This is a genomic window from Leptospira sarikeiensis (assembly GCF_004769615.1).
Classification (GTDB): Bacteria; Spirochaetota; Leptospiria; order Leptospirales; family Leptospiraceae; genus Leptospira_B; species Leptospira_B sarikeiensis.
In genome coordinates, this window is sequence record NZ_RQGF01000009.1 from 57672 (window position 1) to 115342 (window position 57671).

General features: G+C 41.3%; 55 protein-coding genes (2 of these 55 cut by a window edge). 29 read left to right on the forward strand and 26 right to left on the reverse strand.

The genetic code is table 11. The annotated features are described in order from the left end of the window. The 3 genes in view from EHQ64_RS20515 to EHQ64_RS03370 are tightly spaced (at most 18 nt apart) and all read left to right on the forward strand, a layout consistent with a single transcriptional unit that may run on beyond the window. Positions 1-29, forward strand: partial view of a THUMP domain-containing class I SAM-dependent RNA methyltransferase gene (locus EHQ64_RS20515; RefSeq protein ID WP_135648235.1) — the end only. It extends 1138 nt beyond the left edge of the window; only the last 29 of its 1167 coding nucleotides appear in the window; its start codon lies beyond the left edge, outside the window; its stop codon occupies positions 27-29. 18 nt (positions 30-47) lie between these two features. Further along, complete coding sequence (locus tag EHQ64_RS03365) at positions 48-1220, forward strand: acetylglutamate kinase (RefSeq protein ID WP_135648095.1); 1173 nt, start codon at positions 48-50, stop codon at positions 1218-1220. Between the two features lie 6 nt (positions 1221-1226). Beyond that, entirely contained in the window at positions 1227-1577 is a 351-nt protein-coding gene (locus tag EHQ64_RS03370) for a DCC1-like thiol-disulfide oxidoreductase family protein (RefSeq protein ID WP_135648096.1), read from the forward strand. Here the strand turns inward: EHQ64_RS03370 and EHQ64_RS03375 are convergent. The 3 genes from EHQ64_RS03375 to EHQ64_RS03385 are packed head-to-tail and all read right to left on the reverse strand — an operon-like array spanning position 1571 to position 4634. Further along, positions 1571-2248, reverse strand: coding sequence for an iron-containing redox enzyme family protein (locus EHQ64_RS03375; RefSeq protein WP_135648097.1), 678 nt, complete (start codon positions 2246-2248; stop codon positions 1571-1573). The genes EHQ64_RS03370 and EHQ64_RS03375 overlap by 7 nt on opposite strands. After that, complete coding sequence (locus EHQ64_RS03380; RefSeq protein WP_135648098.1) at positions 2245-3360, reverse strand: D-alanine--D-alanine ligase family protein; 1116 nt, start codon at positions 3358-3360, stop codon at positions 2245-2247. Before EHQ64_RS03380 ends, EHQ64_RS03375 begins: the two co-directional genes overlap by 4 nt. After that, positions 3357-4634 (reverse strand): KamA family radical SAM protein, encoded by a 1278-nt coding sequence (locus tag EHQ64_RS03385; protein ID WP_135648099.1) that lies wholly within the window; start codon positions 4632-4634, stop codon positions 3357-3359. The genes EHQ64_RS03380 and EHQ64_RS03385 overlap by 4 nt, the downstream gene beginning before the upstream one ends. 98 nt (positions 4635-4732) lie before the next feature. On the opposite strand from EHQ64_RS03385, the gene EHQ64_RS03390 reads away from it, so the two are divergent. From EHQ64_RS03390 to EHQ64_RS03410, 5 genes are all read left to right on the forward strand, one after another. Continuing rightward, positions 4733-5404 carry an HAD family hydrolase gene (locus EHQ64_RS03390; protein WP_135648236.1) on the forward strand — a complete coding sequence of 224 codons (672 nt, stop codon included), beginning with the start codon at positions 4733-4735 and terminating at the stop codon, positions 5402-5404. Between the two features lie 57 nt (positions 5405-5461). Then, positions 5462-6292 carry a GerMN domain-containing protein gene (locus tag EHQ64_RS03395; protein ID WP_135648100.1) on the forward strand — a complete coding sequence of 277 codons (831 nt, stop codon included), beginning with the start codon at positions 5462-5464 and terminating at the stop codon, positions 6290-6292. A gap of 55 nt (positions 6293-6347) precedes the next feature. Then, positions 6348-6812 carry a hypothetical protein gene (locus EHQ64_RS03400; RefSeq protein WP_135648101.1) on the forward strand — a complete coding sequence of 155 codons (465 nt, stop codon included), beginning with the start codon at positions 6348-6350 and terminating at the stop codon, positions 6810-6812. A gap of 3 nt (positions 6813-6815) precedes the next feature. After that, a complete protein-coding gene (locus tag EHQ64_RS03405) occupies positions 6816-7127 on the forward strand; it encodes a DUF3817 domain-containing protein (RefSeq protein WP_135648102.1) in 312 nt (103 codons plus the stop codon). A 212-nt stretch (positions 7128-7339) separates the two neighbouring features. After that, positions 7340-8590, forward strand: a complete 1251-nt coding sequence (locus EHQ64_RS03410; RefSeq protein ID WP_135648103.1) for a GGDEF domain-containing protein — start codon at positions 7340-7342, stop codon at positions 8588-8590. Here EHQ64_RS03410 and EHQ64_RS03415 read toward each other — a convergent pair. Beyond that, positions 8538-8936, reverse strand: a complete 399-nt coding sequence (locus EHQ64_RS03415; RefSeq protein ID WP_135648104.1) for an LIC11299 family lipoprotein — start codon at positions 8934-8936, stop codon at positions 8538-8540. The two genes, EHQ64_RS03410 and EHQ64_RS03415, sit on opposite strands and share 53 nt — an antisense overlap. A 96-nt stretch (positions 8937-9032) precedes the next feature. Then, positions 9033-10133, reverse strand: a complete 1101-nt coding sequence (gene mqnC / locus EHQ64_RS03420; RefSeq protein ID WP_135648105.1) for a cyclic dehypoxanthinyl futalosine synthase — start codon at positions 10131-10133, stop codon at positions 9033-9035. 264 nt (positions 10134-10397) lie between these two features. On the opposite strand from mqnC, the gene EHQ64_RS03425 reads away from it, so the two are divergent. Further along, the gene (locus EHQ64_RS03425) at positions 10398-12479 is read left to right on the forward strand and encodes a heterodisulfide reductase-related iron-sulfur binding cluster (RefSeq protein WP_135648106.1); all 2082 of its coding nucleotides are present in this window, start codon (positions 10398-10400) and stop codon (positions 12477-12479) included. A 1112-nt stretch (positions 12480-13591) separates the two neighbouring features. Here EHQ64_RS03425 and EHQ64_RS03430 read toward each other — a convergent pair. The 3 genes from EHQ64_RS03430 to EHQ64_RS03440 all read right to left on the reverse strand — a co-directional run bounded on the left by EHQ64_RS03430 (position 13592) and on the right by EHQ64_RS03440 (position 16622). Then, positions 13592-13936, reverse strand: a complete 345-nt coding sequence (locus EHQ64_RS03430; RefSeq protein ID WP_135648107.1) for a DUF4180 domain-containing protein — start codon at positions 13934-13936, stop codon at positions 13592-13594. Positions 13937-13974: 38 nt separating this feature from the next. Next, positions 13975-14577: a CsgG/HfaB family protein gene (locus EHQ64_RS03435; protein ID WP_135648108.1), complete on the reverse strand. Its 603-nt coding sequence runs from the start codon at positions 14575-14577 to the stop codon at positions 13975-13977. A 419-nt stretch (positions 14578-14996) separates the two neighbouring features. Continuing rightward, positions 14997-16622 carry a peptide chain release factor 3 gene (locus EHQ64_RS03440; RefSeq protein ID WP_135648109.1) on the reverse strand — a complete coding sequence of 542 codons (1626 nt, stop codon included), beginning with the start codon at positions 16620-16622 and terminating at the stop codon, positions 14997-14999. A 295-nt stretch (positions 16623-16917) separates the two neighbouring features. Between EHQ64_RS03440 and EHQ64_RS03445 the strand changes: the two genes are divergently transcribed. Further along, positions 16918-17850, forward strand: a complete 933-nt coding sequence (locus EHQ64_RS03445; RefSeq protein WP_135648110.1) for an ornithine carbamoyltransferase — start codon at positions 16918-16920, stop codon at positions 17848-17850. A 102-nt stretch (positions 17851-17952) separates the two neighbouring features. Next, the gene (locus EHQ64_RS03450; protein ID WP_135648111.1) at positions 17953-18942 is read left to right on the forward strand and encodes an HpcH/HpaI aldolase/citrate lyase family protein; all 990 of its coding nucleotides are present in this window, start codon (positions 17953-17955) and stop codon (positions 18940-18942) included. 147 nt (positions 18943-19089) lie between these two features. Here EHQ64_RS03450 and EHQ64_RS03455 read toward each other — a convergent pair whose 3' ends face one another. Together EHQ64_RS03455 and EHQ64_RS03460 are read right to left on the reverse strand one after the other, a co-directional pair. Next, positions 19090-19533, reverse strand: a complete 444-nt coding sequence (locus tag EHQ64_RS03455) for an LIC11177 family protein (protein ID WP_135648237.1) — start codon at positions 19531-19533, stop codon at positions 19090-19092. 137 nt (positions 19534-19670) lie between these two features. Further along, positions 19671-20696, reverse strand: a complete 1026-nt coding sequence (locus EHQ64_RS03460) for a rhomboid family intramembrane serine protease (RefSeq protein WP_135648112.1) — start codon at positions 20694-20696, stop codon at positions 19671-19673. Positions 20697-20858: 162 nt separating this feature from the next. On the opposite strand from EHQ64_RS03460, the gene mtnA reads away from it, so the two are divergent. After that, a complete protein-coding gene (gene mtnA / locus EHQ64_RS03465; protein ID WP_135648113.1) occupies positions 20859-21938 on the forward strand; it encodes an S-methyl-5-thioribose-1-phosphate isomerase in 1080 nt (359 codons plus the stop codon). On the opposite strand, the gene EHQ64_RS03470 is transcribed toward mtnA, so the two are convergent. From EHQ64_RS03470 to EHQ64_RS03485, 4 genes are all read right to left on the reverse strand, one after another. Continuing rightward, entirely contained in the window at positions 21939-23429 is a 1491-nt protein-coding gene (locus tag EHQ64_RS03470) for a DUF342 domain-containing protein (RefSeq protein WP_135648114.1), read from the reverse strand. A gap of 254 nt (positions 23430-23683) precedes the next feature. Then, a complete protein-coding gene (locus EHQ64_RS03475) occupies positions 23684-24709 on the reverse strand; it encodes an alpha/beta hydrolase family protein (RefSeq protein WP_135648115.1) in 1026 nt (341 codons plus the stop codon). Positions 24710-24761: 52 nt separating this feature from the next. Next, positions 24762-25274: a chemotaxis protein CheX gene (locus EHQ64_RS03480; protein WP_135648116.1), complete on the reverse strand. Its 513-nt coding sequence runs from the start codon at positions 25272-25274 to the stop codon at positions 24762-24764. Continuing rightward, positions 25265-26338 carry a hypothetical protein gene (locus EHQ64_RS03485; protein WP_135648117.1) on the reverse strand — a complete coding sequence of 358 codons (1074 nt, stop codon included), beginning with the start codon at positions 26336-26338 and terminating at the stop codon, positions 25265-25267. Before EHQ64_RS03485 ends, EHQ64_RS03480 begins: the two co-directional genes overlap by 10 nt. 67 nt (positions 26339-26405) lie before the next feature. Between EHQ64_RS03485 and EHQ64_RS03490 the strand changes: the two genes are divergently transcribed. Together EHQ64_RS03490 and lpdA are read left to right on the forward strand one after the other, a co-directional pair. Then, entirely contained in the window at positions 26406-27149 is a 744-nt protein-coding gene (locus EHQ64_RS03490) for a class I SAM-dependent DNA methyltransferase (RefSeq protein ID WP_135648118.1), read from the forward strand. Between the two features lie 195 nt (positions 27150-27344). Then, positions 27345-28763 (forward strand): dihydrolipoyl dehydrogenase, encoded by a 1419-nt coding sequence (gene lpdA / locus EHQ64_RS03495; RefSeq protein ID WP_135648119.1) that lies wholly within the window; start codon positions 27345-27347, stop codon positions 28761-28763. A 6-nt stretch (positions 28764-28769) separates the two neighbouring features. Here lpdA and perRB read toward each other — a convergent pair whose 3' ends face one another. After that, positions 28770-29222 (reverse strand): peroxide-responsive transcriptional repressor PerRB, encoded by a 453-nt coding sequence (perRB, locus tag EHQ64_RS03500; RefSeq protein WP_135648120.1) that lies wholly within the window; start codon positions 29220-29222, stop codon positions 28770-28772. Positions 29223-29448: 226 nt separating this feature from the next. On the opposite strand from perRB, the gene EHQ64_RS03505 reads away from it, so the two are divergent. Next, entirely contained in the window at positions 29449-30930 is a 1482-nt protein-coding gene (locus EHQ64_RS03505; protein WP_135648238.1) for a sodium:proton antiporter, read from the forward strand. A 44-nt stretch (positions 30931-30974) separates the two neighbouring features. Here EHQ64_RS03505 and EHQ64_RS03510 read toward each other — a convergent pair whose 3' ends face one another. Together EHQ64_RS03510 and EHQ64_RS03515 are read right to left on the reverse strand one after the other, a co-directional pair. After that, positions 30975-31973, reverse strand: coding sequence for a hypothetical protein (locus tag EHQ64_RS03510; protein ID WP_167882348.1), 999 nt, complete (start codon positions 31971-31973; stop codon positions 30975-30977). Then, positions 31954-32568 carry a helix-turn-helix domain-containing protein gene (locus tag EHQ64_RS03515; protein WP_135648121.1) on the reverse strand — a complete coding sequence of 205 codons (615 nt, stop codon included), beginning with the start codon at positions 32566-32568 and terminating at the stop codon, positions 31954-31956. Before EHQ64_RS03515 ends, EHQ64_RS03510 begins: the two co-directional genes overlap by 20 nt. A gap of 77 nt (positions 32569-32645) precedes the next feature. On the opposite strand from EHQ64_RS03515, the gene EHQ64_RS03520 reads away from it, so the two are divergent. Continuing rightward, on the forward strand, positions 32646-33374 hold the full coding sequence (locus EHQ64_RS03520; RefSeq protein WP_246048575.1) for a pseudouridine synthase family protein: 729 nt from the start codon (positions 32646-32648) through the stop codon (positions 33372-33374). 29 nt (positions 33375-33403) lie between these two features. After that, positions 33404-34249 (forward strand): SDR family NAD(P)-dependent oxidoreductase, encoded by an 846-nt coding sequence (locus tag EHQ64_RS03525; RefSeq protein WP_135648122.1) that lies wholly within the window; start codon positions 33404-33406, stop codon positions 34247-34249. Positions 34250-34465: 216 nt separating this feature from the next. Here the strand turns inward: EHQ64_RS03525 and EHQ64_RS03530 are convergent, their stop codons facing one another. The 5 genes from EHQ64_RS03530 to EHQ64_RS03550 form a co-directional block, all read right to left on the reverse strand. Continuing rightward, positions 34466-35281 carry an HAD family hydrolase gene (locus EHQ64_RS03530; protein WP_135648123.1) on the reverse strand — a complete coding sequence of 272 codons (816 nt, stop codon included), beginning with the start codon at positions 35279-35281 and terminating at the stop codon, positions 34466-34468. Between the two features lie 4 nt (positions 35282-35285). After that, the gene (locus EHQ64_RS03535) at positions 35286-36098 is read right to left on the reverse strand and encodes a M23 family metallopeptidase (RefSeq protein WP_210410810.1); all 813 of its coding nucleotides are present in this window, start codon (positions 36096-36098) and stop codon (positions 35286-35288) included. A gap of 654 nt (positions 36099-36752) precedes the next feature. Beyond that, on the reverse strand, positions 36753-37166 hold the full coding sequence (locus tag EHQ64_RS03540; protein ID WP_135648125.1) for a thiol-disulfide oxidoreductase DCC family protein: 414 nt from the start codon (positions 37164-37166) through the stop codon (positions 36753-36755). Between the two features lie 45 nt (positions 37167-37211). Next, positions 37212-39371: an alpha-glucosidase gene (locus tag EHQ64_RS03545; protein WP_135648126.1), complete on the reverse strand. Its 2160-nt coding sequence runs from the start codon at positions 39369-39371 to the stop codon at positions 37212-37214. 62 nt (positions 39372-39433) lie between these two features. Then, a complete protein-coding gene (locus EHQ64_RS03550; RefSeq protein ID WP_135648127.1) occupies positions 39434-40285 on the reverse strand; it encodes a sulfurtransferase in 852 nt (283 codons plus the stop codon). A 194-nt stretch (positions 40286-40479) separates the two neighbouring features. On the opposite strand from EHQ64_RS03550, the gene EHQ64_RS03555 reads away from it, so the two are divergent. From EHQ64_RS03555 to EHQ64_RS03570, 4 genes are all read left to right on the forward strand, one after another. Then, the gene (locus EHQ64_RS03555) at positions 40480-41364 is read left to right on the forward strand and encodes an LIC11113 family protein (RefSeq protein ID WP_135648128.1); all 885 of its coding nucleotides are present in this window, start codon (positions 40480-40482) and stop codon (positions 41362-41364) included. Beyond that, a complete protein-coding gene (locus EHQ64_RS03560) occupies positions 41357-42835 on the forward strand; it encodes a S1C family serine protease (RefSeq protein WP_135648129.1) in 1479 nt (492 codons plus the stop codon). Before EHQ64_RS03555 ends, EHQ64_RS03560 begins: the two co-directional genes overlap by 8 nt. Further along, positions 42832-44205 (forward strand): PDZ domain-containing protein, encoded by a 1374-nt coding sequence (locus EHQ64_RS03565; protein WP_135648130.1) that lies wholly within the window; start codon positions 42832-42834, stop codon positions 44203-44205. The genes EHQ64_RS03560 and EHQ64_RS03565 overlap by 4 nt, the downstream gene beginning before the upstream one ends. A 101-nt stretch (positions 44206-44306) precedes the next feature. Next, complete coding sequence (locus EHQ64_RS03570; protein WP_135648131.1) at positions 44307-45203, forward strand: ATP-binding response regulator; 897 nt, start codon at positions 44307-44309, stop codon at positions 45201-45203. A gap of 28 nt (positions 45204-45231) precedes the next feature. Here the strand turns inward: EHQ64_RS03570 and EHQ64_RS03575 are convergent, their stop codons facing one another. Both EHQ64_RS03575 and EHQ64_RS03580 read right to left on the reverse strand, forming a co-directional pair. Next, a complete protein-coding gene (locus EHQ64_RS03575; protein ID WP_135648132.1) occupies positions 45232-46527 on the reverse strand; it encodes an oligosaccharide flippase family protein in 1296 nt (431 codons plus the stop codon). 4 nt (positions 46528-46531) lie between these two features. Continuing rightward, positions 46532-47539: a phosphatase PAP2 family protein gene (locus EHQ64_RS03580; protein ID WP_135648133.1), complete on the reverse strand. Its 1008-nt coding sequence runs from the start codon at positions 47537-47539 to the stop codon at positions 46532-46534. Positions 47540-47813: 274 nt separating this feature from the next. Here EHQ64_RS03580 and EHQ64_RS03585 point away from each other — a divergent pair, with 274 nt between their 5' ends. Then, positions 47814-51182, forward strand: a complete 3369-nt coding sequence (locus EHQ64_RS03585; protein WP_135648134.1) for a methylmalonyl-CoA mutase family protein — start codon at positions 47814-47816, stop codon at positions 51180-51182. On the opposite strand, the gene EHQ64_RS03590 is transcribed toward EHQ64_RS03585, so the two are convergent. Further along, positions 51183-51731, reverse strand: a complete 549-nt coding sequence (locus EHQ64_RS03590; protein WP_135648135.1) for a nucleoside 2-deoxyribosyltransferase — start codon at positions 51729-51731, stop codon at positions 51183-51185. 128 nt (positions 51732-51859) lie between these two features. Here EHQ64_RS03590 and EHQ64_RS03595 point away from each other — a divergent pair, with 128 nt between their 5' ends. The 7 genes from EHQ64_RS03595 (at position 51860) to EHQ64_RS03625 (ending at position 57513) form a co-directional block, all read left to right on the forward strand. Then, a complete protein-coding gene (locus tag EHQ64_RS03595; RefSeq protein WP_135648241.1) occupies positions 51860-52171 on the forward strand; it encodes a hypothetical protein in 312 nt (103 codons plus the stop codon). Beyond that, a complete protein-coding gene (locus EHQ64_RS03600) occupies positions 52168-52611 on the forward strand; it encodes an LIC_11090 family protein (RefSeq protein ID WP_135648136.1) in 444 nt (147 codons plus the stop codon). Before EHQ64_RS03595 ends, EHQ64_RS03600 begins: the two co-directional genes overlap by 4 nt. A 147-nt stretch (positions 52612-52758) precedes the next feature. Beyond that, positions 52759-53688 (forward strand): MbnP family copper-binding protein, encoded by a 930-nt coding sequence (locus EHQ64_RS03605; protein ID WP_135648137.1) that lies wholly within the window; start codon positions 52759-52761, stop codon positions 53686-53688. 45 nt (positions 53689-53733) lie between these two features. After that, on the forward strand, positions 53734-54882 hold the full coding sequence (locus EHQ64_RS03610; RefSeq protein WP_135648138.1) for a methanobactin export MATE transporter MbnM: 1149 nt from the start codon (positions 53734-53736) through the stop codon (positions 54880-54882). Between the two features lie 50 nt (positions 54883-54932). After that, a complete protein-coding gene (locus EHQ64_RS03615; protein WP_246048579.1) occupies positions 54933-55760 on the forward strand; it encodes a hypothetical protein in 828 nt (275 codons plus the stop codon). After that, positions 55751-56767 (forward strand): LIC11086 family outer membrane transporter, encoded by a 1017-nt coding sequence (locus EHQ64_RS03620; protein WP_135648140.1) that lies wholly within the window; start codon positions 55751-55753, stop codon positions 56765-56767. The genes EHQ64_RS03615 and EHQ64_RS03620 overlap by 10 nt, the downstream gene beginning before the upstream one ends. Before the next feature lie 158 nt (positions 56768-56925). Further along, the gene (locus EHQ64_RS03625; RefSeq protein ID WP_135648141.1) at positions 56926-57513 is read left to right on the forward strand and encodes a class I SAM-dependent DNA methyltransferase; all 588 of its coding nucleotides are present in this window, start codon (positions 56926-56928) and stop codon (positions 57511-57513) included. Between the two features lie 88 nt (positions 57514-57601). Here the strand turns inward: EHQ64_RS03625 and EHQ64_RS03630 are convergent, their stop codons facing one another. Next, on the reverse strand, positions 57602-57671 hold the 3' portion of the coding sequence (locus tag EHQ64_RS03630) for an LIC_11321 family protein (RefSeq protein ID WP_135648142.1). 212 nt of this gene lie beyond the right edge of the window; 70 of the gene's 282 nt are visible here — the last part of the coding sequence; its start codon lies off the right edge, out of view — the gene reads right to left on this strand; it ends in the stop codon at positions 57602-57604.

Genomic DNA, 57671 nt, shown 5'->3' on the forward strand with positions numbered 1-57671 from the left:
GAAAATTAGTTGCCTACCAAATCGACTAAAACAGACTCCCGGGAGAGATGAATCCCCAGGAGATACTCCTTAAACTTCTAGAGGTCACCGAAAACTCCAAGGACAGTTTTCAATTTTTAAAATTATTCCGTTCCTTGGAGCCGGAGAAATTTGCAGTTATTCATGCAAGCTCCGAAACTCTTACTGAGTCTGCAGAAGCTTTCCTATACAATTTAAAACTATTACAAAAATTACAACTGTTCCCGGTCGTAGTTTTAGAGAAGGATGGGGTTTCTTACGCAAATCTTTTCTATCGTTCTCCTTCTTCCAAGATCAGTTTAGAGTCCATCAAGGATCAATTAGAAGAAGGCCAAGAATTACCAGGCTCCAGAAATCTTCCCGCTAAATGGTTCCGGAATCCGAGCAATGCATTGGATTCAGTCAATTCTTCCTTAAAGGAAAAGAAAATCCCTGTTTTTGTGACGGACCAGGGGGGGGCTGAGATTTATCCTTACTTATCCAATCTTTGTAAGGAATTGAAGACTAAAAAACTGATCCTACTCACTGCAAGAAGCGGTTTATATAGCCCGGAAGATAAAAAAATCTCCATTATAGACTTCGAATCCAAGGACTCTCTCCAAAAAGAGGATGAGATTCTTTTTGGGGAATGCAAAAGGATTTTCGAATATACGAATGATCCGAATTTGCAGATAGCGATCACATCTGCCCCAGGACTTCTAAAAGAATTATTCACGATCAAAGGAAGCGGGACTCTTCTTCGTAAAAAGAACAAAATAGAATTCCATCATGATCTCAAAAAGATCGATCCTAAACGACTAAACGAATTGATTGAAGATTCTTTTGGAAGAGGATTAAAACCGGGCTTTTGGGAAAAAGAATTTTCAGGGATCGTTTTAGAATCCGAATACAAGGGTTGTGCACTTATACAAAATACTCCTTGGGGAACTTTTCTTTCCAAGTTTGCAGTCAATGAGATCGCAAGGGGTGAAGGTGTAGGAAGAGACATCTGGGATGAGATGTTAAAAAAGACCCCTACACTTTTCTGGAGGGCGAGAGCTGAAAATACGATCTCTAAATGGTATGCGAAAGAATGTAGCGGCCTTCAAAAAGAAGGGATTTGGATCTATTTCTGGATCGGAGTCCAAGATAAAGAAATTCCTTCTATTTGTGATTTTTTGAGAAACCTTCCGGAAGATTTGGAATCTAAACATCAGAATTAATTCCGTATGGGTAAAAATATTTTTTTATACGATGGGGACTGCGGCTTTTGTTCAGGCCTCGCGACAAAACTTTCCGGATTATCTTTAGATCCGAATATTGAATTCAAAAGTTTTAGGACATTATCTTCCAGGGAACTGCAGGAACTACATCCTAGTTTGAATGAAAAACTCGCGGCAGGAAATGTGCAGTATATTTACGGAAACATGAGATATCCCGGTTTTTTTGCGGTAAGAAGACTTTCTCATTCCTTAAAAGGTTGGAGATGGGCGTCTCCGATCTTATATCTTCCATTAGTTCCGATCTTAGGAATGTTCGTGATGAGTATTTTGAAATCGATCCGATCTAAAGTTCAGTAAGATACTTTAGAATTCACCTTCTTCAAACCCTCGTAAAATACTAAACGAGCATCTAAAGCGAGTTTTGATCCTTCTCTTACTTTTTGTTTCTTTTCCGGATCCGTTGCCACTGATTCGATCAGCTTAAATAATTTTTCGGAATGAGATTCGTCCGCTTCCAAATTTACTTGGAAAAATTTTCCTTCCGGAAGTGAGATCCTGGATTTTAAATCCGAGTAAGACTTATACATTCTGGAATATTCTAATTTCAGAAGATACTCATTAGCAGGCCCAAGAGCTCCTAATGCGGAATAAAAATCAGTCGTAGTGATCTTTTTCATAAGTTTGAGATAAGAATCCGTTTCCGGTAACAAATCTTCCTCGCGAACTGTTTCGCCCATTTCAGATAAAAATTTTCTTAGGATAGATACATGGGCGTCTTCTTCCCTTCCCTCTCCTAGTTCTTCCCAAATATTTTCCACAAGAATGATCTTGGAAGGAACAAAATTAGTAAGTGCTGCAGTATTCAAAAACCAGTTTACGAATTCGACTGAAACGAAGTATTCCTGCTTCAGCCAGAGAAGAAGATCAGATTTCTCCATTCTTTCTTCTTTTTCTTCCAACCATAGATTCGAAGTCAGAACAGGATGATATTTTACCTGGTCGATTAATTCTTCTCTAAATCCTTTCATCCCCGGGTCCCGCTCGTTTCTTTTTCTTTTTTCAATTTAGAATAAGAAAATCTTTCACTCTTAAATTCTTCTCTTGCGATTCGGATTAGCTCTTTCATCAGATCCGAATAAGTCCCGAAACTTTCCTGGTAACAAATAGGAAAACTACTATAATAAGAAGAAAGCCCGGGAGTAAAGTTCCATTCCATAAACTGTGGATTTCCATCCGAGTCAGACTTCCAATCCAGGCGAACCGCACCGGAAGTTTTCAATAATTTACATAATTCTAATGAATCATTTCTGATTTTTTCAGAAAGATCTCGAGCAACATCGAAATATAACTTTTCAGGCATACTTAATTTCGTTTTCGTGATCTCTCCGTATACTTCTTCCGGAGAATTTTCTAATCCGATCCTTGCGACCTTACTCGCCTTATATCCGATGGAAGGAGAACCGATCACTGCCAAAGTCCATTCTTCTCCAGGCAAATAGGTTTCCCAGATCCAAGAAGAATAAGAATCGAATTTTGATTTTAAAAACTTTTGGAGAGAAGAAGGATCCGAGATCAGATTTTCCTCTCCTACGCCAAGGCTTGAACCTTCGAATCTTGGTTTGAAGAAGATCGGGAATTCAGATTCCATAGGAAGCCTGGCCCCTCGGAATAGAGAATCCGAATTCCGCGCCTTGGCTGAATCCAAATTTGTAGTTCGTTCCCCTGAATTCTTTTCTAAAATTCCCCAGGTCGCGGTAGGAACTCCGGCAGAAACTGCGAATAGTTTAGAAAGGTGTTTGTCCAAACTCAAATTCTGTGCGTATGCATCGGATCCTGTGTGAGGAAATCCGGAATATTCTGCGATTGCAGGAAGTAATGCTTCTCTATTTCTAGAACGAAATCCTTCTACCAAATGAAATAGAACGGGGCGTTCCTCCGGGATTAGGCTCGAATACTGGATGAGTTTTTGTAGTAGCTTCGACGGAGATTCTATAATTTCCGCAATCTCTCCGGACGTTTCCAAAACATGTTTGATCTCTAAAACGGAAGATTGATCTTCCCATTCCTGGATATCCTTTGGATCCAAATCCGGATCTTGGATATCTGCGACGATTAGAACGGTTGGAAGAGCAGAATTCATTTTCCAGATTCTCCAGGAAGTGGGCCGAGACCCTTAAATGCGGAATAGGAATTTTGTAGTATCTTCGACCAAATCTCTTCGGTTAAGACTGGATAAAATTCTTCGTATTCGCTGTCCACTGGCTCCGGGCTCAAATGATAGGTTCCCCTAACTGCAGATCTAAAAACATGATTGCGAGAAGGTTTATGAAATCCTAAATACCAATTCGGTCCGAGACTCACTTTTCCCCCGCCCCCAGGAAGATCGTTCACAAACTGAGGGATCCCCATCCCCGCGACTTTTCCCCGCATATATTCAATAATTTGAATGCCTTTTGCAAGTGGAGTTCTAAAACCTCTGGAACCCGGGATCAATTCAGGATCATACATATAATAAGCACGAATTCGGAGTTCTAAAAGTTTTCTATGAAGACGAAGCATTGTTTCTCCGTCGTCATTGATCCCTTTTAGGATCACGCATTGATTTCCAACGCTAACACCAGCTTTTAGAAGTTTTAAAATCGCCTCCTTCGCTTCGCCAGTGCATTCTTTTTCATGATTGAATTGAGTATTACAAAAAATAGATAAACGATCCGTATTATGGGATTCTATGATCCTACATAGATCATTTGTGATCCTCATCGGAAGTGTGACCGGGTTTCGTGTTCCCAACCTGCAAATTTTCACATGAGGGATCTTTTCCAAACTTTCTAATATCCAATCGATCTTGGAGTCGGAAAGATTTAAAGGATCTCCTCCGGAAATGACTACATCCGAAATTTCGGAATGATTTCGAATGTATTCGAAACATCTTTCCAGATCAGCGGTGTCCATTCTCTCCGTAGAGTCAGATACCTTTCTTCCTCTCATACAATGTCTGCAATAAACGGAACATTCATGATTCGAAAAAAGTAATACTCTATCCGGATACATATGAGTGAGACCTTTCACAGGAGAAAGTTCCTCTTCATGCAAAGGATCCAAGGTTTCTTCAGGAGAAAAGAAAGCCTCTTCCTTTCTTGGAATGATCATTTTACGGATGGGACAATTCGGATCTTGTGGATCAGATAAGGAAAGATAGTAGGGAGTAGTTCCTACATTCAATCGAATGGTCTCTTCTATCCCGATCTTTTCGGACTCGGTTAAATGGAAATACTTGGAAAGATCTTCCGCCTTTACTCTTCTCTGGAGTTGGCTTTTGTAATCTTCCCATTGAAAAGAAGAATATAAGGATTTTCTGGAATCTTCGGGAGATTCCAACCCTAAAGGACCTATACTTTTCTCCAATCTTTCCATTTGGAACTCTTTTCCCATCCTTATGCCCAGGCGAGGAAAATCAAGCGAAGCAAAAAAGGAATGCTGCGAATTCCCTAGGCGAAATTATGACATTGCTCATGGATTGGAATCCCAAACGGATCCGCGCGCTTGCCTTCGACGTGGACGGAACCCTATTTTCTTCCGAAGGAATCATTTTAGAAACCTATGCGGAAGCGATCCGCAGATTTTCCGTGAATTCAGGGATCCCTTTAGAAGTCCCGGACAGAGAAAGAATTATGCTCGAGATCGGAAAACCGGTCAAAACCATCTTCTTAAACCTGGTTCCAGAGCTCCAAGAATCTCAAAGGGACCAGATCTCCGACTCCGTGTTGGAACTTTTAGTATCGAAGATACGACAGGGTGAAGGTGAGTTTTATCCAAAGGTAAAAGAGACAGTAACCTCTCTCAAAAATAAAGGATATCTGATCTTAGCCGCTTCCAACGGAAGAATGCCTTATGTGAAAACCATTTTAGAAGTTTCCGGAATTCTCTCCTTATTCGAGCCGATCCTAGTCCTGGACAATGATCAGATCCGAACCAAACCGGATATAGTCGCAAAGTACATCCGAGACTTCTCCTTTTCCCCGGACGAGATCCTGATGATCGGGGACAGAAGTTCGGACCATGAAGCGGCCCGAAAAAACGGCAGTCCGTTCGCATTCTGTGCCTATGGCCACGCACCCGAGGGAGAAATCCCGGATTGGGAAGTGAGCCTGGCCCAATTGGAAGACTTAGACCAAATATTCTGATCCATTTTCCTAGGAAAAAGTGAGAAGGGCATTTTCGGATCAGCCGAAAATTGTATTGTGCCCGAATCGGATAAACTCAAATCCCTACTCTATATCCTGACCGGGACCCTATTTGTTTTAGTATTACTGGATAAGTCCTTGGGGAATAAAGTTGGAACTCCTACAGGACAAGAATCCCCTTCTTTCTTTTCTAGATTCAACACAATCGGAAAAAATAGCCCACTCGCTCCGAACTCGGAGAATAAGGGAAAACAAACTCATGAGCAGATCATGGACCAAGCGGAAGATGAGATCTTAACAGAACTCATGCAGACTGGAGATGTTTCTAATGAAGAGACTTCCTCTTCCGATCCGAATGATCCGGAGGAAATGTTCATCCCGATCGTAGAGATGCCCAAGCCAGATATTAGATCCAATACTCCTTCTAAACCTCAGCTCAATCATTCTCCTGGAGAAGTAAAACTATACTTTCTGAAATTTTACGGCAAAGGGAATAAAAGCCACTCTAGACTTGTTCAGATCAAAAGAAGATTTGAACAAGGAGACAAGATCCTATTCATCATGAAAGAATTGACCAAGGGTCCGGTCCAAGAAGAAAAAAGCCAGGGTGTCTTAAACGCACTTCCTAATCGTATGGAATACTCCAAAGAATATTCTGTAGAGAATGGTATCTTAAAATTATCCCTTGGTCCGGACTTCGAAGCGGGAGCAGGTCCTGAACTTTTAAAAGATAGAGTAGACCAAATCTGTTATAGCATTTTAGAGAACTCGGAACTCCGAGGAATTAGACTCTATATCAACGGAAAACAAGTCCGTTCTTTGGGTGGTGTAGGACTTCCTATCCCTGAAGTTCTAACCAAAAATCCTAGAAAGATCGCAACTCTCTAAATAAAACTGTTCCATTTTTTACTTCCGATTTTTCTGTAAAAAAGAACAGGCAATCATGTATCCTTACTTACTAGTATTCCATTCATTTACCAGATGGATCGTATTATTCCTAATGATATCTTCTTTGGTCCTATGCATTCATGGCCTAATTACCAAAAGAAATTTTACAAAGCCGGATCATCTTTTCAGAATTCTAACGATCGCATTCTCTCATTTCCAATTAGTATTGGGATTCTTTTTATATTTTAAAAGTCCGATCGTTCGGTCATTTTTTTCAGACCCGGCAGGATCCTTAGTAATCGCGGACTCAAGATTTTTCACCTTGATCCATATCTCTTTGATGTTTATATCCGTAATCTTACTCACAGTCGGATCAGCGGTCTCTAAACGTAAGAAAGAAGAACCTGATAAGTTCAAAAACCTTTTGGTTTGGAATTCAATCGCCCTGATCTTGATACTGATCGCGATCCCATGGCCATTCTCTCCTTTAGCAACAAGACCTTATTTAAGAGGATTTTAAACGATGAAGTTTCTAACAACAGATCTAGGAAGATTAAGACTCGTAGGATTTTTCGAAGGAACATCCCTACTCATTCTGATCTTTTTAGGAATGCCATTAAAATACGGCTTTGGAACTCCTGAACTCGTTCAATTGATGGGACCGATCCACGGAGGATTATTCTTACTATTCCTTCTACAAACATTCCATTACTCTATTGCAGACTCTTGGAGTTTTAAAGAAAGGACTTGGAAAGTTGCAGTCGCATGCGCTCTTCCCTTCGGAACTTTTTATGTTGATAGAACGATACTCAGAAATTTACCCGAAAAGGGGTAAGTTTTAGAAAGTTTCCAATTGGTTATCATTAGTAAAATTCTTATTTATCAAAGAACTATTGGAATTCCTTTCTTCTGACAAAGACGACAATCTTTTAGCGAGATTTTTTTCGTATTGATTTTGATTCTTTCTTGCTCCAAGACACGTTATGCACGAACCGTGGTCTTATTATGGAGGTTTTTCAAAAACCTTCCATGCGGAAATGAAAACAAATGTTCAAGTGGTTCCCAGGCATAGACCGAAGGATTCGTCTTCTATCTAAGCGAATTTTCTTCAACAGATACCCTCAAGGATTCTTAGAGACCAACTGGAGTGAGATCCGACAATCCTTGGTGGCCCATTATTCCCTCTGTATACTCATCAGCTTAATAACCTATATTCTCCCAAGCACAAGGACATTTCAGGGAGAACATCTGATCCTTCTACAAGCAAGTAGGATTACTTTAATCGTTCTATCTCTCATCTTTTTATGGAGACATGCTCGTAAAAAAGATTGGGTACCTAAAAAACTGGAGTTCTACAAAGTCTGGACTTCTTCCACACTTCTAATTTCTTTTTTCCCATTTTTATATTCTGATAAGATCCATTACGATGTATACCTTCATCAAGCATCTGCGATCTTACTCAGTATGAATCTTCTACTTTGGCTGACCACTACGACTGCAGTTGCAACGAATCTTGTATTCTGTGTGATGTTCTTAGGAGTTTGTTATCTGGGAGATTCTCCAATCGAAGCGATGGAAGAATTCCCGATCCTACTCACCTATCTTTTTGTAGGAACATTCGGGAACGTGATCATGAACTATTGGAGAACCATGGATTACCGTGATAAAAGAAAATTATCCGGTGCGGTTCTCAGATTAAAGGCAAAAAATCTACATATCCGCATGATCTCCAACTTGGATGATCTTACGGATCTATACAATCGTAGATATCTTATAGAACAGTTCGATATTTTCAAAAAAAGAGCAAGGCGCCATAAATTCCAAATGGCTCTTGTAATTTTAGATCTAGATCATTTGAAAGAGATCAATGATAAATACGGACATATGACCGGGGACGAAGCGCTCCAAACTCTTTCCGCTGTAATGAAATCCAGAGTAAGATCTACGGATATCTGTGCAAGGATCGGAGGAGATGAGTTTTGTGTTCTATTAGATTCTGTGGATCCAAAAAGTCTAAAGACATTATGTGAATCCTTAAGAAAAGGAGTGGAGTCTCATCCGCTCTCAGTCAGAAACTCCGAAGGAAAACCTGTAAACATCACAGTCTCTATCGGAGCCGCTATTCTTTCTTACGACGAAGACTTCACTTTCGATGATCTATACCAATCCATAGACTCCGGATTATATAAATCTAAAGCTGCAGGTAGAAATAGAGTTACGATAGTAGAAGCTACCAAGCTGGATACTAAGGTTGCTCTTTCTGCTTCTTGGCCTGAGGAAGTTCGTATATATAAGTAAGCTCGCAGTATTCTCCATCTCCGAAATACTTTTGGGCTTTTTGTTCTAAGAAAAACTGTCTATGTTTCTGGTCCGCTTCCAACTCATCCAATCTTTGGGTGACTTGTAGTTTTGCCGCTTCACAAGAAGTTTTTTTCATTTTGAAAAAGTCCTGCTCTTCCACGGAAGGGACAGACGCTTTTCCGATCGCTATGAATTGGTATTTATGAGGACCTAAATTTGTTACGCTAACTCCTGTATCCATATGGACCCTTTCTCTATGAGAATCCAGGCAGTTTGATAACAAAAATACAAATGCAGGGATTAAGGCTACCTGCAGAATTTTAAAACTCACCGATCTTTTCATTCTTCCTCCGTTTGGATCTATCTATTTAGGAAAGTTTACGGACGAGTAAATTTATTATTTTTGGAAAAATCTTGCAATAGAAATCTGAAAAAAGGATTAAACCGCGGACAATTCTCTGCCTTCGTATCTTTCGTAATTATAAAGAAGGTCTCTTCTTTTAGGAGTAAATCCGCCTTCTTTCAAAAACTTCACAGCTTCTTTTTCCGTTTTCAAACCGAAAGAGCGAAGTACATTCTCCTCAATTACAACCGAAGAAATGTCGTCGGCTCCGCTACACAATGCCAACTGCCCTACACCTTTACCCAAAACCATGACAGAAGTTTCAATATGTTTAATATTGTCTAAGAAGATCCTACAGATCCCTAAAACTTTCAGATACTCAGTCGTTGGAACAGTTCTTACTTTAAAACGTTTTGTTTGAGGCTGGAATGTCCAAGGAATAAAAGAAAGAAATCCCCCGGTCCTATCCTGAAGATTTCTGACTACTGTGAGATGTTCTATTACTTCTTCTTTCGTTTCTTCCGAACCAAAAACTATATTTGCACTCCCGAGCAAACCTGCTTCATGGCAGGTTTCCATCGCGCGAACCCATTCTTCTGTAGTCGCTTTTTTAGGAGAGATGATGTTTCTCATTCTATCAGTTAAGATCTCTGCACCAGCTCCTGGAACAGAATCTAAGCCGACTGATTTTAAGATCTGCAAAACTTCGAATAAGGATTTACCTGTGATCTTTTCCAAGTTGATGATCTCAACCGGAGAGAATGCACGGATATGCATGTCAGGATATTTGGACTTAACTGTAGAGATCACATCCAAATAATAATCGAAAGGAAGATCCGGATACACTCCACCTTGTAGGAACATTTGGTCTGCGCCTTCTGATACGGCGTAGTCCATCTTTTCTAAAATTTCTTCTTTGGATAAAACGTATCCTTTACCATTCCCGATCTCATCCATGAAAGAACAAAAATTGCATTCGACATTGCAGTAGTTCGTATAGTTCACTACTCTAAACATAGTGTAGCTTGCAATGCTCGCAGGAAGAACTCTTTCTCTTAGAGTTCGAGCAGTAGCCATAATCTTAAGATGGTCTCCGGACTCATATAATTCCAAAGCTTCGGAAGGAGAGATCCTTTCTCCGTCTAAAGCTTTTTCTAAAATGGGATCTGTGGAATGTTGTTGGAATATTTTGCTCATCTGGACCGGGAAGATCACTTCCTATGCTTCAAGGTTTTCTATTTCATCAAAAATGCACGTCCTTTTTGATTCTCCATCTCTTTTATTGCGATTGAGTCGCAGTTAATATATTAGCTATTTCTAAGAATGGACTTCAGCCTATCTAACAAAAAACGTAGGAACTCCAACAAGACCGAATACCATCTTTTTTCCTGGACAGGGCGATTCCCCGTCATTAGGCTGCTATGAAAGACCATCCAAATACAAAGGGTAACCTGAAAAACTATGGCTATTTCTCAAATCGCCTTCCACGTGATCTTCACGGCACTGTTTATCGTAGCAAACGTTGTGTTCGTCCGCGCCGTTCTTTACAGATTAAATCTTGTATTTAACGCAAGAAAAGCACACGGGACCGAAAATTTCCTCGAACATAAAAACTGGGGATTCCGGATCAAAAGTTTCGTATTAAACGTAATCTTACAAAAAAAGAACTTCAAAGAACCTCTGCGCGGTATCATGCACGCGTTTGTCTTTTACGGATTCGTAACTTACTTACTGCATACTACCAGCCAGTTTATCTCCGGTGTGTTTGGATATGCGTTGGATGATCCGTACAAATTCACCTTGGTAGGAAGTTTATTCGGAGAGACCGCTAATCATTATTATGAAGCGGCTCTACAAGTGGTTTCTATTTTAGTACTCGTGGGACTTGGCTTCTTTGCTTGGAGACGTTGGGTTCAAAAAGCGAAAGGGCTGGATGTTCATTCTCCTGCTTCCGCGATCGTGATCAGCATGATCTCTCTTCTCATGATCTCCACATTACTTGGAGAAGGAGCAAGAGCAGTAGGGGCTGAATACGCAAACCCATTCCATGACGCAGCACCAATCGCATCCGCGATCGGGTCCGTATGGGAAGCGATCGGAATTGAATACTCTTCCGCTGACCTGGTTTTCCAGATCATGTGGTGGACACATATTCTTTCCGTATTTGCGTTCATGTTATATGTTCCTACATCTAAACACGCGCACTTGATCTTCGCACCGTTCAACTATTTCCTACAATCTGATACCCCTAAGGGCGCACTTTCCAAATTAAACTTGGAAGACGAGACTGCAGTTTGGGGTGTTACTAGAGCGGAAGACTTCCCTTGGCCGAACCTATTGGACGGACTCTCTTGTATCGAGTGTGGCCGTTGCCAGGTGCAATGTCCTGCGAACCGCACAGGAAAAGTACTGAACCCTAAAGCAATTATCGCTGATCTAAAACACGCACTCATGGACAAAATGCCTGAGGTTGTGACTATTAGAGAGACCAATCCGGAAGGAGCAGCCGATGCAGTTGCTGCATTAGATACTTCTGTTATTGGAAAATACGAAGGACTCTCCGAAGAAGCTCTTTGGGGATGTACTACTTGTTATGCATGCGTAGAAGCTTGTCCCGTTGGAAACAACCAAGTAAACGCGATCATAGAAATGAGAAGACATTTAGTTCTTGTAGAATCCAGCTTCCCTGCTGAATTACAAGGAGCGTTCGTAAACATGGAAAACAATTCCAACCCTTGGGGAGTTGCTGCACACTCCAGAGCGGATTGGGCAGAAGGCCTTGGAGTGAAAACCATGGCAGAAGATTCCAATGTGGACGTTCTATACTGGGTAGGTTGCGCTGGAGCTTACGATGATCGTAACAAAAGGATCGCTCAATCATTCGTAAAAATTATGCAGAAAGCTGATGTTAAGTTCGGTATCTTAGGAACTGAAGAAGGATGTTCCGGAGATTCCGCACGTAGAGGTGGTAACGAATATCTCTATCAAACATTAGCACAATCAAACGTGGATACAATGAACGGATACAATGTGAAAAAAGTTGTAACCGCTTGTCCTCACTGCTATAACACGATCAAAAACGAATATCCTCAGTTCGGTGGAAATTTCGAAGTGGTTCACCACTCAGAGTTCATTAACGAACTTGCAAAAGATGGTAAGATCGAAGTTGGAGTTGCAGAAGATGCAAACGCAGGTAAATATACTTACCACGACTCTTGTTATATCGGAAGATATAACGACAACTACGAGAACCCTCGTGACCTGGTTAAACAGGTTTCCGGTGGAAAACTTGCTGAAGCTGTAGATCACCATTCCAAAGGACTCTGCTGCGGAGCCGGTGGAGCTCAGATGTGGATGGAAGAGCATGGAGAAAGGGTCAACTTCAAGAGATCCAATCAGCTCTTGGATACGGGAGCGACCACAATCGCGACTGCTTGTCCTTTCTGTATCACAATGATTACAGACGGAGTAAAACAAGAAGGAAAGATCGACGAAGTAAAAGTAAAGGATATCGCGGAGTTAATCGCGGAAAACTTGAAATAAGAAAAGGTTCGATCCACTTTCTAAAAAGCCTCGGTTTAACCACCGGGGCTTTTTTATTATACTTCGCAGCGACCCATAGGGAGCGAGAAGAGGGCCCAGCTTTGCTGAGTCCGTGACCAAAGGTCAAACGAGGCGGCCCTAAGAATTAACACACTCCGTTCTATCGAAGATAAATTTTTAAAAACGGCCCCCGCCCCTTCGCAAGCGACCCGTAGGGAGCGAGAAGAGGACCAGCTTTGCTGAGTCCGTGACCAAAGGTCAAACGAGGCGGCCCTAAGAATTAACACACTCCGTTCTATCGAAGATAAATTTTTAAAAACGGCCCCCGCCCCTTCGCAAGCGACCCGTAGGGAGCGAGAAGAGGACCAGCTTTGCTGAGTCCGTGACCAAAGGTCAAACGAGGCGGCCCTAAGAATTAACACACTCCGTTCTATCGAAGATAAATTTTTAAAAACGGCCCCCGCCCCTTCGCAAGCGACCCGTAGGGAGCGAGAAGAGGACCAGCTTTGCTGAGTCCGTGACCAAAGGTCAAACGAGTCTGCAATTAGAATCAGCACATTCCATATTATCGAAAGCTTTTTGCAAAACTCAGCCCCGCATTAGTTCGGGTGGTGGGGAGTGGCCCGTGGGAAGGCTCGGATCCCTTATATCAGAAAAAGCGCCGCTCTACACTTAGAAAATGAAAAGGGCCCGGAAAACTGATTCCAATTACACGTTAGGAAAGATATCCGGAGGTCAGGTTTGAAGAGAATTTACACCATTAAGAAGAGGGCAAAAAAATAGCGGAATGTTCCCATCCCGCCCTGAATCATCTGGTGCAAATACATTATATACGACGGCAGGAACTCCCGCCACGTTACAGGAAATTATTTATTTTCTACAAATCTTAGATCAAAAAATAAAATGAACGATGTTTGGACATCCCTTAAGGGCATGAAACATTAGATACAATGGATTAGAGGTTCCGCCAGGGATGCGAAGCGCTTGTCCCTTCGCTTTGACTGAAAAGTTCTCTTTTCTGCGATTTTCGAAGGGATGAGGGCGAATGCCCGAACGCGTAGCAGCCCGGTCCGAGCCTTTAGGCGAGGAGGCGGCCAAAAATCAAAAACCTATTATTTTAAAAGTGGGATCGCTTCTTCTATCGAACTACAAAACAGGAACTTGCCTTGTTTGTTCGATTCATAGACGAAATCCTTCCAGGATTTGCTAGAAAAATTTCCGAACTCGCCGAGAACGATCATCCTTCTTCTATAGTTGATGAGTTTTTGTAGGATCTCTCCCGCGAATTTCGTTTTTAGATCGTAAAACTCATCCGGAAGATCCTCTTTACGGAGAATGATCGTATCTGCCGGGGAACTAAAAAGGATATCTAAAAAATCGGACGCGGATACGATACTTCCTTCTCTCTCGAAATATGCAAGCTCCCCTTTTTCAGAATCCACTGTTTTAAATATCATATTATATTTTTATAATGAATAATTATAGTAGACGAATCTTATGGATTCGAAACTTTTTCTTGTAATTTTTTCACAAACTTGTCGTATAAATTGTTTTCAGTATCCAAAAACGTTTGTTGCCCGTTCGTAAAAGGAGTATGACCTTTCAAAGTAGATTCCCAAATGATCTCTCCGGTTTCTATATCCACACCTTTTAATATGATCTCTGCCACAAAATGTTTACGAAGCCTACGCCTTGCCACTGAATAATTCGTGATCTTTCCAAACACCGCAGAGTTTGCATTTACGATTTTTCCCAAATTCAAACCTTCAGATTCGGTGATCCCTGTTTTACTTAAGGTGATCTCGTTGATCAGCTTATCCAGCTTACTTCTTTCCAAAACCGTAAAGCCCGCCTGAAATAAAGCTTTCTCCGCTTTTTCCCGATTTCTTTGAGCCACTACTTTTTGAGAATTTTCCTGAGCGTCAGTCAATTCCAGTCCTTCTGCAAACTCGAAAGGGAATACTACATACTTTGCCGTTTTGAATTTAGATGCAGTTTTACCCACATTAAATTGTGCGTCGTAGCCTGGTAGGCTTCTGCAGTTTCCGTGAAGAAGGATGAATAATAGGAGAAGAAAGAAACTTGGTATTCGTCGCATGGGATCACCTGAAAATTTATATATTGATAAGAAATGAGACTCTTCGTCCGAAATTTCTTCAAGCGAATTTAGCAGAAAGAAATAAACGATATCAACTGAGCGAGTAGAATATTGTCCAAGCTCTCCCCGCCCTACTTTGGGTGGGGGCCGGGGCGGTGGTACGCGTTCAAGAAGAAGCTCCACTTAGCATAAAAAGGTAGATTTTGCAAATATAAATTCCGATCGCGAATTCATGTAGGAGCTCCTACAAATTAACAGAAACATTTTACTTGTAAAAAATCTGATTCTGTGATATACGAATCCGAGCAAACCCACGGGCCACTCCCCCCACCCAAAACAGGGAGGGGGCGAACTTTACATTCACCTGCGGAACGTGGAATCCGTATTCAGCAATGCTCTCTGCTGTAGATTTTTAAATCCTAATACTCCGTCTCTAACTCGGAAAGATCTTGAGTTGGATAATCTAACAATCGGATCTCAGGATTCTTCTTCTGAAAATATCCTTTTTCCCATTCAGAATCGAATAGAAGAGCTGCTCTTCCTAAACTGTCCGTCACAAGATTTGCGCCGGGAGGAACCTTTGCAATATCTTCCTCAGGTAACCAACAAGATACTTGATAAGGTAAAATATTAATATTGGTAGGAGCGGAATACTCGTCTTGAAGCCTTCTTCTAAAGACTTCAAACTGCAATTGGCCCATTGCTCCGATCACAGGAAGCCCACCACCCACAGTTTGAGAAGTAAATAAATGCAATATACCTTCTTCAGCTAATTGTTCTATTCCTTTGCGGAAACTTTTGAGAGCACCTGTCTCTACGCAGGAAAGAGTCGCAAAAATTTCTGGGGCGAAGACAGGTAAAGGTTTTAGATCGGGAACCTTGCCGCTTGCTAAAATATCTCCGATAGAATAAGTTCCCGGATTTACGAGGCCAATAATATCACCGGGATAAGCCTCATCTACAGTATTTCTATCTTGTCCAAAGAATGCAAAAGAAGAAGAAAGTTTTACCGCCTTTCCAAGTCTTCCATGATTCACATTCAATCCTCTTTCGAACTTACCGGAACATACTCTCAAGAAAGCGATCCGATCTCGGTGAGCCTTATTCATATTCGCCTGCACCTTGAAAACAAATCCGCTAAAAGGAGTTGTGATCGGATCCAAACGATCTCCGTTCTTCAAAGGAAAATATAAAGGAGGAGGAGCGATCTGTAAAAAATGATCCAAGAACAATTGAATACCGAAGTTATTCACTGCAGATCCGAAAAATACGGGAGTGATCTTAGATTCTATAAATTCATCTAAATAGAATGCGCCGATCCCTTCTTCTACAAGTTCTACTTCTTCCCTAAATTGTTTTAAGACCCAGTCCTCAAACATAGAGTCAAGATTTGTATCTTCTATTCCCGAACTTTGGAAAGCAGACTTTTGAGAACCACCCGGAGTTTTGTCGTATGTGTAGATCTTCTTATCTACACGATTATACACCCCACTAAAATCCACTCCGGTTCCGATAGGCCATACCATTGGAATTGCGGTGATGCCCAAAACTTTTTCGATCTCATCTAAGAGTTCGAACATCTTTTTAGTCGGGCGGTCCATCTTATTTACGAATGTAACGATGGGGATCCCGCGGTCCCTACATACTTTAAATAATTTGATTGTCTGGGGCTCGACTCCCCTTCCTGCATCTAACACCATCACTGCGGTGTCCGCTGCGATCAATGTGCGGTATGTATCTTCGGAGAAGTCTTCGTGGCCCGGAGTATCTAATAAATTTAATACATGATTTTTATATTCGAACTGGAGAGCCGCAGAAGTGATTGATATCCCCTTCTCCTTCTCCATTTCCATCCAGTCCGAAGTAGCAGCCTTACGGTTCTTACGCGCCTTAACGGCTCCCGCAAGTTGGATCGCGCCTCCATACAGAAGCAATTTTTCGGTCAGGGTGGTCTTTCCCGCATCCGGATGGGCGATAATCGCGAAGGTTCTCCTACGTTTGGTTTCCCCTTCAATGGTTGTTTGGCCTGATACGATTTCCGACACGGTTGCCCTCTCTAAGGGAAACGTTTTTAGAACGAAGGCCCTTGTCAGCAGGAAAACTAAGCCTAAATCTTCACAGATTCGTATTGCTTCGGTAAAACCGGCGTAACCAAAAGGTCTTATTCTTTCGCCCGAATTCTTTTTAGAAAAGAATCTTTATAACGCTTTTTTCCCCGGAAAACACTTAGGGAGGGAGATTTGAATCCCTCCCCCTTTTCCTTCCCATTTGCTTCCCCGAGTTTTCAGATTGTCGAATCCACCCGGAATGATTTTCTAGACTGGAATGGTTCACCAATCTATGGAAACTCCTAAAATCAAACATCTGATCTCTTGGAATGATTGGTCCGACGCGGAAGTCCTAGACTTACTTCAATTCGCCACTTATGTAAAGAACCATAGAGCAAATTATCTGGGCCATATGACTGGCAGAACTCTTGCCATGCTTTTCCAGAAAACGAGTACGAGAACAAGGGTATCCTTCGAAGTCGCAATGACGGAGATGGGAGGTCATGCGATCTATCTAGACTGGATGACTTCTAATTTCCAACTTTCGGATATCGATCTGGAAGCGGAATATCTCTCCAGAAACGTTTCTATCATCATGGCAAGGATGAGAAAACATGAGGACCTCCTACAACTCAAGTCAGGGTCACAGGTCCCCGTAATCAACGGTTGTTGTAATAAATTTCACCCCTGCCAGTCCTTGGCAGATATTCTTACGATCGTAATGGACAATCCAAAACCGTTAAAGGATCTCAAACTCACGTATATTGGTGTGCATAATAACGTGGTAAACTCTCTCATCGGGATCACCTCAGCCTTGGGAATGGAACTGACGCTCGTTACCCCGATCGCAGAAACTGAAAACATAGATCCGGAAACCGTAGAAAGGGCCAAGAAAAAAGGGACCATTCAATGGGGGACAGATCTGATCCGTTCTGTAAAAGATGCGGATTATATTTATACAGACACCTGGGTGGACATGGAGTTCTTTAACGATCCAACATTTGCGGATAAGAAAAAAGAAAGAATGAACCTGATGATGCCTTTTCAGATCAACGAAGCTTTGTTAAAAGAGACAAAGGCAAAGGTAATGCACGACATGCCGATCCATTCTGGCTACGAGATCACGAGAGAAGTTGTCAGAAGCCCAAGATCCATTATCTTCCAACAGGCTGAGAACCGTCTGGATGCCCAAAAAGCGGTCATCCTACAGCTACTAGAAGCCTAGAACAAAGCCTCCAAAAATCCGTTGCCTGGAAGGCCTTTCCCGAAAACCCTGTTCTAAGACAGCCGAGCTTGGCTAAAAATCGGAAACACAATAGGTACTTGTATGTCCAAACTGCCCCATCCTAAGGATGCATTATTCGAAGGAGAGAAACCCTTCCCCATTATCCCTGCCTGCGAGCATTTTGCCGGATCTGAAAAACTCATCACTAAAGCATTAGAACTCCAAAACAAACTCGGCGGTCTTTTCGACATCACCATGGACTGCGAGGACGGGGCTCAAACCGGAAAAGAAAAAGAACACGCGGAAATGATCGTCCGTATCCAAAACTCCGAGCTCAATAAACATAATATGAGCGGCGTTAGGATCCACGACTATACCAACTCTTTCTGGAAACAAGACGTAGACATCATCGTTCCAGGTGCAGGAAACAAGATCGCATACATCACAATTCCTAAACCTACAAAAGCTTCCCAAGTGGAAGAAATGATCACTTATATCCAAGGTGCTGCGAAAAAAGCAGGAATCACTAGAGAGATCCCAATCCACGTTCTGATCGAAACTCACGGAGCTTTGGCAGATGTAGACAAAATCGCTGCTCTTCCTTGGATGCAAGTTGTGGATTTCGGATTGATGGACTTCATCTCCGGTCACCACGGAGCAATCCCTGCTTCTTGTATGAAGAGCCCAGGACAATTCGATCACGAATTATTAAGAAGAGCGAAAGCTTCCTGTGTAGCTGCTTCTCTTGCTCATGGAGTTATTCCTGCTCATAACGTAACTTTGGATCTTAAAAACCAATACCAAACTTACAAAGATGCTAAAAGAGCTCATGACGAGTTCGGATTCCTTCGTATGTGGTCCATTTATCCAACACAAATCCAAGCGATCTTGGATGCAATGTCTCCGGATTATAGCGAAGTTCAAACTTCCGCTGCGATCCTTGTCAAAGCACAAGACGCAGAATGGGGACCGATCCAACACGACGGAGATCTTCACGACAGAGCAACTTACCGTTATTTCTGGGAAGTTCTTCAAAAAGCGAAACTTACCGGTATTGCAATTCCGGAAGAAGCTGCAAAAAGATTCTTCTAATCTAAACCAAGATTTAGATACGAAAAAGCCGCGAAACATTCGCGGCTTTTTTATTGTTTGAAGGTTTCTCACTCAGAACAAAAAGTTCACTTAAAAGTTTAACTAGTTGGAGTTCCTATATCCGAACTCGCCTATCTGAGCTCTATGCTACTTATTGAACTTCTCATTTAATTTTCCGATCAGCTCCAAAAGACTTCTTTCTAGATACTCCCAACCTTTTTTGTTCATAGGTTCCAAAGGCATTTTTTTCTGGAGTTGTTTGAATCTGTCAAAAGACTCTCTTGCAAAATCCAAAAATCTTCTAGGAGTAATTCCAAGCCTATCGAACTGGCCTTCGTTCTTATTAAAAAGTTCTGCTACCTTATCTCTGTATTCTCCCTCTAGGAAATAATACCGAAGGTCAGCAAGAGACTCGTCTATCGCCTTATAAATTTTAGACCCGGGACCATCGTCCTTTTTGGGATCCGAACCGGATGCAACCTTATCCGACCCTACTACCCGGGCTGCTTTTGATTTTTCATCTATGGCGATTTTTTGTAATTTTTCCCGCATCAACACGTCGGGAAGAACGGTTTTCTTTTTAATCCCCAATGTTACTGAAGTCCCCAAGTCTAATTGTCCGAAGTTTCGGACGGAACCTATTCTAAAGACGTATAAAATTTATGTCCAGAAATTTCCGCCCGTTTGTTGTTATTAAGAGATAGACGTAAAAGTCCTGCAAAATTCTTTCAAAGTTGCGGATCGGAACCCTTTAATTTTCTTAATTCGCAATTCTGCAACCATTCGCAGCGCAAACAAAATAAATCCTCCGGATTATAGTCGGCCGGAGGACAGAGATTCGTATTCTCTGCTTGCAGCGGAAGAAGAAGTTTTTCCTTCTCATTCGTTTCCGAAATTCCATAAAGTTGGCTTAATAGGTCTCGATTTTTCCGGACCTGAGCCTCGAAAGGGTCCCCTGAAATTTTCGCTCGTACGATTACCCTTTCCTGATTTTCCTGAGGCTTCTCCCATCTTCTAACAAATACCGGGGTCCTAGTTTTCCTTCCGAACCTCTGAAGTCCGAGTAGACTAAGCAAACCGAAAACAGCTCCTCCCAAATGGCCAGAATTACTCATCGCTCCGAAAAATCCATGGGACATCACACCGCTGGAATGGTATTGAAAAAGATAATATGCATCCAAAGAAAATCCAAAACCGATCAAAACCCAAGGAGCAAATTTTGCACGCACAGGTGGGAAAACAAATCTAGCTTCCGGGAACATGAGACTGAATGCGGCCAAAACTCCGAATACCCCACCGCTAGCGCCTATAGTTGCGGAATGATAACTGTCCCAGATGGAATTTTCAGGAATAAATCCGGTCTTCCATCCTATATAAGAGAAGCTTAAAACGAATAGTCCTCCTCCCAATTGAGAGAGAAGGTATACGCATAAAAATTTCCATCCTCCGATATACCTACATAGCCAGAAACCGACGGTGAATAAACCGAACATATTCATTCCGATATGAATGAGAGAAGAGAAAAAATCTCCTCCTACAACGTGAAGGAATCCGTACGTGAAGACCTGCCAGTACATTTTCTTCTCGATAACAAGGCTTGGGTTTAATCCAAAAAAATGAGTGAGGATCCCTTTGCCACCTTCCATCAAGAGTAAGGCCCATACAAAAATATTGAAGAATAAGACAAGATTTAAGGGATGAATCAGTGAGAATCCGAAAAGCTTCGGACCAGAGGTCGGATTTCTCTTTGCCATTATGTAAGGATTCAGGGAACTGGTATCCTAGTCAAGTAGGCAAAGCCGGGGCGGGATCTGCCCCGGTTCGTCCTCATCCTCCGGGGAGTCGGTGGATGATTTCAATCACAGTTTTATCATCGTAGAAAGGAATGGCCTGCTTTAGCCTCTGGGAGTAAAAAAATGAAAAAAGATCTATTACGTCCTATTTTTTGGGAGAATGACAGCCTCAAACTTCTAGATCAAAGGCAAATCCCAGGAAAAAAAGAATGGTACGTGGCCAAAAATTCCAAGGATGCAATTTTTGCGATCCGAGAAATGGTAGTGAGAGGAGCTCCTGCAATCGCGATCACAGGATTGTTCGGTGCAGTTCTAGAACTTAAAAATTTCTCTCTAAAACCTGATTACCAAACCTTCCAAAATATACTTTCTCAAATATTGGAATCCAGACCTACCGCAGTAAATTTGCGGAGAGCATTCGAAGAACTTTCTTCCTTATTCCCCAAAGAAACTTTCGAAAAAATTTCCTTGTCGGAGCTCCAACAAAAATCCGAGGAATTTGCGATCCAAGTATTCGATGAAGATATTCGAAATAATCTCGCCCTAGCAAAAAATGGGGTCTCTTTATTTCCTTCTTCTCCTTCTAAACTGAATATTATCACTCATTGTAATACAGGGGCTCTTGCAACTGCTGGGCATGGGACTGCACTCGGAGTAATCCGTTCTCTCAAAGAATTCGGACACGATCTGACAGTATTTGCAGATGAAACAAGACCTTATCTACAAGGAGCAAGACTCACTGCCTGGGAACTCATGGAAGAAGGGATCGAAAACTATCTGATCACAGATAGTATGGCGGGTTGGCTTATGTCATCCAGAAAAATAGACGCAGTGATCGTAGGAGTGGATAGAGTAGCAGCTAATGGAGATTCTGCGAATAAGATCGGGACCTATCCTTTGGCGGTCCTTGCAAAACATCACGGAGTCCCCTTTTATATCGCGGCTACAGAAAAAAGTTTCGATTTTAAGATTGCTGACGGTTCCCAGATTCCCATAGAAATGAGAACCCAGGACGAGGTTACCCGTTTGAATTTTTTGAAAAACGAAAAAGGAGAACCGATCCTTCCGGAAGGTGTAATCGCTCCAGTCGGAGTAAAGGCACTCAATCCTTCTTTCGATGTAACTCCTGCAAGTCTTATCAAAGCTTTTATCACGGAGAAAGGAATTGTTCTTCCGGATAAGATCAAAGATTTTTTTGGCTAATCATTTCTGAGGTTTGATAGCAACCATCGCGGCCTTGTCTTGGCCAGGTTGGAAACGCATCATAAAGGCAGACTGGAATTTTTCTATCTTTTCCACCTGTCTTCTATACTTCATGATACTTCCTTTATAAGCACCCTTGCGAACTACAAGTTGTACTTCTCCAGGATTAAAACGGGAAGATTTTAGTACTTCCAACTTTTGTTTCACAAGTTCTATGAACTTATTCTTTTGGTTGTATTCTTCGAAAACTTTTCTATAACCTTCTTTCTTATCTTCAGGGATCTGGCCTCTAGATCTTTGGACTAACTGTTTGATCTGTTGGACACGAGGTAGGATCTTCTCCATTTCCTTCTCCGCAACTTGTAAACGTTTTGTCAGATCTTCGAAACTTCTCTCATTCCTAAAATGAAATCCTAACTCTACTGTAACATCCAGTTCTGCTTGAGATCCCAAATTCGCGCAGGTTAAACCCATATATGCGGAAACTGTAGAAGATACTAAGTTCCCGCTGGATCCGTTCAGGATCACATTTCCTAAAGAATGGATCTTAGAATTCAGAATAAAACCCTCGACGATTACATCACCGTCTACTTCTATCTCAGCGTTCTCTATAAACTTTGCATAAAGATGCCCGCCGATCTTAACAACATTCTTCCCGTCACCCTTGATCCCGCCGCTCACTTCCAAATCCCTTGAGATCTGTAAGTCGGAGGTCTCAACATTTCCTTTGACCATCAAGTTCCCTTGTGTCTTGATAGAAGTCGCAGGCTCCACATCTCCTTTAACTAAAACGTTTCCGTCATAATTGATATTCCCTGTACCAAGACCCACATTGGAATCGATCTGTAGTTCTTGAGAAACAGTGATAGAAGATTCAGTAGAGAAGATCGCACCGTTGCAAGTAGCGAAATACTCAATAAAGGGTTTATTGTCTTGGACAAGCCCCTTCTCCTGTACATTTTTTCCGATCGTAAGTTTCGGTCTTTTGATTGGAGGAGGAGCGATCGGTTTTCCAAAAACGTCTATTCCAGGTTTTCCGGGAATCCCTTCGAATAATGTAGCAAGTTTTTCTCCTGCTTTTACATAGATATATCTTTCGATATTTCTATAATCCGCGTGCCCATCCTCTCCGATCTTTACTCTTTGAGCTTGAGGATGGTAGAATTTCACCCAACCGTCTTCTCCTCTTACGGGAGGAAAACCTTGGGCTACAACAAATGAAACAGGAGAAAAGTCCATCCTGCCTGTGGCACTCTGTAGTTGTTTTAGGGCTTGGTAGATATTATCCCCGATGATACGTTCTTGGGAAATATCCTTATTATGTAGATATTCTATAACGATACTTGTGGACAGAGCTCTGCCCTTGATCATCCCGGGACGAATAGTAAGATCGGCACCTAAATTATCCGAACTTATCTTGAGGGAGAATACACTCTCCCAACTTGTCTCTTGATCTGATACACCCGAAGTTTGCTCTGTACTCACAACCATACTACCTAGCTAACAATTCAAAAAGAAATTTCCTTCGCCTTTTTTTCTTACGAAGTAAATTCCCCTTTAGGAGCTCCTACAAATCCCCTAAAAAGATCGATTTTGAATCTGCCGGTTATTCCTTTTCGCGTTTTTATACGATAGACCACTATATCCTTTTGCTCCGATTATACAAGGGTCCGGAGCCTAAAAAAAGACGTAGAGGGCCTATCCTTAAGGACGGAATATTTTCAGAAAATATAACGTAAACAATATTAGAGTCCGGATTTTTTTAGAAAAAATCCCCATAGTTCTGCGAGCTTCGGGATCTCACCTAATTGAGTGTAAAAGGGAAGATGGTCTCCATGAGTGATCAATTTGGACTTTAAAAGCAACTTGGAGTCGGATCTTAACTCCCTCAAAGAAGCAAACAACTGTTCTGATTCCTCGGAAGAGATGACTGCGTCGTCAAAACCATGCAATAAGGCGATCGGAGCCCTCCAATCGGTTAAAAAATTCTGGGGAGAATTATGGAGTATAAAACCCTTTGGAAGTACAGACAGGATTGGATCTGCTAAACTCATTCTAAATGCGGCGTCCGAGCGGATGGAGAATACAAACTCCTTCTCCTTCTTTCCCAATCTTTGCAGAAGTTTAGGAGACTTTGCCCCCTCTCCTTCTCGTTTCAATCCATTGTCCAGAGCAGCCTCATAATAGAACTCTTCTAAGCCGGAAAGACGAGGACGAAGTTTAGAAATATAATTATAAAGGAGAACATGTACTGCATACGGATCGACATCGTAGTTCGAAAGAATGAAAGGAAGGGTTTTGGCAAAATCAGAATATGTTCCAACAAGCAGAATAGACTTTAAGTTTTTCTGTTCCTCTTTTCCGGATAAAGCAACCATACCCATTCCTGCAGAAAAGCTCGCGGATAAAAATGAGATCGGCCTCTTCTCTCTTTCTACGATCGTTTTAAAAATAGAACGTATATTTGAAACGGTCTTAGAGGAAATTTCTAGGCCCTTGACCTCGTTCAGTTCCGGAAGATAAACTTTAGCTCCGCTATTTTTTAGATGTTTCGCAAGTACTAGGATCCGAGGATCATCTATCCCTCGATTGCTCATTCCATGTTGTAAAAAGATCACGGGAGCGTTTGGAGAAGAAGGGAAAACTTTGGTCCTAAATCGAAGTCGCTCCGCGGTGACCAAACGTTCTTCCTGAATTTCTGATTCTGGAGAATCGGTAATATCCGCGTATTTAAGTAAGAATGAGAGTCCCTGAAACGAGTACCGAATCATAATCCTTCCGATATTAAAGTTTAGTATCTTCTTAAATTTTCGGGCTGAAAGATCAATATTTTTGCATGAGTAGAACTAGATAGATCCTACCCAAATATTCTTTTGCGTCTTCGTCTTTTAGAAAATAGATCAGAATATATTGCCTATGGTTTTCTAAATCGACAGGTACGAGTTTATTATTCAGATTTTCAGGGGGAAGAATATCTATCTGGAACCTTCCCAATTTCATTTCCGAGATCAACTCGGCACAGATCTGGTTGGCAAATTCCAACATGATAGAGGCAGCATGACTTCGGATCGTAGGGTCAATATGGAACGATTTAGCGATCTTAGGGAGAAGTTTCAGTTTGGTATAACCGTCCATGGCTAAAAAAAGTTTCCCTTTAGCTTCTCCTTGGAATTCCACAGACGTACAATTTTCATAACATAATCCTTCGTTTTTGGATGGGCCGAACGCCTCTCTTACTGCATGCACAGACAGGTTCTTTTCTAAGAACTCTGGAAAGATCTGTGAGATAGTAAGTATGAATTTTTCATCCAATAAAGGATCTATGTTTAAAGACATACTAAGCGGTTTGGCCCCTCTTCTTTAGAAGAATGTAATGCTTTTTTGGCCCTGGATTCCCATTCAGGATCCTCTTTTCTGACCCGAACCGAGGCGCCTACATTGAGCCTGGTCTTATCCGGGCCTAAAAATTCCATAAGGCCCGACAATGAATTTTGGAATTTTATCCAATCTTCAGGAGTAAATACGCTCGCTAAACGATTTTTACGGATCCTGTATACTTGCGAAGATTCTCCGAATCTTTGTTTCCACCAATTTCCAAAACTCCTAAAATCGGAGACTAAGTCTTTGTCGGATTCGAATTCTAGAAAAGCCAAAATTTTAGTATCTTCCCCTTCGTATCTTTCCCTTTCCAAATTTTGGGAGAATACAGAGTAGGAACTCCAACCGGTTTCCCCGTCCTGGGATTCGCCCGCGAGTACGAGGCCTTCTACGAGTTTATCCAATCGAAGTGATATTTCAGAAACTGAAAAATCGGATCCGGAACTCTTAGTCTGTCTAACTTCTCCCAAAAAGAAGAAGTCCCATTCCAATTTCCAAACGATACAACCTTCACCTGGTTCCGAAACGGATTTTCTTTCCGAAGGAAATACGGAGATACTTCCGGTCTTACTTGCGACTGTTTGTAGAATTCCTTTTGTATCGTATAATAGAACTTCCCAGATATCTTCTTGGATAGGTAAAGAATCTAAAAAGGATCGGATCACTTCGTAGGTTTTCCCACGAACAGGAAAATAAAAAGACTGAAAAGAAACTTCTGTCTCTTCTTCCTGTCTTTGAGTCGGATAAAATATCTCTTCCTTTGGAGAAGAAACATACTCTTCTATCTTAACTTCTTCTTTTGTTCCTACTTGTGAAGAAGTTTCCGTATCCGAAAAAATTGTCTCTTCGAACTTCTCCTCTTTTCTATCTATTTGAGTATGGACCACGTATCCAAACAAAGAAAGTAGAGTGAAAGATATCCCACCCAAAGCCAAAACTTCTCCGTCGATCCAGGTGGAAATCGATGTGGAGGCCATAGGAAAAACTTCTGAAATAGTAAAAAAATCGGGGAAAAATTCCATTTTGGGTATTTGAGTTCCGTTACTATATATAACGGGTTTTCCCCGGTTCGTCTCAAACGATTTTTCTATGAAACTCTACTCGGAACTGGCAGAATATTACTTCGACATAGAAAAGAACGCTCGAAAATTCGAGATGGAAACCCAGTTTATAGACAGGCTTTTCAGAAAACATAGGGTCCGAAATATTTTAGACCTAGGATGCGGAACCGGAGAGCATGTAACCCATTTCCAAAGTCTCGGATACAAATCCAGAGGGGTAGACTCTTCTGCGCATATGATCCAGGTTGCCCAAAAAAGATACTCTCATTGCAAATTCGAAGTGGGAGCGATGCAATCCTATAAATCCCAAGAAAAATGGGACGCGATCATCAGCTTATTCGGTTCCTTCAATTATTTATTAAGCAATGAAGAAGTAGAAGCAGCACTTAAAAACCTGGAATTGAACTTAAAACCTGCAGGAATTGCTGTTTTAGAAGTTTGGAATGCAGAACCTCTTCGCAAGATCAAAAGAAAACCGATCGGACCAGTCGCTCAGATCAAGGCCAAGAATGCGACTATCCAAAGAAATAGAGGGTTCAGACTTGTTCGTGCGGACCAGTCCACAGTCGTAGAAGTGAACTATATCTATAATCTGAACAAAAAAGAGATCAAAGACAAACATCTGATGAGAGCCTACTTTCTTGTAGAACTCCAAAGAATACTTGCAAAACATCGGATGGAGATCTTAAACGTTTACTCCAACTACAATGAAGTAAAATACAAAAGTAATGCGAGCAGAATGATCGTAGTCCTAAAGAAGAAAGGGAATTAGTTTTTTCGCACAGAGACCACTGAGAGCACAGAGGTTTTTGCAATTTTTTATTCATATATTCTCCGTGATCTCTGCGTGCTCCGTGCGAAACCTTAACTCCCTTATTTCTTCAAGCTTAAGCCTTCCCCGAAAATCCTGAATTTTTTCTTCCCAGAGTTTCTGTTAAAATGCAGAATTGCCATCCGGAGGAATGAGATGGCAGAGAACTACGACTTGACTGTGATCGGCGGAGGTCCTGGAGGATATGTGGCAGCAATTCGCGCCGCTCAGCTTGGATTGAACGTTTGTCTAGTAGAAAAAGAGAAACTAGGCGGAGTCTGTTTGAACTGGGGATGTATTCCTACAAAAGCACTTTTAGAGTCCGCGCATCTTTTAGAATCCATTCGTAGATCCGAATCCTTCGGTTTAAAAGTAGAAAAAGTTTCTCCGGATTTTCCGAGCATTGTAAAACGTTCCCGTGGAGTTGCGGATACAATGTCAAACGGGGTCGAGTTCTTAATGAAGAAGAATAAGATCTCCGTAAAAAAAGGAAGCGCGGTTTTCAAAGATAAAAACACGATTTGGCTTCCGGACACTTCTAAAGAAGAGATCCAATCCGAATATTTTATCATCGCAACAGGAGCGAGACCAAAAGAATTTCCGGGACTTCCTTTCGACGGAGAAAAGGTTTTATCCAGTAAACATGCAATGATCCAAGACTCCCCTCCTAAAACTTTGGCAGTCATTGGAGCGGGAGCGATCGGAGTGGAATTTGCCGACTTCTACTCCAGTATGGGAACGGAAGTCACTATCATAGAAATGCAGGACAAGATCCTTCCATTAGAAGATCCTGAAATATCGAATCTACTCAATCGTTCTTTCGTAAAAAGAGGGATACAACTCTTAACAAGCGTTGGAGTTTCAGAACCTAAATTAGAATCGGATGGAGTCGCTATTCTTCTAAAAGGCGAAGGGATAGCCGCAGAAGGAGAAAGAAGAAAATACGATAAGGTTCTTGTTGCAATCGGAGTCTCTCCGAATACTGAAGGGATCCATTTAGAAGAGAACGGTGTATTTCTACAAAAAGGATTCATCAAAGTGGATCCTAAATTCAAAACTACAGTTCCGAATATATATGCGATCGGTGATTGTGTAGGAGCTCCTTTACTCGCACATGTCGCATCCAGCGAAGGCGTTAAGGCTGCGGAAGCGATCTCTATCCAAAATAAAAATCCTCACGGACTCGTTTATGAACCGTTAGATTATCAAAAGATCCCTGCTTGCACCTACTGCCATCCGGAAGTAGCTTCCGTTGGCCTTAAGGAAGAAGAGGCTAAAAAAACAGGGATCGATGTCGTTGTAGGAAAATTCCCCTTTAGAGCGAATGGACGTGCTCAAGCCTTGGGAGAAGTAGAAGGAATGGTAAAACTAGTCGCAGATCGTAAGACTGGAGAAATTTTAGGAGCTCATCTTATCGGACCGAATGTGACTGAGATACTCGGAGAGATTAGCCTTGGAATGGGATCGGAACTGACTTTAAAAGAAATAGCCGGAAGAATTCATTCCCATCCTACTCTTTCCGAAGCCGTAATGGAAGCAGCAGGACAGGCCTTGGGGGAAGCGATCAATATCTAACCGCAATTAAACGGTTACGTTAGAAGACTCTTCTAAAGATCCGGTGAATAGGATATCCATCTTATTCACTTTAAACTCTTTAGGGAGTTTGGAATCGATCGTAAGAAGGCTTGTTTCCAGATCATGGAACTTGCCGCTCTTCTCATCAAAGAAATGGAAATGATCGTCGATATTACTGTCGAAAACTGATTTGCCCAAACAAGAAAATTTAAATTCTCTTAATAGTCCTGCAGAGACCAAAACGTTTAAAGTATTATAAACCGTAGCCAAACTCATTTTCAAAGAACGTTTATCTACCCATTCTTTTACTTCTTCTGCGGTAGGGTGATCCGCCTCGCATAGAACGTACTGGCAAATGGAAATCCTTTGCATTGTAGGTTGTATCGATACCGATTTTAATCTACTCTCTATTTCGTCCGGGGTCAGGCAGTATTGTTTTTGTTTACCTAAAACAGTCATGGTTGTCGGTTCTCTCTCTGGGCCTATATATCTGACGGTCTTAAGCGCCCTAATATAAAGCAAAAAGTCTAGAAGATATGGATTCCTGATAGAATCTTGTAAAAAAGGAAGGATTTATGCAATCCAAAAAAATGGACCTAAAAAAACCCGAAAACCGATGGATTTTCCTTTGAAACCTATCTGAAACTCTATAACCTGACGAAAAATCTTCGAAAAGCAGAGAATGATGAGAAACAAATTTTTTACTACCCTACTCTTTCTCTCCCTGGTCCTAAACGTTTCCTTGCTTGCGGAAACCGCAGGGACCTCCCCTAAAACGGGTTCTTTGGCCCAGGCCGAGACTCAGCACGGGGAACATGGAGCGGGAACAGAGCACCAAGAGAAGGCAACTGCTCATGCGGAAGGGGACGATCTTCCGATCTGGTCCGTTATTCCGTTCATCCTGATCTTACTCAGTATCGCTCTTCTTCCCTTAATCTCCCATACCACGGAACATTGGTGGGAAAATAATAATAATAAGCTCTTATTGTCTTTGGCCCTCGGAGCAGTATCTTTCGGGATCTTAATGGCGCATAGCTGGTGGGGAAAAATTTTCCACACGATGGTATTCGATTATATCCCGTTTATCATCCTACTTGCGGCATTATTCTATATTTCAGGCGGGATCGTTCTGAAAGGAGATATAGAAGCAACCCCGGTCAATAACACTCTATTTTTGATCGTAGGAACATTCCTCGCTTCCTTTATCGGAACGACAGGAGCTTCTATGCTTCTCATCCGACCTCTTCTGAAAACAAACTCCGAAAGAAAACATGTGGTCCATACTGTGATCTTCTTTATCTTTCTTGTTTCGAATATCGGCGGATCCCTCACTCCTCTCGGAGATCCTCCATTATTTTTAGGATACCTACAAGGAGTTCCTTTCATCTGGACTTTTAAATTATTCCCTGAGATGCTCATCGCTTCCGGAATTCTGCTCGTGATCTATTTTATCTGGGACACGATCATGCACGGAAAAGAGACCAAGAAGGACATCCGTTACGATCATACTCATAGACAGCCAATCGGATTAGAAGGACAAATCAACCTAATCTGGTTATTAGGCGTGATCCTTTCCGTCGCTTTCTTGAATCAAAACTATATTCCTGCGATCGCAGAGTATCCTTTCTTAGGTTTCATTAGAGAAGCGGTTCTTATCGGACTCATCGCACTTTCTAAAGTGACTTCAGATCCTAAACTTAGAGAAAAGAATAAGTTCACCTTGGGCCCGATCCAAGAAGTGGCTTATCTATTCATAGGGATTTTCTTAACTATGATCCCTGCTCTTCTTCTTTTGGAACATCACGGAAAAGAATTAGGGATCACTCAAAAATGGCAGTTCTTCTGGGTAACTGGAGGATTTTCCGGAGTGTTGGACAATGCCCCTACCTACCTGACATTCTTATCCCTTGCAAAAGGTTTATTAGGATATTCTAATGTAACTCAGATCTTAGCAGATCCTGTGGGCGAAGAACTTCTAAAAGCGATCTCTGTGGGTGCGGTTTTCATGGGAGCATTGACCTATATCGGGAACGCTCCAAACTTCATGGTAAAATCGGTAGCAGAAGAGAATAAAGTGAAGATGCCAAGTTTCGGCGGATACGTAGTGTATTCCTTCCTACTTCTTCTTCCTACATTCTTACTTTTGACCTGGATCTTCTTCCTCTAAGATCCAAAATACTTTTTTCCGCTTCCAGTCGGAGGCGGAAAAATTCACTCTTCCTTTACAGGCAAAAATACAACTGAATGGAGAGTTCTGGCTCCGACTGTCCCATCCTCTGAAATTTTCTGAGTGTATAATACTTCTGCCTTTGTATCTCTCGCAGGTTTATACATGATGATCTTATTTACCCAATCGAATACCGAAATAGAATAATCGATCACAGTCAAAGCCGCTTGGAAAGGAAGGAATCTGGATCTCGCCAAGGGTTTTGTTTCTTTTTCTTTGGGAAGTGCAAGCCATTTGTACATTCTTGCAGATCTTCCCATACTTTTCAGATTATCCCATTCCAGTTTCGTATCCGGAAGGCTCGCTTCCACCTGTTTAAAATTTACTCTGACTGGTGTGCCCTTCTCTTTAGATTCTTTCAGAGCGGTTGATAGCTGTAGATCGAAAGTGTCCTCGTCCAAGTATTCTATCTCATTACAGGAAGAAAATACGGTCTCACAGATATCTCCGTATCTTTTATGAACAAATAAGATTAAGTTAATATTCCCGTTTCCCGGATGGTAGAGGACTTTCGCGTTATAGTCTCCGGTTCTCTTAAAATAGATCCCTCTATAGATCCTTTTAAAAACTCCCCAACCAACCAAACCCACGTCTTTTAGAATTGGAGGTTCCGGGATCTCCAAACCTCGGATCGCGATATGCAATTTTTCGATCGCGACCCTTCCATCTCTTTTAGAAATTTCTAATAGATAATCACGCAGATCGTCCAGATCCTCGTCTGAAAGTTTTAAGGATTTTCCGGAAAGGTCCACAAGGACTTTGCCTGCATTCTCTTCTAAAAGTTTTCTGATCTCAGATTTTCCACCCTTAGAATTCAGCTCGTCGAGGGTGTAACGGATACAATCTTCGGGATGGCAGGAGATTTGCTCTTCGTATCGATTGATACCGAAATAACCTGTAATAGGATCGGGCGACTCTGAGAAGAGAACGCCCGGATATAGGAAGGAAATTAGAAGAAGAAGTTTAGTTAGCTTCGTCCGTATATTCCATGACCAGATACATGAGAGTTTCTGTGTCTGTAGGATTGATGTATTCGTGGGGAACGTCTGCCCTAAAGTAAACAGAATCTTTCGCATCCAGTTCTACCACCTTGTCCCCCACACGGAGGCGCAATTTTCCTTGGACCACAACTAGGTTCTCTGTCGTTCCGGCCTTATGAGCCTCTGCGACTTCGATCCCACCCGGTTTCAGGATCAGTTCGTAAAATTCTACCCTTCTGCCTCCGATAAACGGAAACAAGGCACGACTAGAATATACCTTTGAACTGGAATATAAGACTTTAGTATTCTCCGCTTTAAGAAGAAAAACTCCTTCTGTTCCCTTCTCTTTTAGAAGTTCGCTGAAAGGTACATTTAAACCTGTTGCGATCTTCCATAATACTGCAATTGTAGGAACACTTTTCCCTTGCTCAATCTGGGAAAGCATCGCGCGACTGACTCCGCAGCGAGATGCCAATTTGTCCAATGAGAGTCCTTTAGTATGGCGAATTAATTTTAGGTTTTCTTTGACGACTTCTGTTATATGTTCGCTGGAGATGAGATCCTTCCCGTCCAGTTCTTCGGCATCGGCCTGTTTCATACCTAATTCGTCCAATATAACGGAAGAAGTGTCAATCCAATTTCATTTCTTAAACAATACTGAATCCAAATTAAAAAATGTCCAAGAGGCAGCATATGCCAGGGCCTAAACCCAAATTTACTCTTCCTCCTCTCCCCTTAAAGAAATGGTACGATAAAGGGTTTTTATTAGCGTTGGAGAAACCTGCAGGAGTTCCTGCCCAGGCAACCTTCGACCCGAATCGCCCGAATTTGGAAGACCTGGCAAGAAAGCAGGAGAACCTTCCTTCTTTACGTTTGATGCATCGATTGGATCTAGATACGAGCGGGATCATTCTATTCTGTAAGGATCCGGATAAAAATAAAGAAGCGGACACGATCCTTGCCGATTCGGAAAAAACTTATATATGCATTTGTTCCGGAATTCCAAAGGAAGAAGAATTCAGACTGGAATGTTTTTTAAAAGACGGAAAAGGAAAAGTAAGCGCCGTTCGTTCGGGTGGGAAGAAGGCGATCACGGACTTTAAACTTCTCTCCGTTTCCAAAGAGAAAAACATTTCTCTCATTGCTGCAAAACTTGTCACGGGAAGAAGACACCAGATTAGATTTCAACTCTCCTCCATCGGAATTCCGATCTTAGGAGACGAGACCTACGGATATATATTCTCTTCTAAAAGTTTAGTTCCAAGACCAAATCGTTTTCTATTACATTCTTATCTTTTAAAATTCAAAAATGAATTCGAAGAAGATGTTCGGATCGTCTCGGATCTTCCTTCCGATTTTCATCCCTATATTCACTTTTTTTCTGGTATACGATTCCCTGAATAAGTAAGCTGGTCCTCACTTCCGGGGGAAATATGAGCGAGTCTTTAGCATTGATCGTAGGCGGATCCGGAGCTGCAGGCCAAAGTGCAATCCAAGCATTCAAAGAATATTCTGCAAAAACAGGACAGAACTGGAAAATAATCTCCACTACTTCCGGAGAAACTCAGGTTTTAGGAGCGGATCAAACGATCCCATTCATAAAATTAGAAGAGCCAAATGAAGCTGTTACAAATATTCAAAAATTCTTAACTAAAGAAAACCTGAAAGTAGACTATTTAATTTATACTCCTGCCAGAGGGAACCTAGGATATCCAGTTTCCGAAACTCCAGACAAAGATATCATTGATACCGCGAAATTTTGTTTTGATCCGATGTTGGATCTAGAGAAAAAACTAAGCCCAAAAATTACTCTCGGATACTCAGCATATTATTATCTTCCGCATCTACTCACATTTTACGGTTCTTTGGCTTATATCAAAAAGAAGATGGAAGAATGGGCAGTCCAAAAACCGGAATCCAGAAAGATCATCCGGGCCGGGACTTTTTTTAGCCAAAGTGTAAGAGGGATCACGATCATCCTACAAAGACTTGCTAAATCTTCCCCCCATCCCGATTTACAAAAACTCATGGAAGAACAAAAAGCCTCCGGGAAAAAATTCGGAGACTTCTTCATTGATTATATCCAATCCAAAGAAAATGAAAGTTTTGCAAAAAAATTTCCGGGGATCCCTTACCGGATCACGGAGGCAAACGACCTAAAGATCGCTCTTTTAAAAATTTTAGAAGGAGAAAAGGCACCGATCGTTTCACTCGTTGGAGATTGGATCTGGACGGAAGATAAACTTCCTGAAATGCCTGAGTATTTGAAGAACAGATAATTTCGCACGGAGTTAAGAAGGCTTTTACTCAAAGTTATTATATTTATCTTAAACTCTGTGAACTCAGTGGCCTCTGTGCGGGACTTTCCTAAGAGACCAATAGTTCGCACGGAGATCACAGAGAACACGGAGTTTTTGGTTACTTATATCAGAATTTCAGTAATATCGAAAAACACCCCTCAGTGATCTCGGTGTGCTCTGTGCGAAACAGAACTCTTAAAGCGAAATTGTCTTCCAGTTTTGAACGGATTGGACGAATGCACCTGGGGGTGGGGATTTTTTTCCTCTATCTAAGAAGATACCTTTAGAGCGGGTGTTTGCGAGCATCGGAAAATCATTCTCCGAATCTCCGAACGCAAGATCGTATCCTAAATTCCCATTTGCTAGATTGAGTAATTCTACTTTACCGATCCCGTACGTAAAAGGTTCGATTAGGCCTGGGGTTAGAATTCCGTTCTCCTCTACCAAACGCATCCCGAGAACATTCTCTCTTGGGATCCCCCATTTTTCTGAGACAGCCTGGATCACTTGCTCCGGAGAAGCCGTTACGATCCAAATTTTACTCCCCGCTTGGGCGAGGGCTTTTACGATTTCAAACGTTGGCTGAAAGGCCTGGACTGCATTTACAGTTGTGTCCTTCTGATTTTTTTCCCAAACGGAGATTGCAGTCTCTTCTAATTCTTTTGCAGATCTGCCGGAAAAGATCCAAGTAGACCATCTGTATCCTACTCCAAGACCTTCTCTTTCTATCTTGGATTCATAATATTGCCAGATCCCATCCATAAAGGATTTAGGATCCGCTTTTCTAAGATGTTCCAATCTTTCGCAGATATCTTTTTCAGGAAAATAAGGAGAAAGGGACTTAATCCATGGAACTCCTGCAAGTAGGAGTTCACACATGACCGCTTCTCCGAAATCGTGTCGGACAAGAGTATTATCAAAATCGAATAGAACAGTGTGAAGTTTCCGACCGGTTAGGTTCTCTTCCAGATAGGAAAAGATTTCGTCTGACCAATCGGACTTGGAAAACAATGGATTATTGTTGGATGGTTTCTTTTGCGATTGCAACTTGGGATTCTTTATCAGCCAAGAAAGGTGGAAGATAATGTTCAGGATTCAGGACCACGTTTTGGTAACGAACCTCGAAATGAACGTGAGGGCCTGTCGTATGTCCAGTATTCCCGGATAGAGCAAGCACCTGTCCCTTCTTCACCTTATCGCCTTGTTTCACAAAAAGTAATGAATTATGAGCGTATAATGTCTGGATCCCGTTGATTTGAGGGTGTGAAAGGACCACTCTAAGTCCATAACCACCATCTCTCTTGGAATCTACTACGAGTCCATCGGCAGCCGCGATCACAACCGAGCCGTTCGGGCAAGCAATGTCCACACCCGCATGAAGGGCGTTCCAACGTCTTCCCAAACGAGAAGTCACTCTGGAGTATTTAAAGCTTAAAGGCCATACAAGCTCGCGAGAATCGGAGGTAAAAATCTCTCTTCCTTTATCTTCCAATAGAAGATTCCGGATATAATTTGCATTGTATGGGAAGAAAACAGGCTCTGAATTTTGGATTTTGCCGCTATCGTGAATTCCGTTCAGCAAACGAACTTCTCTTTCTGAAGTTCCGAATTTATGGTATAGATCTTCTAAGGATTCTTTTACCTTTCCAGGTACGATCCAGATCCCTTCTCTAGATTGATAAGTTTGGATGAATTGGTTATCGACCTTTACTTCTTCCAAATATGTATTTGCGAAAGATTTCCAGGAAAGGACGATGAGGGCAGAAACGCCTGCTATCGAAAGAATAGTTTTTCTTTTCATTTGGTTCTTTCCTTTTTGCGCCGCCAAAAATTCTCTTAAAACAAAACTCTTAGTTCTAAGATCGGCGGTAAATTCCCGAAAGTTCAACCTATCCTCCTGGTCCATAATCTCGGGACAAGGATTTTTCTCCACCTAAATCCTGCAGAATTAACGATATTGAATGAATTCGACCGAATCCTAATGAAATTAATTATTTTTATCCCTCTTTTCATAGTTTTTATGTGTTTTTACGAGTTTTCATACTTTTTTAAAGCTCTCAAGTAATAGAGTCCCGAAAAAATACAAAAATACTGAAAAGTTTTCGTAGAAATTAGGAAAGTTTCGTCGCGGATTTTACCAGGAATCCAGGTGGAATAGACATAAAGCTTTGCACTTAACGGCCAGAAATCCGGGCAATTTTAGGGACTATAATCGGAATTCTTCCTTTAACACCGACGGGAAACGGTTCGCACAGAGTTCACCGAGATCACAGAGATAAGAATTTTAATGATGGGGTCTTCCCCTTGAGTGTCCCAAGCCATTGGCGAAGGATGTATCGCACGCTAAGCGTCACGAAGTTAGTGCCTCTGTACAAAGAAATTTTTATATTACGTTCCTTCGATACGATTCGAGCATTGCTCAAATCATTCAGGAACCGATCGGCACTTACCTCTGTGTTCTCCGTGGGCTCTGTGCGAAATCTTAGCCTAAGATACGGTCTTTCAGTTCTGAGGTAGGCATTCTGCAGAATTCTCTTTTACCGAAGAGTCTATATCTATTTTTTGCGATCAGATCATAGAATAGATTTCGGATAGGTCGAGGGATGATATAAGCAAGCTTGGAAATTTTCCAAAATCCGCCTAGATGATCTGCAATTTCCAAGACAGCATTTGATTTAATATGAATTTTTTGCCCATCCCAGAATAGAATACTGTCTATTCCTCGGATCTGTTCTTCTAAGTTTCGATCTTCTATCAGTTTTTTTGCATATTCTGATTGTAAAGAAGCGAATTTCAGCCTTTTTTTTCGATCCAAGTCCAGGAGAGTATTCACTGCCCCGTTACATAGATTGCATACTCCGTCAAAAAGTACGATTGGCTCTGAATACTCTCTCAAATTCACTCTTCTTCTTAGACTATTTACAGATCGGATTCTATTTCTTTATTTCGTTTTCTGAAAAGGGAGAAAGCTGGATTTTAATTTTTCATACCAAGCAGATTTCTTTTTCAGATAGATCGCTGGATACCCGAGAGGAGCCTCTGTTTCCAACCAAACTCCTCCTACAAATGTTTGCCCTGTCCAAACATGCTCCCATTCTCCCTTAGGAAGATATCCATGTACGGATGTTTCTCTTTTTTCCAGGACTGGAATTACGAGTAAATCTTCTCCCAACAAGAACTGAGTTTGTAAATCTTTCGTATTGGAATCCTCGGGATAAGAAAGATATAGAGGTCGTAGGATCGGAAGTCCTGTTTCGGTCGCTTCCTTATTTAGAAATTTCAAATATTCTTTTAAGGCGAGATGCATCTTTCCGTATCTTGCAAATTCTTGGATCGTCTCCGGATCCGAATACGGTTGATGATTTTTTGCAGGACGGTTCCCTTCATGGGTCCTGAATATCGGAGAGAATACATTTAATTCTGCCCAACGTAAGAATAATTCTTTGGATCTGAAATAATCTCTGATCGGACTTGGAATCGTAGTGTATCCACCTATATCACTATGATTCAAACTGATCCCGGAAAGCCCACCACTTAGGATACCAATGAGAGAAGATACAATCCCATCATGTCTTCCCCAGCTTACCATCTGATCTCCCGCCCAAAAAGATGTGGAATATTTATTAGAGTAACTGTATCCAGCTCTACTAAAGAATACGACCTGTCCTTCTTTCCCCGCTTCTTGGATTGCTTCTCGATTGAGCCTTGCCCATTCTACAGGATACTTATTATGATACAGTTCTGCAGATTCTTTGGAAAATAAAACTGCATCCATTGGCAACCATTCTCCGAAATCTGCCATCCATCCGGAGAGACCGTTCCCGATCAGATTTTGTTTGATGATCGTTTTGATCCAAACCCTTGCTTTAGGATTTGTAAGATCCAGTAATCCTGCCGGAAATCCTGCAGTTTGTACTATATAATCTTTTCCTTCTTTATCTTTTACTAAATAGTTATTTTTGACCGCATCTTCAAACATCGGCCCTTCGGTCGCGAGCATCGGATTGATATATCCTAAGACTTGTACGTTTTGTTTATTCAATTCTTTTACAAAGTTTTTGAAATCAGGATAACGATTTTCGTCAGGCAGCCATTTCCACCAGAGTTGAGAACCGAAAACCGTTTTTCTTTGCCCTACCCAATCTTGGATCCAGAGTACCGTGATCGGGTTTCCGGCTTTTTTGGCCTCTTCTATCCTTTCCAATACGACTTGTTTTCCACCTTGGATCCCAAGCCAGGTCCCATACGCCCAATCAGGTAAACTTGGAAATCTTCCCGTATAAGAAGTGTATAATTTTAAGATCTCTTTCGGACTTGTAGACTTCCAAGAACGAACGGAAAGTCCTCTTTCTCTAAACTCTACTGAAATTTCGGAATCTTCTTCAAAATCAAAAACTGAGTAAGAGCTATTCTCAAAGAAGAATGCTCTGTTTTTAGAAGTAAGAAAGAATGGGATCGGTGTATAAGTGCTGTATTCATTTCCACCTGCACCTTCTAATAATTCCGCTCCCCAGGTGATCGGCTGATCTCCTCTTCCTACACCCTGTTCTTCAGAGAATAAGAAAGGTTTTTTTCCTTTTAGATTTAAATGAGAGAATTGTTCTCCGAGTCCGTAAATATTTTCTGACTCATCTGATTTAAATCGGATATAGGTGCGATTCAATTCCGGATTAGAGATCTCTACATTCCAATCCAAGCCAGATTGAGAAGTGGAAACGAATCGGATCGAATAGTCAGTGCTACATCCACCTCCGATCAATTTTCCGTTGAGCGAAAATGCTCCCTTCTCCAGACCGAAACTTTCAATAGACTGCTCGTTGCATTCAGATAAGATCTTATCTTTGATCTTAAAAGTCGCCTTTCTAAATCCTACAATTTGTTCTCCTTTTGCAGCCGATAAAAAAGGATCTTTGAGTGAGAATTCTAATAGTTTTCCTTTAGAAGTAATGAACGAGAGTTCACTCGGCAGATAGATCGCTTTTACTCCGTTTCCAAGATCGAATTCTTTAGGCGGAGACGACAGTTGTGTTATTTTTTGAAATCTAGACTGACAGTTGAATAAAAACGGGAGTAAGGTTAAGGTAATAAAAAAGAATCTCATCGTTTTCCTCTAAGAAGCTAACGAGAGATTCTTTTTATAAATGCGTAGGCGTCTTTCTTTTTTTAACTTTTTCTGTCTACGCCGCCCACTCTTGGTGCAGATGCTCCTGCTCCGGTTTGGCCGTATATATTCGCGGCTTGTTTAGGAAGATTGGATTTTCTCCATTCGAACCAAGAGCCCACGTATACGTTTACGTCATTGTATCCTACTTCTTTCAACATCATTGCGAGTAGAGAGGATCTTGCGCCGTTATAATCGTAAATTACGGTAGTACGTTCCGGCATAAAAGGAAATCCTCTTAACTTTTTGTTGAAGAAGGTTTTATCCACGAGCTCTCCGTTCGCGTCATATAACATTCTCCAGTCCCATAAGAAAGCTCCAGGTAATCTTCCGCATAAACTTCCAGGCTCCGGAGCGGTCAAACGAGGCATTTTTCCATCGTATTCTTCCGGTGTGCGAGTATCGAAGATTTGAAGACGAGTTAGGTTTTTTTCCAAGAAGGCTTTGTCTATAACACCTTCCAACTTACGGACTTTAGCAGAAGGGCCTATATCCAATTCTTTGGAGCCCTTTTCTTTCGGGCCGTCTACAGGCCAACGTTGTCCGATTAGAAATGCATTTTGAAAACCGGCTGATCTAAGAAGAAATACGAGTCTGGATGCGAACATTCCCATCCCTTCGTCAAAGACCATGATCCTTGACTTCTCTTCTTTTTTAGCGAGAGAAAGTATCTCCTCGATCGGACCCAATAATTTTTTGGATGAATCCGGATCGGAGGCAAATGCCTTTTTCACAAATGGAAAATAATACGCACCCTTTAAGGTGGATTCCTGGTATTGCGCTTGGGAGCGGCAATCGATGTATAAGTCCTGCTTTTCGTTCAGGTCTGTTTTTGAAAAACTCCAGTGAGACAAGATACGCTACCGTTTATTTTTTACTCTTAGTTTTAACCATATTCCAGACTACCGTTTCAGAGTTTAACTTTTTTTTCGTATTCCTTGAAATTCGAGACATAATCCTAAGAATTCTACGGAAATTCCTCTTCTATTTTCAGATCTGTAAAATCCGCTTTTTCCCGAACCGATAATAATTAGGAATGTTTTCTCCGATGCAGACCTTTTTCAGTTTTATGCCTAGAAAACTTCTACGCGATGTACTTTGCTTAGGAGTTCCTCTGATTTTATGCCTTTGGGTTCCGGTTTCCGTACGTTTCGGACAAGAATTGGAACAGAAAGAAGGAAATTCTAGGATCGGAGACTTCGCTGAGAAAGAATTTCAAGAAGGTTGGAGAAAATATTCCAAAGAAAAGGATGCAAGGCCATTAAAAGAATGGTTCAAACTTCATGGAACGGTGCATATCGGACAGTGTAAGTTTAAATCTCTTCCTGATTCGAGTGAATTACAGTATCTATATCTCGATTGTCCCGGAAAAAAACTACAAGGGTTCTTTTTTTCGGGAGAAGAAAGATTATATTCTCCCGAGAAGATAGATTCTTTTCGAGTGAAGGGTCCTGTAAAATTGGGGAATTCGGTTTATTGGGAGCTGGAACTATCTGCAGAAACTTTAAAGCTGGCCGGCTCAAAACATCCTAAAGAAGAAAAACCCGATAAGGAATCTAAAATTAACGACAAGGCATCGACCGTTAATTTCAGCCTGCAATATTTTTTAAGTATCGCCAAACATCCGGGAGATCGCCCCACTCCTAAGGGAAAAGAGATCTTTTTTGATTCTTCCTGCCCTCTTTTGTATTTAGGAAAGGACGCGGATTTTTATTGGGATAAGTCTTTGTATTATTCTTTCCAAGCGAGTTGTCTACCGGATTCTCCTTATTCTTGGATACGAATCAAAGCAGATTTAGGTGGGAATGTTCTCGTAGACAATCATCCTACGGAAGATCTACAGGAAGGGGCACGCTTCCTTGCAAAAATTAAATTACAATCAGTCGAGAAGGATAAGATCGTATGGTCCGACGCGGAGTTATTTCATGAATAGGTTTTTCTTTCTTCGCATTTGTGTTCTGATCCTATTCGGATTTTCTAATCTTCCAGTTTCTTCCCAAACGAATGGAAACTCGGATCTGAAGAACCTATTGAATGGTGTAGTCATTGTCAGAAGTGATATTTATCCGGACGCAGGAGATCCTTTAGAATTCGGAGAACAGGATCTTTCCAGAGATGTGGGTAGCGGTTTTATAGTTTCCGGAAATAGAATATTAACAAATGCTCACGTGATCTCAGAATCCAAATATCTTAAAGTAAAACGTTTCAATAGTAGTAAGTATTATAACGCTAAAGTAGAATTTATAGGATTTGATTGTGATCTGGCACTTATTTCCGTAGAAGACGAGGAATTCTTTTCGGGTGTAGAGCCTTTAGAACTCTCGGAGGAGTCCCCTTCTTTAGGAAGTAATCTTTTGATGTTGGGATATCCGGAAGGTGTGGAAAATCTCACTCTGGAAAACGGTCTTGTGAATCGTGTGGAAAGGATCAGATATTCTTTTACAGGCTTAGATTATAGAAAAGTGATCCGAGTCAGTGCAAATATTCTTCCAGGATATTCCGGTGGTCCAGCTGTCCAAAACGGAAAAGTGGCAGGGATTATTTTCGAAGTCAGCCAAGTCCAAGGCAATACCGCGTATTTGATCCCTCCGGAAGTGATCCAACATTTCTTAAAGGATATCCAAGACGGACAATACGACGGATTTCCTTTCGTAGGATTTACTTTCCAAAACGGGAACTCAGAATCAGTTAAAAAGTATTTGGGAATTCCTCAAAACTTGCAGGGTGTATTGATCAATAAGGTATATCCGAATTCTTCTTTTTCCGATGTTTTGCAAACGGACGATTTTTTGTATAAGATAGACGAAGCCTATGTGAATAACGAGGGGGGCCTTCTGGAATTTACCGGAAGGACCATCGTGGATCTGATTGAGCCGGGATTTGTAGGACAAAAACTTACCCTTTATTTTTATAGAAACGGTAAGAACTATAAAATACAGGCAGAGTTGAAAAAGACCGATTCTCTGGAACTTTATAGGGACAGACAGATCCGGAATTTTTTAGGAGCGGGATTACTCTTCCAACCTGTCAATCGTGCCTTATTCGGAAAAGAAAGCCAAAGAGTGGAAACAGCTCTCAGATATCATTATAGTTATTTTATCCAAGACGATCTTTTCAAATTCACAGAAAGAGATTTGATACTCACTACGATCTTTCCGGATCCTTTAAACTCTAAATACTTAAATTATCGTTTTAAAATATTAGAATCCATCAATGGAAAGACCCCGGCGAATATTTCCGAATTCAGGGATTATTGGAAAAAATACTCTAACGGGACAGTGGTATTAAAATTCAGAGGTGTTGGACTTCCTTTAGTATTGGATGCAAAAACTGTCCGCACAATCGACCTAAGGGTCCGCAAAAGATTCGATGTGAAATCGGATGAAGCAAAGGAGGGAAAATGAGATCTTATAAAGGAATTCTTTTCTTTCTTATATCTGCATTCTGCTTTCAAACTCTGGAAGCGAAGGCGGATTCTGAATTTTCTCTTTTAGTTCATTTCAGAAAATATTCTCATCATAATCCTTTCCAGAAAGGAACTCCATTCCAAAAAAAGATCCCTGCGATCCGTTTGGATGAAAGGACTGCACTCGCATTATTAAAACCGGGGGAAGTTCCTTTATTCGCGGAGATCCATCCGGAAGAATCCGCAGGAAGAAAGGCGTATTTCCAAAAAGTAGATCTGGATACCGGGATCGGGATCGTGCTACTTCCTGAAAATTTCGGAAAATCCAAGAAGGCTTCTCCGATTGCGGTCCTGGAAGATCATCCTAGAGGACAAGGATCTTGCTCTTCTTTCTTTACGAATTTAGAATGGGGAAGTTTAGAATTTTCTAAATCGATCCTACCTCTCTCTAAACTTTCCAGAAAGGAGAATACGGACGGAACACGTAGTTTTCTTTATTCAGGCAAAAAAGTATGCGGATTTACAGACGGTTCTTGGAATGCAGGAGCGGATCTTCTAAAAAGATTTTACGCGAGTAGATTCAGTTCCAACTCCCCGTTCCCTCACCCTGGCTTCACTGCGGAAGCTTCTCTAACTCCTGCAGAAGAAGAGTATTATTTTCCGAAAGGAAGTTTGGGCACAGTTGTTTCCGAGGTTTTACCCGGGATCGGTCCTATGCATAATCTTTTTGCGGGAGACGCGATCATTTCAGTCAACGGAGTGCCAGTCGCTTCCAAACAAAAGCAAGTTTTGTATGATATCCTACTTTCAAAGAGTGGAACGTATATTAATTCGGGAGAATGGGTCACTCTAACCTTATACAGAGACGGTAAAAAAAGAGAGATCCGCTATCAGCTAAGACCGTATAACGAGGATTCTTTTTTGATCCCTGAGAGTTCCGACAAACTCGCACCTAAGTATTTGATCGCAGGTGGACTTTTGTTCACAGAACTGACCCATACATATCTAAAGGAATACGGAGAAAAATATAAATCTTCAGGAGACAGAAAGTTAGTATACTTAGCTGAAAGTTTTTCCAAAAAACTCCATCCCGAAAAAAGTCGCATCGTATTACTTTCCAGAGCTTTTCCGGATGAAAGGAACAGGGCCTATCAAGAATTCCAAGATCTGATCCTAGAATCGGTGAACGATAAAGTTGTAGATTCTGTAGAAGGTCTTAAGGCGGCAATCCTTGAGAATAAGGATGAATTCTTGGTATTTCGATTCTCAGGAAATAAATTGGCAGTTTTTGATCAGTCGGAATTAAAGAACCTGGATGAAAGGATAAAATCCTTATATTCTTTGGACTCCTTAGATAATATCCGCTGACAAAATTCTTGACTAGAATACCTTTTCCGGTTTTTCTTTTGTTTCCGAGAAGAGGCAGGGAGCCCTAAGTCCATTCGGAAGTTCTGAATTAGGAATTTATTATGAAAATCCTTTTCGTCGACGACGAAGAAGTTATCCGAGATCTATTCCAGGAAATTTTCGGTACCGAATATGAGTTGGTACTTGCTGGAACTGGAGAACAAGGTCTAACTTTAGCTGAATCTGAAGTTTTCGATCTGATCATTACAGATATACGACTCCCAAGGATGAACGGAATAGAGTTCATCACTAAATTGAGGGAAAAGGGAGTTGAAACGCCTTTTATAGTAATCACTGGCAACCAGGACATTCAGATATCCATCAATGCCCTTAGACTCGGAGCGGTAGACTTCTTCTTGAAACCGTTCCGGATGGAAGCGATCCGTTACTCTCTTCTTAGATTTAAAAATCTTTTTTATGCCGGCAAAGACCTCGTGGACAAACGTATGTTCCAGGTTCGGGAATCCAGGCAAAAATTCGCTCTTCTTCCCCGTTTGGGAAATTTAAACCAATACGTTCATTTAATCCTTAGATCCCTTGCTCATCTTCCCGCATTAGGTAACGAAGACCAACTTTCCCTGAAAGTAGCTTTATATGAATTGATCGGGAACGCGATCGAGCACGGATGCGCAAGGATCACTTACCATCAAAAACAAGAGTTGATGTTCCAGGAAAACGATTACTTCTCTTATGTGGATAAGATCTGCGAGGAAAAGGAAGAATGGATCCAAGTAGAAGTGGATTACGACGACACAAGAGTCACGGTCAGCTTGGAAGATGGTGGAGAAGGTTTTGATCCTGCAAGAGTTCCGGATCCTGTACAAGACCCGAATGCAAGCCAACTTTCCGGAAGAGGGATCTTTTTGGTCAGAATGAATGTGGATTCTCTTTCTTATAATGAAAAAGGGAACAAGGTCACTTTCGTTAAAAAATTAAGAGAGGCAGTTACCGCGGGATAAGAATAGAATATTCAAAATTTAGAATATTTTATTTTTGAGACGGTTTATAATACGCAAGAAAATATCCGCTCAATAAGAACCAAGAAGGTATCTGCCCTAAAAAGAAAGCCCCTGCGGCTCCCATGGTGCCATATTCAGGGATCAAAAGATTATCCAAGATCAAACCGAATACCAGACGTACGAATGCTAGGATCGCGAGTAACCTAGGTTGCCCGAGCGCAAAAAGTGCCATTCCCAAAGGTGAGAATACAAGTTGGAATAGATAATTCGGATAGAGTAACTGAAATACAGGAACAGATTCGGGATATTTTCCTGAGAATAAAGCGGAGAAGAACCAGTCTCCTAAAAACACCCAAGGCCCCAAGGCTAATGCAAAGACGACTGCAACTAAGATAGATTTTCCTAAGTAAGAGGTAAATTCTTTGTTCTCGGTCAACCTGGAGAGCTTGGGATAGATCATTGAATTCAATACGGAGAATAAGATCACAAATCCGCTGAATGGCTGTAATGCGACTCCGTATGCTGCCACAGCTTCGTTAGAATGGTATTTGTTCAAAAAAAATAATTCCATTCTATCTGAAACGATCGCAAATAAGGACGCTAAGAATGCGTAATGATTAAAAGAAGCGAGTTCTCTTGTTTGTTGTCGGACCTCTTGTTTATCCCCTGCCCAATGTAATTTTCCCCTCGGAAATAAGAAAAAGAAAGTAACGATCGTAAATACCGGAGCCACGGAGAAGATCGCGAGAATATCCAAATGCCCGAGAGCATGAGAAGAGAACTGATCTACAAGATATAAGATCAAAATTCGGATCAGGTTCGGAAGAGGATACCAGATCGAAAGAGATTGGTATTGCCCGAAAGAAACGAAAATACTTTCGAAATAAGAATTAAATGAAAGTACGAAACTCCCAAACACAAGTAAGAATGCGGCTAAAGCATTTTCCTTTAGGAAGTATGCCGCAAAGGAAGTTACAAGCACCAAAATGAATAATGCTGCCCATTTGATCCATAAGGAAGAAGCGAGTAATACCCCGATCTTCCTTTTGTCTTCGGTCATGGGAGATAAAAATCTCACCAAGGCTGTAGGAAGACCGAACTCTGCAATGGCAAGAAGGACAGGTAAGAAGCCTGAATAATATTGGAAGATCCCGTTCTCATTTTTACTCAAAATGCGAACGGAATACACCATGAAGACAAAATTTAAAAGAGAAGCGATTACCTTGGAAAATCCTACGGAAAAAAAACTACGGATAAATCCGGAGCTCCGTAATCTTCCGATACTTTCGGAAATGAACTGTAAGGAAGATCCAAGGCGAATCATGAAGTTAAATCAGATAGGTGCCTCCGCGAATTCTTTTTAAAAGAAAGGGAGCGAGGTAGCCAATGTAGAAACACACGATCCCATACTTCAGGTATCTGGCAACCGGATTTTCCCCCAGAACAATCGAGAGGACCTTTCCAAGACCGAGGTAGAAAACCAAGATCCCTAAAATGATAATGGCGACCCTCACTAAAAATTCCGCCCAGGTAGAAGCAGATCTCCAATCTACATTTGCCTTTTTATTAAACAAGATACCGATCCCGAAACCCGCCAAGGCCCCTGCCGCAGAAATTACCTGATCCCAAGATTTATTCGTGGATTCAGGCTGTGTCGGATCGTGCAAGAGAACACTCGGTATCGTAACTGCGATCATCAACAGTATGAGAGACCTTAATCTTCTCTGGTCAGGAGTTTGTTCCGAAAAATTTGGCTCTAAAATTCCAGGATCTTTTTTGTACCAGAATTCAAGTCCGAATAATACGATTAACCCGAGTACGAATCCGCCGAGAGTATCTCCCAGAAAATGTAAACCTGCATACATTCTTGCGATCGGCATGAAAAGGATCGCGAAAGCTGTGAGGATCCGGACCCAAGGAGTTCTTATATGTAGGAACAAAGATCCGTATAACACGACTGCAGTTTGCACGTGACCGGATGGAAATCCATAAGAACCTTCGATGAGACCCAGCTCCGAAGGAAAAGGTAAACCGATCGGTCTAGGCATTGTAAGAAGAGCTTTAAATGTTCCGTTTACGATCCCCGCAAATAACAGACCTAAGGTCATCCTAAGTCCTAGTTTCCGATCCACACAAAGATAGATCACTGAAACCAAGGCCATAAAAAAGAGAGAAGAACCTAAATAATGGAATAAGATCGTAAGTGGATCTAATATAGGTTTCAAAAAGGAAATATGCAGAGCCTCTAAAGGCCCATTAGAAAATAAAATATTCGTCCAAAGGGAGCTGTCCCGAGTCATAAAAACGAACATATAAAGTTTCGGTTTTAAACGCAAAAGTATTTCGGTAGGATCCCTACCCCATACTCGGATTTAGAACAGTCGATTTTTTAAAAATCCGAGAAATTCGAGACCTCATTTACATTTCGATTCTGGAGAAATTCCTCTCGCTTTCAAAGCAAGTTTACACTAAAATCAAGGTTGATATATTCTTATTCCTACGACATGATAGATATATAGACGTAATTTATTGAACGATCGTTCTCCAAAAGAGAAAACAAACGAAGTTCGGCAAACATAAGCCCGAAACCGAACATTAGGAGAATATAATATGGAACCTGAAATATACATACCTAGTAATAAATTAAAATTTGTGACTGCGGCTTCTCTTTTCGACGGACATGACGCATCCATCAATATCATGAGAAGGATCCTACAATCTTCAGGAGCGGAAGTGGTCCACTTAGGCCATAACAGGTCCGTTTTAGAGATTGTAGATTGTGCGATCCAAGAAGATGTACAAGGGATTGCGGTCACTAGTTACCAAGGAGGTCACGTAGAATATTTCAAATATATGATAGACCTTCTGAAAGAAAAAGGATGCTCTCATATCAAAGTGTTCGGCGGAGGCGGAGGAACAATTCTTCCTTCCGAGATCCAGGAATTGGAAGCTTACGGAGTTTCCAAAATTTATTCTCCAGATGATGGGCGTTCTTTAGGTCTCCAGGGAATGATCAATGATCTATTACAAAAATCTGATTTCATCCCGCCAAATCGTTTTAATGGGAATCTATTCTCAGAGATTAAAAAGAAAAATCCGATCGCGATCGCAGAATCAATCTCTCTTGTAGAATCTTCCGAAAATGAAACTAAACTCACAGATCCTGAAAAATTAAATTTTCCGATCTCTAAAAAGACAATTCCGATCTTAGGGATCACTGGAACAGGAGGAGCAGGAAAATCCTCCCTTACAGACGAACTCGTCAGACGTTTTCTTCATGATTTCGAAGATAAAACAATAGCGATCATCTCAGTCGATCCTTCCAAAAGAAAAACAGGAGGCGCACTACTCGGAGACAGGATCAGGATGAACTCTATCTCTCACCCGAGAGTGTATATGAGATCCTTTGCAACTAGAGAGGCGAATATCGCGCTTAACAAGAACGTAAAAAAAAGTTTGGATGTTCTCAAAAGTTCCGAATTCGATCTAGTGATCGTGGAAACTGCAGGGATCGGACAAAGTGATTCAGAGATCACGGAAGTTTCAGATCTTTCTCTCTATGTAATGACTCCTGAATTCGGAGCGGCCACACAATTAGAAAAAATCGATATGATCGATTATGCGGACCTGATCGCTGTCAATAAATGTGATAAACGTGGAGCTTTGGATGCGATTAGAGACGTTCAAAAACAATTCCAAAGATCCAGAAAACTTTTCGATCAGTCTCCGGAGAAGATGCCAGTATTCGGTACAATCGCTTCTCAGTTCAATGATCCCGGAACGAATAATCTTTATGTTTCTCTAATAGAACATCTAAATAAAAAATTCAATTTGGGTTGGAAGTCCAACCTTTCTGCAAGCCTTGAAACAAGTCAAAAGATCCATATTATCCCTCCGGATAGACAAAGATATTTAGCCGAGATCGCCGAAGAATGCGATAAATATGAGGCGTTCGTCCAAAAAGAATCCGAAACCGCCGAAATCCTATACAGGATCAAAGGTACTATAGATGTATTAAAAGAAAGAGGAAAAAATGTCTCCGACTTGGAAGAAGAATATTCCAAATTAGAAACAAAACTTCATCCAGATACAAAACAGATCCTGAAAGACTGGGATTCTAAACTTGAAAAATATTCCGGAGAATTTTTCACTTACAAGGTTCGAGACAAGGAGATCAAGGTCCCGAACTTTACAAAATCTTTAAGTAATCTTGATATCCCGAAAGTCTCGGTCCCAAAATTCAGGAACTGGGGAGAGATCGTAAAATGGTCTTATACTGAAAACTTCCCGGGAGAATTTCCATTTGCCGCGGGAGTATTTCCTTTCAAACGTACCGGAGAAGATCCTACAAGAATGTTTGCGGGAGAAGGCGGACCTGAAAGAACAAACGCAAGATTCCATTATGTAAGCCAAGGAATGCCCGCTCAAAGATTGAGCACTGCATTTGATTCAGTCACATTATATGGAGAAGATCCTGGACTCCGACCGGATATTTACGGTAAGATCGGAAACTCAGGAGTAAGTATAGCAACCTTAGACGATGCTAAAAAATTATATTCTGGTTTCGATCTATGTAACCCAAGTACATCCGTTTCCATGACGATCAACGGACCTGCTCCTATGTTATTGTCCTTCTTCTTGAATGCAGCAGTAGACCAATCCTGCGAAAAATATATTCGTTCCGAAGGAAAAGTAGAAGAAGCCAAAAAGAAACTTTCAGAGATCTATTCCAAAAAAGGAGTTCCTGCCCCTATTTACAAAGGAGAGATCCCGAATGGAAACGACGGACTCGGACTTCTACTCTTAGGAACTACAGGAGACAAGATCCTTCCCAAAGATGTTTATGAAAAGATAAAGAAGGATACACTTTCTGCGGTTCGAGGAACAGTACAAGCGGATATATTAAAAGAAGACCAAGCGCAGAATACTTGTATTTTTTCTACTGAATTCGCTCTCAAACTCATGGGAGATATCCAGGAATATTTTATCTGGAATAAGATCAGAAACTTCTATTCCGTTTCCATTTCAGGTTATCATATCGCAGAAGCTGGTGCAAATCCGATCACTCAGGTTGCATTCACTCTAGCGAACGGTTTCACATTTGTGGAATACTATCTCTCTAGAGGTATGAAAATAGACGATTTTGCTCCGAATCTTTCCTTCTTCTTCTCTAATGGGATCGATCCCGAGTATGCTGTCATCGGAAGAGTTGCCCGTAAGATCTGGGCAAAAAGTATGAAATATAAATACGGCGGATCGGAACGTTCTCAGATGTTAAAGTATCATATCCAAACATCAGGGAGATCCTTGCATGCACAAGAGATCGCATTCAACGATATTCGAACCACCTTACAGGCATTATATGCAATCTATGATAATTGTAATAGTCTTCATACAAATGCATATGACGAGGCCATCACCACTCCTACGGAAGAATCCGTAAGAAGAGCTATGGCGATCCAATTGATCATAAATAGAGAGCTCGGGCTCGCAAAAAATGAAAACCCTCTCCAAGGTTCCTTCGTCATAGATGATCTTTCCGATCTAGTTGAAGAGGCGATCCTCACCGAATTCAAACGGATCTCTGAAAGAGGAGGCGTTTTGGGTGCGATGGAAAGAATGTACCAAAGAAATAAGATCCAAGAAGAATCTTTGGAATACGAACATAAAAAGCATACGGGAGATATCCCGGTCATCGGAGTGAATACTTTTTTAGGAAAAGATGGATCTCCTACAATTCTTCCGGACGAAGTAATTCGCTCCACGGAAGAAGAGAAAAAAGATCAGATCAATGCTTTGGAAGCGTTCCAATTCAGGAACAAAGAAGAAACTAAACTTGCTCTGAAAGAATTACAAAGAGCATGCTTATCCGGACAGAACGGATTCGAGGCGTTAATGGAGGCCGGAAAAGTATGTTCTCTCGGGCAGATGACACACTCCCTATACGAAGTCGGAGGACAGTATAGAAGAAGTATGTGATCAGTCGTATCCGGATTCTGCATTTATAAATTCGGGGAGAATACTTTCGAATGTCCCGAAGAATAATTCTCCGCCGGATCCGGATATTGAAAACTCCAACATCAGATTGATCTTATTTCCGAAGTCTTCGTTCAATAAATATCCTTGTGGATCGATCTTATATCCGCTTGGATGAGGAAATGTTTCGAGTTTTGATTCTACATCTTTAGGAAGAATTAAATCGGATCCTCTATACCCATAGATCCGCTTTCCAAGAGAGTAAGCATAACCGATCTCGAAAGAAGTGCCATCGTCTATACAAACGCCCCTAAATCCGTCACAATTCGCGAGGACTAGATCGCTTTGGCGAATGAGTTTACAATTTTCTTCAAAGATACGTTTCGCCAAAAAAAGATCTCTTTTAGATCCTGCTTCTACATCACCATCAAATGGAGAATAGACGATAAACCCTTGCTCTTCTAAGGTCCTCTTTCTGGATCCTAAAACTTCTATAGCATTTGGTAAGAATACTTCCGGTCCTGCGAGATAGATACTTTTCTGATACTTCATAGGTAGACCGGATCCATAAGGGTTAAACCTTTTTAAAAAAGTGATAAAAGCGGACGATACAAATCAATTCGAAGGAGCTTTTTTTGTTTCCCTTAGGATTTCAGGGTAGAAAATTTGGTTCCAAGGCCATGACTTCCTCCGCAATCCAATTCACCGAGACCCATGTCTATGCGGATAAAAAACGGTTTAGAGTCGTTTTCGTAAGAAACGTATGTTCTGTCGAAACCGAGGAAATCGGCCTGATCCTCCAAAAAATCCAAGAGATCCAACCGAATCTTGTTGAATTGGATCTGGAAAACGTAGTCGCAATTCCTTCTCTCATCCTGAATAGGATCTTAAAATTATTGGCGGAATTGAAAACGAAAGGAGTTCCCGTGGAAATCAAAACCAGCGAGGGACTTAAAAACGTTCTCAATCGATTGAAAATCTCCTTACAATGAAGACAATTTCACTCATTCTGACCCAATGTTTCCTATTCCAAAGTTTGGTATTCGGAAGCGGTTGGTTCTGCGGAATGCTCGCCGGAGAAATTAAACTCTGCCATTGTAATCACGCGAGCCAAAAGGAAAAACATTCCGACTCGGAAGACTCAAGATTCTCCAATAAACTTGCTGATTCTGGAGAAGATCATGAAACTCCGAAGTCTTCCCTACCCGACTGTCATTCCGCTAAGTCCGGGGAAGTGCATAAATGTGCGTGTAAAAAAGCCAAAGACAAGGCTTCTACTCTCAGCGGCACTATCTGCACTCAATTCTTTGCATATACTAAATTAGAAAATATCGCTCCTGGAATTTTAGGCTCCGAATCTTTCGGTCGCATTCAAAATTCCAATGGAGTCCTCATCTCTTTCGATCTAGAAAGACCTCCTCAATTCTCCTAAACTTTCTCTTCTTTAGGGAAAGAATCTTCGGATCGGCAAAATTCTATTCAAGCAAGTATATCTATACTCGCAAAAACGTATCGTTTCACGCCGTATCCTTAAACGAAAAACAAAAAAGGTGATCTCACCTTTTATCAGGAGAATATTATGAAATCATTATATACAATCACATTTACAACATTTTTTGCTATATCCATCTCGAATTGTGACGGTTCTTCCTCTAATCAAAACCTCGCTCTTTTAGCCTTAGCAACCCAAGCTCAACCTTCCATTCAGTTCAGCGCTGTAGTCGGAGACAGCAAAGCAACTTGCGGAGGAGATATTAGCGGGCATGGGGACAGTATTTCGAGTTCTGTTACGATCCAACACGTAGCGGGAGTAATGCCCATCGGTTTAAAAGACCTTAGATTCTATGTTTCCGAATTCGAATTGGTGGATCAAAACGACAATGTAGTAACAGTCAGTGTTCCGGATACAGGAGTTTGGCAATACGGAGGAGTAACCCTTTTAGATTTTGAGAATAATAAAGGAAGTTGCAGTGGAACTTCTGCTACAAATGATTCTGTTTTAGCCTCGGTTGAAAACAAAACATACAAAACGATCCGATTTACATTAGGAGTTCCGGAAAGTTTAAATCATATCGATTATAATAATGCGCCTAGTCCTCTAAACGTATCCGGATTGGCCTGGGGATGGTTAATGGGTTATAGATTCTTCGTTGGAGAATTTTTATCCAATGATGCCGCGACCTTAGGAAATGCAGCGGTTTTACATATAGGTTCTTCCGGATGCACCGGCTCGGGACCGGCAGATTACGCATGCTCCAAAGCAAATCGGCCTAGGATAGAATTGAATCCAGTGGGAGGATTTAATCCTTTCACTCAGAAGATCCAGTTCGATCTAAAAAAAGCAGTTACCGGATGGGATATCAGCACAGGTTCCAAAAGTTGCCATTCTATGGGAATGGGTGGGGACGCAACCGACTGCCCTACCGTATTCACAAATTTCGGTATCGACTATAGTACCGGAGACCAAGGCTCAACCGAACAAACCGTATTTGGTGTAGTATCCAAATAAATTCTAGGGTCTCGGCATTTATTGTGTCGGGACCGGAGTTTTCATATGAAGAAATTCATTATATTTTCATTAAGTTTATTTATTATATCGAATTGCGAGCCTCTTGGCATCGTAGAAGAGAAAAAAGATAATACTCAAAGTCTTTTATTGTTGCTCGGCGCAAATCCTCAGGAAGGAACTCCTTATGTTTGGGATCTTCCATCAGGATTTCCTCAACCGAGAATACCGAACGATAATTCGATCACTGTGGAAAAAGTGGATCTAGGACATTTTTTGTTTTTCGATACTAGATTATCCGAAAACGAAACCCAATCCTGCGGAAGTTGTCATAAACCTTCTAAAGCATTCACGGACGGTCTCGCAGTATCAATCGGTTCTACCGGTCAAAATCATCCTAGGAATGCACAACATTTATCGAACGTCGTGTATAATGTTCGCCAAACTTGGGCAAATCCACTTCTTAAAAAATTAGAGGATCAAGCAAGAGTTCCTATATTCGGGGACAATCCTGTCGAACTCGGAATGAAAGATCGGGAAAGTCAACTTCTCCAAAGGCTAAAGGACGACACTGAGTATGTTTCTAAGTTTAAAGCGGCTTTTCCGAACGACCAAGAGCCTTTTAGTATATTAAATATTACGAAAGCTCTCGCGAGTTTTCAAAGGACATTGATCTCCGGAAATTCTGCTTACGATAGATTCCAAGCTGGAGATACATCCGCATTGAGCGCGTCCGCCATTCGAGGCAAAAACCTTTTTTTCGGAGAAAGAGGAGAATGTTTCCATTGCCATGGTGGCTTCAATTTTACGGACACCATCCTACATACAGGGACGGTATTCGAAGAGATTACCTTTCATAATAACGGATTGGATTCTTCTAGATACGCAGGAGTAAACGGCGGCTTGTATGAATTCACATTGAATGAAGCGGACCGAGGAAAATTCAGGGCCCCTTCTTTACGCAATGTAGAACTCACTGCACCATACATGCATGACGGATCCATTCCGGATCTATTGTCAGTGATCAATCATTACTCGAATGGTGGGACCGGAGACGGAACTACCAATCCGAATCGGGATGTTTTTGTCAGAAATTTCTCACTGAGTGAATCCGAAAAACAGGATCTAGTGGAATTTCTCAAAAGCCTGACCGACACGGAATTCGTAAACGATCCAAAACATCAGGATCCTTTCTGAAACATTATAAAAATAGAATGAACACAATATTTCAATACAAACGAATTTGCTTGGCATTTTTGATAATTATATTCCAGGCCTGCGCCTTCGGGACAATAGGAAATTCCTCGGGGGAAGAATCTACCGAGCTACAAGCGTTATTCCGTATCCTGGACGAGAGAAGAGCGAATATTTCTCCATGGATCTATTATTCGGACGACCAAGGAGATTCCGATATAGGAACTTTCGATTTAGGTTCCTATCATGTGGAATTAACGGACAATGAACTAGTCTTGGAAAACATTTCTATGCTATTCCAGGCTCCGAAAAATTCTCTTTCAGTCCAATCCGAAACTTCTTCGAGCTCTCAAGTCCATATTTTCCATTCCGGAGGTTCTGAGCCGATCCCGGGAACCGGTTCTTATGCTCAAAGATATGGGATCAAAGGAAGTTTTTCTCCCGGGGATATCAGTGTTTCCAATTTTACAAGTTTGACCGGTCCCGTAAGAAGACAAAGTTTATCTCCCTTCCCCGCCGTCCCATACGGCACATTACAACATATCTATGGAGAATTTTCTAAACTATTTCTCACATTCGAAATTACGAACGGATCCACAAAAACAGTCCATTTAGAATTGAGGGAAGCGGAAATTCAAGTGGAAGCTTCTTGTGACCTGGAAATTCCATATAAGAAACAAACTCCTTTTTCAATCGGATTCAGGACGGACGGATTACTTTCGCAAAGACCAGGTTCTTCTTTTTCGATCTTGGACGGGATCTTCTCACTTCCTTCTTCTGAAATCACGATCAATGATTTTCAAAACGCAAATTTATACGCAGAGATCATAGAAAATCTCGAAACGTCAGGCCAAGTTCTGGTATTGTATTCATGTTTATAATATTCAAAAAACATTTTATTATCACCTTCATTCTAATATTAATATTTCCTACTAGTGGAAAAATTTTTGCTCATCATGCCGGAGAGGGACAGAACATGGTATCTTCTACCCGATTTGTGGACCCTTTTACCGGCAAAAGAGAAAGACCTTCCGATTATTTTCTGATTAGTCAGGATTTTCAGAAGGGAACTATAGATAATTCCAATCTTCACACAACTACGCTCTTCGGTGAATTTAATTTTTCGGGTGGAAAATTCGCTGCGAACTTCAGCGTGCCTTGGATCTATTACGAACAAAAAGATAGAAGTGACGCTTCTCGATATGGAAAAGCTTTTGTAGGAGCAAAATGGAATCCGTTAGTAGATTCAGGACTTCCCTTCTTCATAATCTTAGAAGGAAGGCTAGGATTTCCTTCCGGCGCGGACACGGATAAATTCGTGGGAGGAGATTATTATTCCGGGATCGCAAATCTTACTCTAGGTGCAACTTGGAAACAGTTTTTATTCGTAGTCAGAGGTTCGGGGATCTTTCCTTTATCTAAAGACTATGCAAAGTTGAACGAACAATCTGGACTTCCTTACTGGGCCCAAAGCCCATCCACCCAAACTACGGAAGAACATCCCGAGATCCAAAAGATCACCCAATGGTTCGCTTACGTAACATATTTTTGGACAAAAGACTTCAGCGTATTCGGTGGCTTGCTCTACAGAACTCCATACGTAAATGTGATCGGAGGCGGAAGTCTCTTAGAAGAAGATGCTGAAACCCAAAAAAAATTCCCAAAAGCATTCAGAGAAGCCAGTGCAGGCTTTAATTACACTCTTACTAAAGGCACTTATCTCACGATAGCAGGCCGTCTTCCATTAACCAGAGACCCTGATATCCGGCTATATGATTATGCGATCACTACTTCTATTTCTTTCGAAATTCCTGAATGGAGAAATTCTTCTTCTAAAAAAGAGAAGGAAGAGGAAGAATTCGAATCTGAGGACGATTTAGGGAAGTAGATTTTTTTCACGCAGAGACGCAAAGCCGCAGAGAGTATTTTTGATTTACTATCATTCGATAAACCTCTGTGTTCTCCGTGGGCTCCGTGCGAACATAAAATATTGAAAGATAGTTTCACACAGAGATCGCTGAGTTCACAGAGAGTTAAGAAATATTTATGGAAGATAATATATTCGATCAGATCGCAAATAGCTATGATTCGGAAGAAAGAAAAGAATTAGCTAGGATCATTGCGAATGCAATAAAACCGAAATTAAAGGAAAGTAAGAACAAATCCCTGTTGGATTTCGGCTGCGGCACTGGGCTTGTTGGTTTGGAATTAGCCCCATTCGTAGACAAAATCTTTTTCACCGACTCTTCCGAGCAGATGTTGGAGATAATAAATAAGAAGATCATCCAAGGTAATATAAAAAATGCAGAAGTCATTCCACACGGCTCTACTGCAGGTATAAGAGTAGATATAATCATAGTCTCTCTGGTCCTTCTTCATATACCTGCCGTTAGCGAGACCTTAAGCCAGCTTTATTCTATATTAAACGCGAATGGAAAGCTTATTATCGTAGATTTTAATAAGAATGAAAAGATCAATCATCCGAAAGTGCATAATGGATTTACGAATGAAGAACTGAAGTCTCTGTTTGAGAATGCAGGATTTAAGAATATAGAGATCCAAACATTTCATCACGGCAAAAATATTTTCATAGGCCAAGACGCTTCCCTTTTCATCTCGACTAGCCTAAAATAAAGTCGCTACTTTATCTCTGTGAGCTCAGTGAACTCTGTGCGAATCTGTGCGAATCTGTGCTCTCGTTTTAACGCAAGATGGTATCTTCTCAATCCCAGAGAGACTGAAAACAAAGCACTGAGTCTTTTTCAAAACTTTGATAGCCGGATTTGGCGACA

Coding starts and splice junctions, on each gene's coding strand:
- EHQ64_RS03430 (WP_135648107.1), bottom strand. CDS start 13,936: ATGATATTTAAAACAGTGGATTCTGAAAAAGGGGAGCTTGCATATTTC.
- EHQ64_RS03370 (WP_135648096.1), top strand. CDS start 1,227: ATGGGTAAAAATATTTTTTTATACGATGGGGACTGCGGCTTTTGTTCA.
- EHQ64_RS03375 (WP_135648097.1), bottom strand. CDS start 2,248: ATGAAAGGATTTAGAGAAGAATTAATCGACCAGGTAAAATATCATCCT.
- mtnA (WP_135648113.1), top strand. CDS start 20,859: ATGAAAAAAGATCTATTACGTCCTATTTTTTGGGAGAATGACAGCCTC.
- EHQ64_RS03445 (WP_135648110.1), top strand. CDS start 16,918: ATGGAAACTCCTAAAATCAAACATCTGATCTCTTGGAATGATTGGTCC.
- EHQ64_RS03410 (WP_135648103.1), top strand. CDS start 7,340: ATGTTCAAGTGGTTCCCAGGCATAGACCGAAGGATTCGTCTTCTATCT.
- EHQ64_RS03585 (WP_135648134.1), top strand. CDS start 47,814: ATGGAACCTGAAATATACATACCTAGTAATAAATTAAAATTTGTGACT.
- EHQ64_RS03365 (WP_135648095.1), top strand. CDS start 48: ATGAATCCCCAGGAGATACTCCTTAAACTTCTAGAGGTCACCGAAAAC.
- EHQ64_RS03490 (WP_135648118.1), top strand. CDS start 26,406: ATGAAACTCTACTCGGAACTGGCAGAATATTACTTCGACATAGAAAAG.
- EHQ64_RS03385 (WP_135648099.1), bottom strand. CDS start 4,634: ATGGAAAGATTGGAGAAAAGTATAGGTCCTTTAGGGTTGGAATCTCCC.
- EHQ64_RS03515 (WP_135648121.1), bottom strand. CDS start 32,568: ATGAAACAGGCCGATGCCGAAGAACTGGACGGGAAGGATCTCATCTCC.
- EHQ64_RS03570 (WP_135648131.1), top strand. CDS start 44,307: ATGAAAATCCTTTTCGTCGACGACGAAGAAGTTATCCGAGATCTATTC.
- EHQ64_RS03380 (WP_135648098.1), bottom strand. CDS start 3,360: ATGAATTCTGCTCTTCCAACCGTTCTAATCGTCGCAGATATCCAAGAT.
- EHQ64_RS03575 (WP_135648132.1), bottom strand. CDS start 46,527: ATGATTCGCCTTGGATCTTCCTTACAGTTCATTTCCGAAAGTATCGGA.
- EHQ64_RS03555 (WP_135648128.1), top strand. CDS start 40,480: ATGCAGACCTTTTTCAGTTTTATGCCTAGAAAACTTCTACGCGATGTA.
- lpdA (WP_135648119.1), top strand. CDS start 27,345: ATGGCAGAGAACTACGACTTGACTGTGATCGGCGGAGGTCCTGGAGGA.
- EHQ64_RS03390 (WP_135648236.1), top strand. CDS start 4,733: ATGGATTGGAATCCCAAACGGATCCGCGCGCTTGCCTTCGACGTGGAC.
- perRB (WP_135648120.1), bottom strand. CDS start 29,222: ATGACTGTTTTAGGTAAACAAAAACAATACTGCCTGACCCCGGACGAA.
- EHQ64_RS03415 (WP_135648104.1), bottom strand. CDS start 8,936: ATGAAAAGATCGGTGAGTTTTAAAATTCTGCAGGTAGCCTTAATCCCT.
- EHQ64_RS03480 (WP_135648116.1), bottom strand. CDS start 25,274: ATGTCTTTAAACATAGATCCTTTATTGGATGAAAAATTCATACTTACT.
- EHQ64_RS03505 (WP_135648238.1), top strand. CDS start 29,449: ATGAGAAACAAATTTTTTACTACCCTACTCTTTCTCTCCCTGGTCCTA.
- EHQ64_RS03605 (WP_135648137.1), top strand. CDS start 52,759: ATGAAATCATTATATACAATCACATTTACAACATTTTTTGCTATATCC.
- EHQ64_RS03425 (WP_135648106.1), top strand. CDS start 10,398: ATGGCTATTTCTCAAATCGCCTTCCACGTGATCTTCACGGCACTGTTT.
- EHQ64_RS03600 (WP_135648136.1), top strand. CDS start 52,168: ATGAAGACAATTTCACTCATTCTGACCCAATGTTTCCTATTCCAAAGT.
- EHQ64_RS03460 (WP_135648112.1), bottom strand. CDS start 20,696: ATGGCAAAGAGAAATCCGACCTCTGGTCCGAAGCTTTTCGGATTCTCA.
- EHQ64_RS03435 (WP_135648108.1), bottom strand. CDS start 14,577: ATGCGACGAATACCAAGTTTCTTTCTTCTCCTATTATTCATCCTTCTT.
- EHQ64_RS03560 (WP_135648129.1), top strand. CDS start 41,357: ATGAATAGGTTTTTCTTTCTTCGCATTTGTGTTCTGATCCTATTCGGA.
- EHQ64_RS03595 (WP_135648241.1), top strand. CDS start 51,860: ATGACTTCCTCCGCAATCCAATTCACCGAGACCCATGTCTATGCGGAT.
- EHQ64_RS03520 (WP_246048575.1), top strand. CDS start 32,646: ATGTCCAAGAGGCAGCATATGCCAGGGCCTAAACCCAAATTTACTCTT.
- EHQ64_RS03405 (WP_135648102.1), top strand. CDS start 6,816: ATGAAGTTTCTAACAACAGATCTAGGAAGATTAAGACTCGTAGGATTT.
- EHQ64_RS03565 (WP_135648130.1), top strand. CDS start 42,832: ATGAGATCTTATAAAGGAATTCTTTTCTTTCTTATATCTGCATTCTGC.
- EHQ64_RS03525 (WP_135648122.1), top strand. CDS start 33,404: ATGAGCGAGTCTTTAGCATTGATCGTAGGCGGATCCGGAGCTGCAGGC.
- EHQ64_RS03400 (WP_135648101.1), top strand. CDS start 6,348: ATGTATCCTTACTTACTAGTATTCCATTCATTTACCAGATGGATCGTA.
- EHQ64_RS03620 (WP_135648140.1), top strand. CDS start 55,751: ATGTTTATAATATTCAAAAAACATTTTATTATCACCTTCATTCTAATA.
- EHQ64_RS03545 (WP_135648126.1), bottom strand. CDS start 39,371: ATGAGATTCTTTTTTATTACCTTAACCTTACTCCCGTTTTTATTCAAC.
- EHQ64_RS03470 (WP_135648114.1), bottom strand. CDS start 23,429: ATGGTTGTGAGTACAGAGCAAACTTCGGGTGTATCAGATCAAGAGACA.
- EHQ64_RS03610 (WP_135648138.1), top strand. CDS start 53,734: ATGAAGAAATTCATTATATTTTCATTAAGTTTATTTATTATATCGAAT.
- EHQ64_RS03450 (WP_135648111.1), top strand. CDS start 17,953: ATGTCCAAACTGCCCCATCCTAAGGATGCATTATTCGAAGGAGAGAAA.
- EHQ64_RS03485 (WP_135648117.1), bottom strand. CDS start 26,338: ATGGAATTTTTCCCCGATTTTTTTACTATTTCAGAAGTTTTTCCTATG.
- EHQ64_RS03590 (WP_135648135.1), bottom strand. CDS start 51,731: ATGAAGTATCAGAAAAGTATCTATCTCGCAGGACCGGAAGTATTCTTA.
- mqnC (WP_135648105.1), bottom strand. CDS start 10,133: ATGAGCAAAATATTCCAACAACATTCCACAGATCCCATTTTAGAAAAA.
- EHQ64_RS03625 (WP_135648141.1), top strand. CDS start 56,926: ATGGAAGATAATATATTCGATCAGATCGCAAATAGCTATGATTCGGAA.
- EHQ64_RS03475 (WP_135648115.1), bottom strand. CDS start 24,709: ATGATTCGGTACTCGTTTCAGGGACTCTCATTCTTACTTAAATACGCG.